This window comes from Parabacteroides sp. KHUB-01, assembly GCF_056640935.1.
Map to the genome: position 1 here is coordinate 1,499,460 of NZ_CM153256.1, position 57,508 is coordinate 1,556,967.

A 57,508-nucleotide genomic window follows, 5' to 3' on the forward strand; every position below is an offset into this window, starting at 1 on the left:
TTGCAGTTTGCTGACGTGAACCAGGGATTTCTCCTTCATAAGTTTTTGTATTTGCAGCTGGAGCAAAAACAGTACTTAAACGAGGATCTGAAGTTGAATTCATATATGCTATTATAGGATAACTAGCCACATGATTTCCTGCTAATGATACTTTATTTGTTGTATACCATGGATTACGTCTATCAGCTTGGTCTGAGAAATTGTCAAACATTATATCTCCACTAAAGAATGTTGCTTTAGATATAAGTTCTTTTACTTTTGCACTATTGTCTTGTGCAAAAGAGCCACGCATCAACAACTTTAATCGCAATGCATTAGCAAAACCTTTCCACTGGTTTAAATCCTTATCAAGAATCATATCACCAGAAACAACAGACATATTATTTAATTTAGATTCAGCTTCATCCAACTTTACAAGCAAATCTGCATAAATATCTTCTCCGTTGTCCCATTTTGGCATCGGGATTTCGTTTCCTTTCAAAGCTTCAGTATAAGGAGCCTTATCCATCTGGTCAACCAAAATCTGATAAATATATGCTTTTAAAACTGTAGCAACAAAATAATCACCCCATGCTTCTTCCGTCTCTGATTGTACAATTACATTTTCCAAATCCTTTAAAGCACCAGCATATAAATAAGTATAATCACTACTAAACATATCAATTGTAAATCGATATTCACTTATATCCTGATATTGAGATGCATCTGGAGCTTGCTCAAAATATTGACAGAAAAAGCCTGCGTAATTATACATATTACCACCAACACGTCCAACTAAAAATGTCTGTGCAGAAGGTATAAGCAATTCTGATGATACAGAACCTGGATAGTTTGGATTATGATTAATATCTATATAATCACTACAACCAGTTAATGTAGCAGCAACAGCTGCTACTAATAATATTATTTTTTTCATACTATACAAACTTCTAAAAGATTAGAATTTAACTGCAACATTGAAACCGTATTTACGTGTACTTGGATTTGCTAAGTATTCTCCAAAACGTCCCTCCAAATCATTACCAAATGAAGATGTTTCAGGATCTATAAATGTATTACTCTTCGGAGTCCAAACAAACAAGTTATTAGCAAACAACGAAAGTTTCACACTTTTAAAGAAAGAATCTCTAAACCAAGAATGAGGCATATCCCAACCAAAAACCAATGATCTTAATTTAACATAAGATTTATCAATCAAGAAGGCAGCCGCCAAATCTTCACCACCATCAATCCAATAATTACCGATATTTCCCATTGAAACAGGGGTTGAGTTTTCAACGTAACTTACACTTCCATCTGCTCCAACAACCTTATTTACTGAACCTGGTATAACAAATGGGTTTCGATCATTATATGCTGTCTGAATACCATTACCTGTAAAATATGTTATAGATTTTGTGTTAGAAAACATTAATCCACCTTGACGTATATCCAAATCTGCACCTAAACTAAAACCTTTATAGGTGAAAGTTGTTGATACACCCATTTCATAATCATAATTCATATCACCAACAATACTCAACTCAGACTGCTTTTCTGGTAAACCTGTAGATGCATTTGCTATAATATTTCCATTAGGGTCACGTTGTGCTACCTGTGCCTTATAAACACCAAGAGGCATTCCTTCAATAGCATACATTCCTGTACCACCACTAAAACCATATATAACAGCCTCACCACCCATACCTTCTGGCAAACTAATAACTTTACTGTTATTTTTTGTAAAATTCCAAGATACATCCCAAGAAAAATCTTTTGTCTGAATAGGTGTTCCACTAACTAATAATTCAACACCTTTATTTCCAATTTTTCCCAAATTTATATTCTGAGCAGTATAACCAGTAGCCGGATCCATATCCAATGAGAATATCTGCTTATCAGACTTACGGTCATAATAAGATGCATCAATTGTCAAACGGCCATTAAAAAATCCAATATTAGCACCTATTTCAAATTCTGTTGTAATTTCCGGGCTCAATGCAGGATTTCCCAAAACATTAGACTCAGAAAAAGCATTATAACCATTTAAAGGGAATTTAATATTACCGAAGCCAAGACTCACATCTGTTTGCAGATAATATGGATCAATCATATAGACATCAGCATCATTACCAGTCTGTCCCCAAGCCAAACGCAATTTTCCAAATGTCAACACATCTTTTGATTCTTCAGGGAGCAGTTCAGAAAATACAAAACTACCTGTTACACCAGGATAAAAGAAATTGTTATTACCTTTTGGCAAGGTTGAAGACCAGTCGTTACGTGCAGTCAAAGTCAAATATGCCAAACTTTTATAAGCTAATTCTACTTGACCAAAAACACCTATAAGACGGCGTTTCCATTCATATTCTGAAGTAGTCGGAGCTGCTGATGAATTACTCAAATTATACCAGCCATCAATATCAAGTCCTTGTATTTCAGAACGCAAACGAGAATATTTTCGTTCATTAACATTCAAACCGGCTAATGCATTTAAATGGAAATCATTGAAACCTTTATCATATGTCAATAAAAGATCATGATTTATCTCTCGCTGACGTATCATCTCTTTACGTACAGAACCTTCTGTATTCAACTGACCATAATTAGGTGTACCCTCATTAGCCATCATCTGCGGAATACCTATCTTCTGCTCACTGTTTGTTGCATCCAAACCTGCACGATAAGTAGCCTTAAACCCTGAAAGAATTTCATAAGAAGCTTCCAACTTTCCATAAGTCTTGTCAGAACGATATACATTCTTTCCATTATTCAATATATAATATGGGTTGGCAACACCATATGGAGTAAAGTAATAATCCTTTTGATTAAATGGATCCTCCAAGTCTTTTAGACCAATGATACTTATATCACGAGGTATCTGATATAAAGAGTTCAAAGCTGTTAAACCTTGACCTGTTGGAGCAAAGTTATTCTTTTGTGATGAATAATTCACAGATGAAGAAACTTCCAACTTATCAAACTTATAACTACCACGCATAGAAAAAGTATAACGATCATATGTATCTGCACGAGTCGGCATTATACCATTATTACTTTGTTGTGATATTGATGCATAGTAATTACCTTTATCGTTACCTCCATTAATTGCAACATCATTTGAATAACGTAAGCCAGTTGAAAAGAAATCCTTAACATTATTTTCTATAGGCAAATATGGCTTTATCTTCTGAGAATTATCATATATATTACCCCAAGGCATCATTGAACCATCAAAGCGAGGACCATAACTTTGATTTTCAATTAATGTATGCAAAGCACCTGAACCCATACCAAACTCATTTTGGAATTCAGGCAATCGTAATACATTTTCAAATTGCATACCAGCATTGTATGTTACTCCTAACCCTTTGTTTTTTTCACCCGATTTGGTTGTTATCAATATCACACCATTCGCAGCACGGCTACCATACAACGCTGTAGCAGCAGCTCCTTTCAAAATTGTCATTGATGCAACATCATTAGGATTAACAGCATTAGCTCCACTACCAAAGTCATAACCTGAATTTAATCCATCTGAAGAAAAATTTGCATCATTTGCCAATGGTACACCATCTATAACGTATAAAGGTTGATTAGAACCACTCAAAGAACTTACACCTCGTATAATTACAGAATTTGAAGCACCTGGAGATGCTGATGCTGAAGATATCTGTACACCAGCAACCTTTCCTGCTAATCCTGAAACAATATCTCCAGTTTGTTTCTTTTGAATATCATCTCCATTTACTGCTGTAGCAGCAAAACCTATAGATTTTTCAGAACGCTTAATACCCATAGCTGTAACAACAACTTCATCAAGCTTCTGTGTATCCGATTTTAAAAGGACTTTTACATTAGAAGAAACAGCTACTGTTTGTTTTTCCATACCGATGTAAGAAATTTCCAGCTGTTTTCCATTAGCTGGAACTTCCAAAACAAAGTTACCATCAAGGTCTGTAACCGTGCCTAATGTTGTACCTTTTACCATAATAGAAGCACCTATAACAGGCATGCCGTTCTCATCAACAACATTACCTTTTACCTGAGTGTTCTGTGCAAAAGCTGTTCCCATACCAATCAACAGGCATAGAGACGCAAGTGTAAACTTATTTTCCATAAACACACTTTTATTATTAAGAATCTGTTTAAATTTATTTATAATTAGTTGTAAATCAGTAGGTTAATTGGAATTTTTTTCGTAACTTTATGATTATCAAGACATTAAAGTTATGCATAAGTACCCAACCAACCTGACTGATAAACAGTGGCAAGTTATAAAAAATATGTTAGACCCCAAAGAAAGATTCAGAAAATATTCACTGCGCTCTGTTTTTGACGGCATCCTGTACATCGTGAAGACCGGCGTGCAGTGGAGAATGCTCCCATCGGATTTCGCTCCGTGGCAGACAGTGTATTACTATTTCAGCAAGTGGAAGAACGAGGGCCTGCTTGAAGAGATCTTCGACACCCTCCGCGGCATTGTCCGCCGTCTTTCGGGCAGGGCGGAGAGTCCCAGCCTTGGGATCATCGACTCAAGGAGTGTCAGGACCTCCCATCATATTGATGGTCAAAGGGGAATAGACGGAAACAAAAAGATAAAGGGCAGGAAGGAGCACATAGTGGTTGACACACTGGGGCTGCCCATGTCAGTGAGAGTCCATCCGGCAAATGTCCATGACAGCGTAGGGGCGGAAGAGGTGTTCGAATCCATGAGATACAAATTCCCGGGGCTGAAACGGATTCTGGCGGACGGAGGTTACAGGGGCGAGACTGTCAGGAACACGGTCAAGAGACTGCTGCATTGCGACCTGGATGTCGTACTCAGGTCCGACAAACGGACGGACAGATTTGTCCCCATGCCAAAAAGATGGATTGTCGAGCGCACTTTCTCATGGCTCGAGAACTTCAGGAGACTGACCATTGACTATGAATACAGGGCCGATACGCACGAAGCCATGATGCATATCGCTGCCATAAAATTATTTTTGAATAAAATTTAAACAGTTTCTAAACATAAATATTTTTCAAAAGAAATAAACTTAAAAAAGCCACAATCAACTAACTCTTTATTTCAACATATTCGTTTAGCTTTTCAAAATTTTTAAACACACATTTCATTTTCAAAAAAAATGAAAACATGGCAAAAATATAAACTTTTTATACATAACACAACTATTTCTTATTTTTTATTAGACTAATAATATTTTAAATTTCATTTTATAACCTACCAAAATAACACAAACAAATACATATTTATAGAAATAGCATAATAGTAGATTTAAAAAAAACAATAAAACTACTATATCGCAATATCTTTTTGTCAAAAAAAAAATACAAATCTATTAGTTGAATAACCATATATATACCTAATAAAAAATATTTATTATGCATAATTTTTTCACTCCTTCACGCCCTCATCTCCCCCCACTTATCAAACTCCTGCATCAGCAGCCACGCCATAGCCTGGGATTTTATGATATACTGACAAGCATGTTCCGGGATTTTAAGATCACCTGTTGGTTTGAAATCCTTGAAACGCTCCATGGCTTCCAGTTTCTGCTCGCGGGTGTGATGGATAATTCCACGGTCCTGCAAAGTTTTGTAGATATATGGCGGGCGAAGCAATTCCAGATTTTCTCCGTTTTTGTAGCGGCGGAAGGCTTCGCGGGCGTATTCCAAATCCCGGTCGGCGGAAGAAAGGCTGTTGTCGGCGGAAAGGGCTTTTTGCTGTTCTTCTTCCTGAATCCTCTTGCGCACCTGTTGGCGAATATCGCTTGTTTTGTATTTTTCAAGCCAGGTTGTGAATGTCCAAAGATTTATTCCGCTAAAGCGTCCTAAACGTCCTTTTGCTCCGTTTTCAAAGCAATATTCTATTTCCTTGCATGTCAGATAAGAATAACACTGAAAAAGGTCTGATACGAGTTTTGCAGAAATTACACCAACCGCCTTTTCTTCATAAGTCTGATAACCGACCATAAAATAGCATTGCACTATCTGGGACGATACAAACTCGGTCAACTCTTTCTGGCTCATATCTTTTATCTTTCTATCATGCATTGCTTTATAAAGCATCATTTCTTCATAACTGTTTTCCATATCACAATCCTCCTCCATCTAATAATCGTTGGGCAATAACACTCGCTTTTTGAGCACATTCCATAGCCTCGTCAACCTTCGATTTCTTTTCTTCACGAATCTTACGGGGCTTTGAATTTTGCTGTTCCAATATCTCCGGAACTGACTGGAATTTCAGGTATCTCCACCAGTTTATCAGACGGCGTTTATAGTCGTTGATGTTAAGCATCGAACCGGTTTCGCCGATTGACACTATGTGCTGTTCAAAATAGTCCATAATTTCTGGCAGCAGTCTTAACACCGGAGATCCTTTCCCGCTGCTTCTGACAACGCTGCTCAGCCATTCTTCGTCTTTCAGAAGCTCGGCATTCCACTTCTTGCAGTTTTCGCTGAATGAGTTCGGCTTTTTAATTTCTTCCTCTGAAACTATAACTCCATTTGCTTCTCGCGCGCACGCGCACGCGGAAGAAGAAGAAGAAGAAGATAAATTTTTTACTTTACTTTCTTTTACTATACTTTCCTTTACTTTACTTTTCTTTACTTTACTTTGTTCATTTTGCGGAACTATTTTTGCATTTTGCGGAGCAATTTCCTCACTTTGCGGAACATTTTTGTGCTTTTGCTCTCCGCAATACATTTTTCTTACTTTTTCTGTAAGATATTCCGGATTGTCAACAGACTTGTTTCTGCGTTTTGTTATCGCCGTGAAAAAGCATATTTGAATTTCTTCGGATGTAAGAATATGGTATTTATTGTATAAATCCTTATCAAAAATACCTTCTTTCAATAAGGAATCCACTATTTTCTGAATTTCATCAGAACTGAATCCCGACGGGAATGTGCAACTGAACACCTTGCAAATTCTATCGTCCCAATCTATATAAAAACTATTCTTATAAATTTTGCATAGCAATTTCAGTATTACTGCGCTTGATGCCATTCCAAAATCACTAATTATCAATAGTATTTTATCATTTTCTAAAAAATCAACGCTAAGCGGGAAATATTGTAATCCCTTTATCATTGTAGCCATATTTAACGTTTTTAAATGATTAGTTTATTAGTTAGCAATTTATCAAGGCTGAAAGCCTTCTTATAGCCCAGGGTGTAAGCCCTGGGTCTGGCATAAGATCGAGAAACGGAGCGCTGAAAGTGCGACACCAAAATCCAATTATTTCGCTCCTTCAGAGCTTGTTTTTGGATGGCGGTTAGTGACCCAGGGCTCACGCCCTGGGCTATGCTAAAGGCTTTCAGCCTTATATCCCTTGTCTCTGTAGCCTTCTCCGTTTCGGGGGATTTGCAATCCACATTATTGGAACGGGATTACAAATCCCGAATAACATACACATTGGATTACAAATCCAATGGAACGGAAGAATCAATTTTCAATTTTCAACTTTCAATTTTCAATTTACTATTGACCGCCCTCACAATCAACCGCACTGTCTTAACCGTCAACAACTCCGACGGCAAAACACGGATAAGCAACCAACCGCAAGCGGCTGCCTCATTGTATTTTTCCATATCACGCAGGAATCCTTCAGGGCGGAAATGGCGACCGCCATTATAGAGACCGCCTTCAACCTCTACGGCAACTTTTGCTTCGATGATTGCAAAATCGAAGCTCCAGTCGCGCGTGGGATGGAAACGGTGCTCCGCAACGACATGAAAGCCGGTGTTGCGGAACACCATATCGTCAAGCGGCGAATAGCTCATTGTAGTCTATCAGGAATTGCTCAGCTTCTTGCTGAGAGTCGAACATTTTCACCTCATACGTGTTCATCCGGTTGTCGAATGCTATCCAGGCATTGTTGGCTTCTTCATAAAAATATCCGTAATCGTGGTGATAATCAAAATGATAAGCACGGCTCAGACGTTCGCCAACATTCAGCTCATTGTACTTTTTCTTTGCCTCATTGTCGAAAAGGCAGGAGTTCATAAACTCCCGCACTTTTTCTGCATTAATCATGTGGTATTTCATAATTACGCAACTTTTTTAGGTTCTACATTGGTGTTTTCTATTGTCAGGAACTTGTCCAGTCCGTAACGCTTGCCTTTCGTGATGTAGAGCAGTGCTTCACGTTCGCAAAGTGACATATCTTCAAGAAGGCGGTCTATCCATGCATATTCATCTTTGCCAAGATGCAGACGTACAGACATATTGGTCGTTGATTCATAATTCACTGAAAGATGGGCATATATAGTCAGCAGCTCACTGTTTCCCGACGGTTGGCGATAATATCCGTCAACAACAAGATTATGATAACTTGTTCCCGTGATTTTTTCAATATGGAATGCAAGGTTTTGCATTGCCAACGCAAATTCTTCGTGAATAGGCGCTTCGTTGAAATAAACTGTGCGATAAGTATCGTCGTTTTTTTCATCAAAAATTTCCATTTCTACTTTTAAGTAGTTACTTTTGACGGAAATTTGGTAAATCGTTTTATTTTTTTCCATAAATAGATGATTTATTAGTTTTACAATTTCCAAACAATGAGTTCACAGAGACACTGAGCATTAATACTATCTTTGCACAATTTCTTAATCTCTGAGCCTCTGTGGCTCTTTGTTTTTTATTTATACTTAATTCCTTAATCTCTTGATTTATTAACTTTTCCATAATCATGCAGCTTTAGGTTCTTCTTTATACTCCACGCATGGAGAATCAATTCTAACTCCTTTCCTAGCCTGTTGTTTCGCAAACATCAGCATCGGGTGCATTATGCGGCGAAGGTCTGCATCGGGCAATCCCTTGCCGACATTTTCCCACCAGAATTTGAAGAGTTCAACATATCCGTCAACGGTAAGAGCTTCAGGTATCAGTTCCATTTCAACGGCGTTCAGTTGCAATGATGCAAGACCAGACGTACGGCGTTCAGCAGCACGGTTGTAGGCTTCGGCTTTTTTCTTCTCGTCAGTAATTTTACTGATACGCTTTTGCGACATCTCGTAATTCTTCTGAAGACGCGCAGCTTCGGCTCTGGCTTTTTCAGCCACACTCCTCAGATACTGTTTCAAAACAACATTGCAATTGTAAGCCGGCGAATCCGTTTTCTTCGGATCAATAGCATTTTCAAGTGCAACAAGCTGCTTTTGCAATTTAGTCAGCGTATCAGTGAACGGTCTGCGTTTTTCGTGCATCGTACGGACTGTACTTGAGCATTCGGAAATGTAGGTGCGGATTTCTTCGGCTAGATTTTCATTCATACCATAAGTTTCAGCTTGAACAAAAAGTTTTTCACCTGTGGTCTTAACAGCAACACTTTTTCCGGCGTTTTCGTTTAAAACGGTCTCAAAAGAATTAAGATTCAATTTGAGCAATTCCTTTTTGTTTTTTTCCATATATTTTGATTTATGGTATTGGTAAGAGGACTATTCCTCTTATCTTATAGTAACAAATATAACGATATATTTTTTAACTACAAAATATTTATACTATTAATTTACAATATATTTAATTTTTTCTGTTATTGTTTTTTTATTTAAAATATGTTTATACCTTAGCACTACTTTGATATACTAGTGCCTATCCGAACCTGTGCGGAAATACGTCCGTATTTATTAACACGCGGGGCAATATATATGACTCCATGGGGTCGGACCTACAAAAAACGCCTTCGGGGCTTTTGAGATATAAATAAGGCTGCAAAATGACGTAACACGACAATCGCAAGCCGTCAGAACATATTTTGGCGGGCAAAAATTTTAAACTTTTGCAGCTATGAGAACATTCATTATTTTATTATTACTGTCAAGTATGGCAAGTTGCCAGTCTTCACGCAAAACCGCCGTGGAAAATATATCTGAAAACAGAAAAATAGAACTGGAGAAATTAAGCACAAGGAAAGTGGATATTCTTCCAAGTAACGTATCAATGAAAATCCCTACGATAAATGGTGTGATCAACGAAAATCCGCCGGGAAGTTCCTACAACGCACGCAAAGGCAACGCATCCGTCAGCGTACGGTTCATACGTGATACCCTTTTTGTTGAAGCTAACTGCGACAGCCTTTCACAAATCATTTGGGAATACGAAAGGAAAATAGGAGAAATGCAAAATTCGGAAATAACCGGCAAAACAGAATCCGAAATTAAAAGCTTCGGTGTTCAGAAATATTTCCTTGCGTCTGCTTTTATCATTGCGATTATAATGCTCTTGAGATATAAAGGAGTATTTCGGAAACCGTAAGCGGACAGATGCGGACAGTGGGAAAAATGGGGGCGGTAACTTTGCAATAGATTTAAACATGGAGACAAGAATTAGAATTGAAGCGCTCCTTCAGAGCTTGTATGTGGGTGGCGGCTGGTGACCCAGGGCTCACGCCCTGGGCTATGCCAAAGGCTTTCAGCCTTATACCTCCGTTCCAACGGATTTGCAATCCGTTGGTTAATATTGGTGGATTTGAAATCCACACCATTGGAAACGGGATTACAAATCCCGAATAAATTTCCATTGGATTGCAAATCCAATGGAACGGAGGCTTTCAGCCTTATCCCCCTTGTTTCTGTAGCCTTGTCAACTCGTTAACTCATAAACTAACAAACTTATAAACTCAAAAACTTAAAAACTTATGCCAGTAAAGTACCGTTTAGTAAAAAGAAAAGTAAGTGACCTCAAAGGTGGTCCGGCAGTTGAAAAATCCTATGCACAGACTGTCTACAACGCAACTATCGAGTTGGAAGATGTCTGTGAACTGGTGTCGATGCGTTCGTCAATGTCGAGCGCAGACGTGAAAAGTATCATCGATTCGCTCAACTACGTGCTTGCGTTTGAGATGAAGAAGGGAAACATCGTAAAATTGGGAGAAATCGGAAACTTCCGCCCGTCCGTATCGTCAATAGGTGCAGGAGAAGGCGAAGAATTCTCGGTGGCAACCAATATGCGAAAGTCAAGAATCGTGTTCACTCCAGGCAAGCTGTTGCAGAATATGCGTTCAGGATTGTCATATTCCGAAGTTGAGCCGGTTGTGGTAACTGAAGTTTGCGACAAGCCTCATTTGGAGTAAATCCACTGAAAAGCAGTATGTTTTGCTTGTTTTTATCATAATTTTTCACTATTTTTATATTATGAAAAACAACGCATTACATATGAAAGAACTGGCGGTTATGTATTTTCCGAACAGCACCGCCAGTTCGGCACGCCGCCAACTAAAGCGTTGGCTGATGCTCAACACTACGCTTTGGGAGTCGCTTCTCGAAGCAGGTTATATCAACGGACAGCGAGTTTTTACGCCGCTCCAGGTTAAGTTAATCTTTAAATATTTGGGAGAACCGTAGTCAATGCCTGTAAATTACAAATTGATCAAAAAGAGCACCGGTAAATTCGGTGCAGAAAAATCCGAAAAATATTATGCAATAATAGCACACAGTGGAACTTTCAATTTAGAAGATGTTTGCGAAGCTGTGGAAAACCGTTCGCATCTGAACAGTGCTACTGTAAAATCCATACTAGACAGCTTCTGTTACATAATTCGTAAAGAGCTTCAAGAAGGGAAGATTGTCCATCTTGGAGAATTAGGTAATTTCCGCCTCTCCATGTCTTCTGACGGAGTGGAAAATCCGAATGAGTTCGGAACAGACAATATCAGAAGCACAAGCCTTATCTTCTGCCCCGGCAAGAAAATCAAACTAAAAAAAGATTCTTTAAGATTCAGACACGTTGCAGAATGATACAATTATATATTGCCGTAACGCTTTGCCTCAGTGGTATAATTTTATTGTTTCTTGGTTTCTGGGTTCCACCACAAGGAGAGATTGATTCTTCTGTCCTGGTTGCCTTCGGTGAGGTTTCGACATTTGCAGGGGCGTTGTTCGGGGTGGATTATAAATATAGGGACAAGAGATCAGATACAAGGGGACAAGGGGAATAATTATCAAGGCTGAAGGCCTTGGGTTTATAGCCCGGGGTGTGAGCCCCGGGTTACGATGCACCTACTCTCCCATCACAGCTCTGAAAGAGCGAGGTTAAGCATCTAGGTGACGCTCCTTCAGAGCTTGTTTTTGGGTGGCGGCTAGTGACCCAGGGCTCACGCCCTGGGCTATAAGAAGGCTTTCAGCCTTATACTCCCTTATTCCTATAGCCTCTGTTCCAACAGATTTGCAATCCGTTGGTTAATATTGGCGGATATGAAATACACATTATTGGAGAACGGGACAATCCATCAAGGCTGAAGGCCTTGGGGTTATAGCCCGGGGTGTGAGCCTCGGGTTACGATGCACCTACTCTCTCATCACAGCTCTGAAAGAGCGAGGTTAAGCATCAAGGTGTCGCTCCTTCAGAGCTTGTATTTAGGTGGTGGCTAATGACCCAGGGCTCACGCCCTGGGCTATGCTAAAGGCTTTCAGCCTTATATTCCCCTTGTTTCTGAAACCTTGTCAACTCGTTAACTCGTCAACTTGTCAACTAAATTAAAAATCTATATGCTATACAACACTATTAAACTATCACCAAATTTCAACTTATCCGAACTAATTCATTCTCAGACCGCTATTGAAAACGCAATAGATAATACGCCTGATGAAAAAAGTTTGGAAAGCCTCAAAAATCTTTGTAAAAATCTTTTACAGCCTTTGCGTGACAAGCTTGGGAAGCCTATTCATGTCACAAGTGGTTATCGTTGCAAAGAGCTTAACCGTCTTGTTGGTGGTGTTCCGACGAGCCAGCACACTAAAGGTGAAGCTGCGGATTGTTATTGTACGGATGGTCCGGAATTTCTGCTTCAAGTTCTTCTCGACTCGGGGCTGGAGTTTGACCAGGCTATTGTTTATAAGAAGAAACGATTCTTGCATTTGTCTTTGAAAAGGAGTGGCGGGAACAGGAAGATGGTTTTAAGAAAGAATTAATAACTATAGAATAAATCCTTTCCGACGGATTAGTCATCAAGGCTTTCATCCTATTCCACAAACTCCAAATAAGTCCAAATAGGATAATGGTCGGAATATTTTATTTTTTCGACAGTGCAATTATATGATTTCATATTAGGTGAATGAAATATATTGTCGATGCGGAACCAGAACATATTTTCGTTGTAAGAAATGCCCAATCCCCTGCCCGATTCCACAAATGAATCTTTCAGATTACCAAGGATTGTGCGGTGAGTGTAAGACACAGGTGTGTCGTTGAAATCTCCACAAACAACGACATAGTCGGTTTGTGCATTTTCAATTTCCTTAGCGATTTTTTCTGCCTGACGTGAACGGATTACAAATGCGGGGCCCAGCTTCTGAAGGATTGTTCCCTTCAGGTCGTTGAAATGCTTGGAATCCATCGATTTCATAAAGTCCTTATATCTTGAACGGTCCTCTGTGGTGAGTTTGAACGATTCGAGATGATTGTTTATGAGGGTAATTTTCTTGCCTTTCACGTTCACCTGGTGAATGGATGAACGGTTGGTGTTGCTTTTATATGAAATCTGACGGCTCTTGGAAATAGGGTATTTCGAGAAAACGGCAATTCCCGTTTTTTCACCGCTTTTGAATATCGAACGGTAGGGATAGGCTTTAAGCGCCTTGAATATTTTTGAACGTGAAGGATAATCGCGCTGGGTGAACTCCACATATTCCTGAAGGCAGATAATATCAGCTCCGGAATTTGCCAGATATGATATAATGGGATTTGCCTCTTCTGAAGTATGCTTTTTGTACGCGAAGCTCATTATATTATAGCTCAACACTTTTATTGTGTTTTCCTTGGGGATATCTTTTTGTGGCGCATTAAGCGGCAAATAGTTTGAAACTGCATGCCAGCAGAGAATCAGTGCAGAAAGGCTGACAAGCATGTTTTTCTTCTTGCCGAAAAACAGCCAATAAAACATAAAGCACAGGGTGGCGAGGGCAAAAAACGGGAAAAGAAGTCCCATATAGGCGAACGGCAAAAACTTTACCGGCGACACACAATCCGAGTATGCCGAGGCAACAAAAAGCAAAGCGCAAATCACGTTTGCCGTCAGCACGAATGAATGTAGCAACCACCTAAGGAACTTCATAATTATCTATCCTCCTCAATTTATTTTTTACTTGCGTCAAACAGCTGTTTTTTCTCGTCGGACGAAAGACTTTGATATCCGGAGCGTTTCAGTTTGTCGAGTATTGCGTCCAAATCTGCCTGTTCGCTGTTTTTGCGTGCGTTGTATTCGTAGTCCGATTCCCGCTTGTAGGAAACATGCATTCGCGGGCGGCGGCGTTTGCCTATGTTTACGAGCACGTCGAGCATTTTGTTCAACGGACGCGTAAGGTCACGGCCCGAATTGTTGTAACTAAGGGCAAACAGCACTCCGAACAATGCGCCTCCGATATGCGCCCAATGCCCGCCGGCATTCTGTGAAGTTACGGAAAGCATATCGAGAAACAGCGAAAACAAAGCCAGATAGAGAAGACGGACACGGCCGATAAAAAGAAGGTCCACAAATCCGTTTTTCCATATCAAGGCTATCGAAAATACTATTGCCATGACCGATGCTGAAGCTCCGAGCAGCGAGCTGAAATCTACCACATTGCGGAAATATGGAAAAACATTGTATGCCACCATGAAGAGCAAGGCTCCGGCAATTCCTCCGAAAAGATATACTCCCAGCAGCTGGCGCTCGTTCATATAGTCCAGAAACATTTTGCCAAACCAATAGAGCCAAAGCATATTGAACAGGATGTGCAACACATCATAATGTATGAACATATATGTGAATATTGTCCACGGACGTGTTATGAAGACTGCCGGCGATGCCGGAAACTCCAGATACTGCAGGATGAAATCTATATTGGTGTTGAACAGGGTGCAGAATATTCCTATCACCCGTATCAGCAGAAACACGGCAACATTCAGCCATATCAGGCGTGTGAGAATGGAGCCCTGGCGGAATGTGTTGCGTATGTTAGTAAAAATATCTTCCATTTTTGAAATCCTTGTTTTTCCAATATTTTATAAGTACGTATCCGAAAAGCATACCTCCGAGGTGCGCGAAATGGGCAACACTGTCGCCACTGAAATTTGCCACGCCCATAGTCAGTTCGGCAAGACCGTAGAATATCACAAAATATTTTGCCTTAATAGGTATCGGTATAAACATAAGATATAAAGGTACGTTTGGGAAAAGCATACCGAACGCAAGCAATATGCCGAACACTGCTCCGGAAGCTCCGACTGTAACAAAGAGGTCATAGAATTCCGGCTTTGTGAGTATTCTGCCTCCGCCGATGTTTATCATTTCCTGAGGTGCGGATATAACATCACGGAAATCGTAAAGCCATGTAAGTTCCTGGATTATTCCGGCACCAATGCCCGTTACCATATAAAATATAAGAAAGCGTTTCGGTCCCCACACATTCTCAAGAACACGTCCGAACATATAAACTGCAAACATATTGAAGAATATATGCGAGAAGCCGGCATGCATAAACATATATGATACAAGTTGTATGATATTGAAATCCGGAGCCAAAGGGAAGTGAAGACCTAAAAGGGCTGTGAGGTCGATTCCCACACGAGGAAGGGCAAGACTTGCCACCCAGAAAAGGAAATTGATAATTATAAGATTTTTTGTTACAACCGGGATTTGATCCAAAAATCCTCCGCCATTCTGATTCATCATAATTCTATAAAACGATTTTTCTGTTTTTCAAACTTTCAATTCTTTCTCTTATTCAGACAAAGGTATATAAAAAAGTGGAAGTTGCAAGACGTTTTATACGCCAAGCAGTAACGATAAAAGACTCAAAAACATAAAAAATGGAGAAAAAAACAACTTCGGACAAAAAAAGACTCTATTTCTTTTGTTTACAAGCAAATAAAAAGTACTTTTGGGCGGGAGATAGATTGAGGGAACCAAGGAGATAATACTTGTTTCCTGAAATCTTGTTAACTTGTTGAGGAGTTAAGTAGTCAAGGAGTTAAGTAGTCAAGTAGATAATACTTGTTTTCTGAAGCCTTGTTAACTCGTCAACTCGTCAACTTGTCAACTCAAAAACTTAAAATAATTTTTCTATGAACAAGACAGATTTCATCAACGCCGTTGCTGAAAAAGCAGGCTTGAGCAAAGCTGATGCAAAAAAAGCTATTGATGCTTTTGTTGAAACAGTATCTAACGAAATGAAAGAAGGCGGAAAAATCGCGCTTCTAGGTTTTGGTACTTTCTCCGTATCTGAGAAAGCAGCTCGCAAAGGTATCAATCCTAAAACAAAAGAAACTATTGAAATTCCAGCTCGCAAAGTTGTGAAATTCAAACCGGGAAGCGAACTTAACGAAAAAGTCAACTAATCAGGCTAATAGTTTTAAAAATGTTCTATATCAAAGGCGTAGGGAATTACAATCCCTACGCCTTTATTTTTTCCGGCGAAGCTCTGCTATTGAATATGTTGAGATAAAAACGTAACTTTGCAGGGGAAAAAGCACAGAGACACAAAGACACAGAGTTTTTTAATATACTTTGAAATTTAATTCTCCGTGTCCATGTTTCAACAAAATAAAAACTTATTAACTCAAAAACTCAAAAACTCAAAACATATGATTATTGAAAAGCAAATATCCAACTCCGTAATTACGGCTATAAAGGAACTGTACGGTGCGGAAGTGAACGAAGCACAGGTTCAGCTGCAAAAGACTAAGAAAGAATTCAAGGGACATCTCACTCTTGTTGTGTTCCCATTCTTGAGAATGTCGAAAAAATCCCCGGAGCAGACAGCTCAGGAAATCGGCGAATATCTGGTGAAAAACGAACCGGCTGTTGCCGAATTCAATGTAATCAAAGGATTCCTGAACCTTACGGTTGCCTGCGGTTGCTGGATTGAGCTTTTGAACGACATCAACTCTCAGGAACACTATGGCATTGTGAATGCCAACGAAAATTCTCCTCTTGTGATGATTGAATATTCATCACCGAACACTAACAAACCGCTTCACCTGGGACATGTGCGTAACAATCTTTTGGGTTACAGCTTGTCTCTTATAATGGCTGCAAATGGAAACAAGGTGGTGAAGACTAACATCGTCAACGACCGTGGTATTCATATCTGTAAATCTATGCTTGCATGGAAGAAATGGGGTAACGGAGCAACTCCTGAATCAACAGGAAAGAAGGGCGACCATCTTATCGGTGACTTCTATGTGCTGTTCAGCAACAAACTGAAAGAAGAGACTGCTGCTCTTGAAGCTAAAGGCATGACTAAGGAAGAAGCTGAAGCTGCTTCACCATTGATGCAGGAAGCAAGGGAAATGCTTCGCAAATGGGAAGCTGGCGACGAGGAAATCCGCTCTCTTTGGAAGATGATGAACAGTTGGGTTTATGCCGGATTCGACGAAACTTACAAGATGATGGGTGTTGGTTTCGACAAGATTTATTATGAATCTGAAACTTATCTGGAGGGACGCGACAAAGTGCTTGAAGGTCTTGACAAAGGTATTTTCTATCGCCGCGAAGACGGTTCAGTATGGGCTGACCTTACAGGCGACGGACTTGACGAAAAGTTGCTGCTTCGTGCTGACGGTACTTCTGTTTATATGACTCAGGATATCGGTACTGCAAAACTGCGTTTCGATGATTATCCTATCAACAAGATGATATATGTTGTAGGTAACGAGCAGAATTATCACTTCCAGGTTCTTTCAATCCTGCTTGACAGACTTGGCTTCGAGTTTGGAAAAGGTTTGGTTCATTTCTCTTACGGTATGGTGGAACTTCCTGAAGGTAAGATGAAGAGCCGCGAAGGTACAGTTGTTGATGCTGATGATTTGATGGAAGAAATGATTAATACTGCACGCGAAATTTCTCAGGAATCAGGCAAACTTAATGATTTGTCTGCTGAAGAAGCTGAAAATATCGCACGCATCGCAGGTTTGGGAGCGCTGAAATATTTCATCCTGAAAGTTGACCCACGCAAAAATATGACTTTCAACCCGAAAGAATCTATCGATTTCAACGGAAACACCGGTCCTTTCATCCAATATACTTATGCACGTATCAAGTCTGTACTTCGTAAGGCTGCAGAACAGGGTATCGTTTTGCCGGAATCTTTGAACGGCAATATCACAATCTCTGAAAAAGAAGAAGGTTTGATTCAGATGATAGCAAACTTTGCTTCTGTGGTTAAAGAGGCTGGCGATACATATAGCCCTGCATGCATAGCAAACTACGCTTATGATTTGGTGAAAGAATATAACCAGTTCTATCACGATTTCTCAATTCTTCGCGAAGAAAACGAGGATATGAAGATGTTCCGCCTTGTTCTGTCGGCTAATGTGGCTAAGATAGTAAAGGAAGCTATGGGATTGCTTGGCATTGAGGTTCCGGAAAGAATGTAAAGTTCATAAACAAGGAGACATAAATACAAAAACGGATACATCGGTTTTGTCTAATATGACTTACTGATGTATCCGTTTTTATTTTTGCTATGCAACTACGATTAAGCAGAATTATTATTACAATCCATTGATTTCGTCAATAGTCAATCCGGTGATTTCAACTATATCTTCTATGGGATAGCCTTTATCTAACATTTTACGGGCATGGGATAGGCGTTCCATATTTCGACCTTCAGTTCGACCTTCAGTTCGACCTTCAATTCGACCTTTGGCTAATCCTTCTGCTCTGCCAATTTCTAGTCCTTCTGCTTTTCCAATTTCCAATCCTTCTTCTTTACCTTCCTTCAAAGCCTGTTCCTTCATATAGTTCCAGGTGTTATAATTATCGCGATAAACTTTTAGGCATGCCTCATATTCGTCCCGCTCTTTCTTGTTCATATTGACAATACGGGCTAGCTCTTCCAGACGCTGGAAAAGTGCCTTCTGCCCCTTGAACTCTAAAGATTCCAATTTTTCCATGTACTTCAAATTATATAGCCAATAATCCAATGGCGTTTCACATTCACTTTCTGTTTTATTGAACAGTGGGAATTCTATAAAGATTTCCCTTATCATTTTCGATACCGGTTTCCCCGTTTCTTTATCGGCTAGAATTATGTCCGTCTTAACTTTGTCGGATTTACCGCTCTTGAAATTCAGGAAAAAAATCCCATAAACAGGGACAATATCGAATTTCCATCTGTCACCTATCCGGTCCTGTCCGGCTATTGCCCTACAAATATAATAAAGACCACGTTCATAAATATACGGCTGATTGCAATTTTGCATTTCCACAAGGAAAATACTTCCGTCTTTATCTTTACATCTGAGATCAAATAGTGCAGTCCTTCCATCTGCTGTTTCCGGAGGCAATTCATTGTTCATATACTCCAAATCTTCGATATGTCTCTCGCCTTCCAATAAATCATTGAGCAAATCTATGAGCAGTTCTTTACTGTTTTCCTGTCCGAAAAGAATTTTGAATCCTCTATCTACAAATGGACTTATAAATATTCCTTTTTCCATAATTATGGTTTTTAATGTTAATACTGCAAGTATAGGGAAAATAGACAGGAATTCAAAATCTGAAAGAAACAAAAAAAGAGGAGAATCTTTCGACTCTCCTCTTTCCTATCTTAGAGCGGAAGACGGGGCTCAAACCCGCGACCCCCAGCTTGGAAGGCTAGTGCTCTATCAACTGAGCTACTTCCGCAATACTAATTGAAAACTTGAAGAGTGGGCAGTGATGGATTCGAACCACCGAAGGCGTGAGCCAGCTGAGTTACAGTCAGCCCCATTTGGCCACTCTGGTAACTGCCCCTCTTGTTCTCAATTGCGATGCAAAGATAGATATTAATTTTTTAACTTGCAAGAAAAATCTATCATTTTTATTGCAGTAATTGCAGCTTCATCGCCTTTGTTGCCATATCTACCACCTGCACGATCTTCAGACTGCTGCATGTTATCTGTAGTTAACAATCCGAAAATGAATGGGATATCATACATCAGATTAAGTTCTGTGATGCCTTGAGTAACACCTGAACAAACATAATCAAAATGTGGAGTATCGCCTCTTACGACGCATCCCAAAACGATTATGGCGTCCAATTCTTTGCTTTCAGCAAGTTTTTTTGCTCCAAAAGTCAGCTCGAAACTTCCCGGAACTCTCTTTACAATGATATTTTCAGGTTTCACACCGTGCTTTTCCAAAGTGTTGCAAGCGCCTTCAAGAAGCTTTTCTGTAATATTTTTATTCCATTCGGCAACAACAATGCCAATATTCATATCCGAAGCGTCTGGAACGCTGTTAAAATCATAATCTGATAAATTCTGATAAGCTGTAGCCATTATTTTGAGTTTTTAAATTTGTACATTTTTTGTTTTCTACACTGAATAAGGATATTCTTCAATGTTGTTTTCCTTTTTATCCTTATATAAAAAAAAGACACAGAAGACACTGAGATTATTTTCTCCGTGAGTTCTGTGTCTCCGGTTTTATTATGAAATATATTCCTTGTTATTTCACCTGTGCTGATGCACGAGAAATATATTTGTCGATATCAGAAGCTTCAAGTGAATTGTAATATTTTTCCTTGATAGTTGTATATGCCTTAACTGCATCTGAATATTGATTCAAGCTTTCGTAAGCAATTCCTGCTTTTTTCAGATATGCAGGACTTACAACTTCGTTGTTTGCTGATTTTGCAGCTTTCTCGAAATAAGAAATACCTTCCTTGGCATTGCCCATATTCACATAGCAGTCACCAATCAATCCGACAATTGCCGGAGAAATCATATTGTCGCTTGCGCTGAATGACTTCAACATATCCATAGCCTTTTCATATTCTCCCATTTTGTAATAGCAGATTCCGGCATAAGCTTTTGCCAAGTTTCCGGCATCTGTATTTCCATACTGGTCAATGATAGCAGTGAAGCCTAAATAATCTGTTCCGTTTCCATTCAAAGCCAGGGCGAATGAATCTCTTGCAAAATACTGTTCTCCTTTGAACAAAGCAGCTTCAGCTTTTTTCTGCTGCGGAATAGCATATCCGTGTTTATATCCCAAAACAGCAGCAACAATCACAGCAACTGCAACAATGGCGAAAATAATCTTTTTGGAATGAGTTTCAATGAACAATTCAGATCTAGATACGAGTTCTTCAACTTCAACTAACTCCTTTTCTGGTTCCTTTCCTTTAGTTGTCATAATTTATTTATAGTTATTATTTTATTAATTTCCTTTTCATCAAACTGTAAGAGATGCTTGCATATGATGCTTCTTTCTCATACAAAGCGCAAAAGTAGTTTTTTTTGCTGAATAAACGATAAATAGAAGTATATTTTTTACATTTGCAGGCATTAATATCTCTCAAAATGATTCTGAAAAAGCTTTCTGTACTCAATTATAAAAATATCGCTCAGGCAGAAGTTGAATTCTCTCCGAAAATGAACTGTTTCTTCGGAAACAACGGAATGGGGAAAACGAACTTCCTGGATGCTATATATTACCTTTCGTTCTGCAAAAGCCATAAAAACACCCCAGATTCCCAGATAATAAGGAACGGGGAAGATTTATGCGTTCTGCAAGGACTATATGATTATGAACTGAGAGATGAAGAAATTTTCTGTGCGATAAGAAACAGGCAGAGGAAACAGTTCAAAAGAAACAAAAAAGAATATGACAAGCTGTCGGAACATATCGGCTTATTGCCGCTGGTAATGGTTTCGCCGGCTGACTATGACCTTATCCAAGGTGGCAGTGAAGAAAGGCGCAGATTCATCGACCTTATCATTTCGCAGCAAAGCCCTAATTATCTGCATGCTCTTATCAACTACAACAAGGCTTTACAACAAAGAAACTCCCTGCTGAAAAACGAAAGCACTGATGCTTCGCTCTACGAGGTTCTGGAAATGCAACTTTCAATGTATGGAGAAATTATATATGATATGAGAAAAAAGACGGTGGATAAGTTTCTGCCAGTGTTTAATTCTTATTATCAGAATATATGCCAGTCTGCCGAAACTGTAAGCCTGAACTATGTTTCTCAATTATCAGAGAATAATCTTGCAGAAAAGCTATGTAACACACGTCAGAGAGATTTGATTCTGGGTTATACCTCATCAGGTATTCACAAGGATGAGCTGGAAATGAATCTCGGTTCATCACTGATAAGAAAAGTTGGCTCACAAGGACAAAACAAAACTTTCCTGATTGCTCTTAAACTAGCACAGTTCAGTCTTCTTGCAGAGAATGGAAAAACCTCTCCTATCCTTCTGCTAGATGACATTTTCGATAAGCTGGATGCTATGAGGGTAGAACAAATTATCAAGCTCGTAAGCGGCGACTCTTTCGGCCAGATTTTTATCACTGATACTAACAGAAAGTATCTGGATGCTATACTTGCCGCTATGGAACATGATTACAGACTGTTCAAAGTTGAGCAAGGAAATATTCATCAACTTAACGTCAACGAAAAAATTTAATATCTATGCAAAGGAGAAATACACAATCTATTGGCGAGGTACTGAGAGATTTCTTTGAAGACAACACTGAAATCTATGAAAAAATAATGAATATAAGAATAAAACACGCATGGACCGATACTTTGGGACCGGTAATAAATCAATATACCACGAATCTATATGTTGAAGATAGAGTCCTTTATGTTTCTCTATCATCATCAGTATTAAGAAATGAACTTATGCTTACCAAAAACAAACTAATTGCCAGCTTGAACAAATATGCCGGAGCAACAGTCATAAATGATATCGTCATCAGATGAACACGCTCCTGAATTTCGGCTTAATTTGTAAATGTTATTGCATTATTGGCAAATAAAGTAAGTTTCAAACATAATATCTTTGCAGCAAAGAAATGAAACTTCTTTTCATAAATATATTCCTATCTCAGTAGAAACCAGATTCTACACAAATGTAATGTGGTTCATTTCACAAAACCCTAATTATGTAAAATCGGGATAGGTATGGCAGGCAGCAAGGATTCTGTTTTTGAAAGAGAATCGGAGTTGCCTGTTTTGTTATTGCATGGAGAGAAAATCGTCCGGAGAATAAACAGGTATATCAGAAACTAAAAAATCCTTTATATTACGAGTAATTATCAAATCGCACTGAGAATTAACAGCTGCATAATGCTGCATAGCATCCTCAATATCTTTAAAACGAGAAAATACAGACAAACTTTTTCTAACAGTAAATTCATCTATAGTAGCTATTTCAACTATAGAAGAAAATTGCCTTAACACTTGGACTAAATCTTCATAGTTTAACTTCCTGCCCAATAAATAAGAGGCTGTAGAAAAAGATATAGGAGCAACAACAGCTGTATATTTTCCCATATCAACCAATGAGAATATTTTCTTTGCTGCCAAATAGAAAGGTTCTCTATGAGCCAACAAATCAATCATTACATTTGTATCAATAAATATTCTATTTTTCATTTATATTTCTCCCCTAAATAATCTTGATATGCTTTTTTATCATCAAAATCAGATGGAAGATTTAAATCAACACCTAAACTTTCAACAAAAGCAGTCACTTTTATATCATTCTTTTCATTTTGAGATTGACGAATAAATTTACGCATAAAATCCTCCACCAATCTATTTAAATTAATATTACGTTGTCTTGCATACAATTCTGCTTGTTGCAAGACATCTGAATCTATTTGAAATATTTTTGAACTCATATTTTTATATTATGATTTATTTTAAAAATAATAAATACGCCACATTTTGAATTACATCTTCACTATCCAAATATAGTGAAAGACAAACGCAAAGCAAAATCAAAAATAAGTTTTTTATCTTGTTATGCCTAACCGTATCCTATATTATTCAAATATACGCCTAGATATTCAAATCTGTTTATCAAAATATCAACACAAAACAAATTCACTATTTTTTGACATTATGTCAAATTAACTCTCTGAGAATCGATTTTTTCGGATAAAAGTACAGAGAGATTAAATTTATCGCAAGGAGAAAGAATTAAGCATTTACAACTTATCACATTTAAATGCTAATTGCTATTAAACAATCAGCCATTTTTAATTATATACGAACGAAAAATCAAGGTTTGTAAGAAACAAAAAGACAAAACCAATCAAAATGTCAAATACAAAAGGGTTGGGAAAATGTGTAGAAATAAAGAGAAAAACAGTGTTTTACTTCACTTTCCAGGTTCATTCCATACGTGACAACACCTTATTTCCCTCCTTTTCCAATTTATATATAGACATATTTGGATATATTTACTTTAGTAGCTGGGTTTACTACAGTAAATAAATAGAAATGGGGCCGTAAATACGTAAACTTTCTTCCGATAAGAATTTAGGACAAACTCCTCATTACCTAATTTTTATATTAAAAACGCTCTGAATTGAAAAAGATGATATTAGCAAAAACATCGTTTTTAATAAATAATGTCAACAAAATATTGAATTATTTATCATTATGCGTACGCTTCATTTACAAAAGCAAAAGCCGGGTGAAACAATCCACCCGGCTTTATTTATATCAGAATATATTGTTAACGAATTATTCGCCCAACAAAATTTCCATAATCTGGCAAGCAGCTTTAGAAACTGAAGTACCAGGACCAAAGATAGCAGCAACACCAGCTTTATACAAGAAGTCATAATCCTGAGCTGGAATTACACCACCAGCGATAACGATGATATCTTCACGGCCAAGTTTCTTCAATTCTTCGATTACCTGAGGAACCAAAGTCTTGTGACCTGCAGCCAAAGAAGAAACACCCATTACGTGAACGTCGTTTTCTACAGCCTGACGAGCAGCTTCTGCCGGAGTCTGGAACAATGGTCCCATATCTACGTCGAAACCACAGTCTGCATAACCTGTAGCAACAACTTTTGCACCACGGTCGTGACCGTCCTGACCCATCTTAGCGATCATGATACGAGGCTGACGACCTTCTTTCTTAGCAAACTCAGCTGTAAGCTCGCAAGCACGCTGGAAGTCTGCGTCTGTTTTAGTTTCTGATGAGTACACGCCTGAAATTGTTCTAATGATTGCTTTATAACGACCAACAACTGCTTCGCAAGCATCAGAGATTTCACCCAAAGATGCACGCAAACCTGCTGCTTTAACAGCCAAGTCAAGCAAGTTGCCTTTACCAGTCTTAACACATTCAGTAATTGCAGCCAAAGCTTCCTGAACTGCTGCTTCATCACGGTTAGCACGCAACTCTTTCAACAATTCAATCTGTTCGTTACGAACTGCTGTGTTATCGATTTCAAGGATATCGATTGGATCTTCTTTTGGCAAACGATATTTGTTAACACCAACGATAGTCTGAACACCAGAGTCGATACGAGCCTGAGTACGTGCAGCAGCTTCTTCGATACGCATCTTAGGAAGACCTGTTTCGATAGCTTTAGCCATACCACCCATGCTTTCGATTTCCTGGATCAAAGCCCAACCTTTGTGTACCAATTCGTTTGTCAAAGATTCTACATAGTAAGAACCGCCCCATGGGTCGATCTGTTTGCAGACCTTAGTTTCTTCCTGAATGTAGATCTGAGTGTTACGAGCGATACGAGCAGAGAAGTCTGTTGGCAACGCGATAGCTTCGTCCAATGCGTTAGTGTGCAATGACTGAGTGTGACCCAAAGCAGCAGCCATAGCTTCGATACAAGTACGGCCAACGTTGTTGAACGGATCCTGTTCTGTCAAAGACCAACCTGAAGTCTGTGAGTGAGTACGCAATGCCAATGATTTAGGATTCTTAGCGCCGAAGCTCTTAACAATCTTAGCCCACAACATACGAGCAGCACGCATCTTGGCAATTTCCATGAAGTGGTTCATACCGATTGCCCAGAAGAATGACAAACGTGGAGCAAATGCATCGATGTCGATACCAGCGTTAACACCAGCACGAAGATATTCCAAACCGTCGCACAATGTGTAAGCCATTTCGATATCAGCTGTTGCACCAGCTTCCTGCATGTGGTAACCTGAGATAGAGATTGAGTTGAACTTAGGCATCTTCTGTGATGTATATTCGAAGATGTCAGCGATAATACGCATTGAGAATTCAGGTGGGTAGATATATGTGTTACGCACCATGAACTCTTTCAAGATATCGTTCTGGATTGTACCAGCCATTTCTTCCAATTTAGCGCCCTGTTCCAAACCTGCGTTAATGTAGAATGCCATAACAGGAAGAACGGCACCGTTCATTGTCATAGAAACAGACATCTTGTTCAATGGAATACCGTCGAACAAAACTTTCATGTTTTCCAATGAACAGATAGAAACACCAGCTTTACCAACGTCACCAACAACACGTTCGTTGTCAGCATCGTAACCACGGTGTGTAGCCAAGTCGAATGCTACAGACAAACCTTTCTGACCAGAAGCCAAGTTACGGCGATAGAATGCGTTAGATTCTTCAGCTGTTGAGAAACCGGCATACTGACGGATTGTCCAAGGACGCAATGGATACATTGCGCTATACGGACCACGCAAATATGGAGGCAGACCTGAAACGAAGTTCAAGTGTTCCATGCCTTCCAAGTCTTCTTTTGTATAAACCGGCTTCACTTCGATGTGCTCCGGAGTTTTCCAATTGGCTTCGATGCCATTGGCTTTAGCCCATTCAGCTGCGTTAGTAGCAGCAAAACCGGCGTTTTTAATATCTATATCTTTAAAATTTGGTCTCATAGTATAAATTATTTAAACACAGAATTACTTAAATGTTTATGGAAACTTATTGTCTCTGTGTTTCAATTAAAATTATATTCCAAGTTTAGCATTGAATCCCTTTAATGTTTCCAATACATTGCTCTTGACATTGATGAACTGATCAATACCCTGAGCTTTCAAGTCTTCCATGCAAGCAGGAGCACCAGCTACTACGAACTGAGCACGACCAGCCAAAGCCTTGAATGCAGCAGGAGCCAATTCAGCATATTCATCATCGCTTGAGCACAAAACTACGATGTCAGCACCTGCATTTACAGCTGCTTCAACACCAGCTTCAACTGTATCGAAGCCCAAGTTATCGATAGTCTTGTAGCCTGCACAAGCAAAGAAGTTGCAAGAGAACTGAGAACGAGCCAAACGCATTGCCAAGTTACCGATAGTCAACATGAATGCTTTAGGAGTCTTACCGCTCTTTTCTGTTGCCAAACGCAAAGCTTCAAAGTCAGAACCACCACGAGAGAAGTCAAGTTTAGTTACACCTTCGCAACCACAATCATTGTGAGCAGCGCCAGCGCAGCAGCAAGCACCTTCTTCTTTCTTAATCTTTTCAGCAGCAACTTCTGTGAAGTTAGGGAACTGGTTAGTACCAAGCAATGTTTCACGACGAGTTGCAACTGCTTTATGACGTTCAACGTTTGAAGCGTTAACAGCAGCCTGGATTTCACCAGCATTAGCCAATGCACCGAAGCCACCTTTTTCTTCTGTTTCAAGGAACAATTTCCAAGCAACATCAGCAATTGAGTTAGTGAACACTTCAACTGTGTATGAACCTGCAGCAGGGTCAACAACTTTGTCGAAATGACATTCTTCCTTCAATAACAACTGCTGGTTACGAGCGATACGTTCAGCAAATTCATCCGGAGTTTCGAATGTTTCGTTATATGGACGAACTGTGATTGAATCAACACCTGCAATTGCAGCAGACATTGCTTCAGTCTGAGAACGAAGCAAGTTAACGTGTGCATCATAAACAGTCATGTTCCACTGTGAAGTCTGAGCATGAACAGCCATTTTACAAGCACAGTCACAAGCAGGTTTATAAGCTGCAACGATTTCAGCCCACAACCAACGAGCAGCACGGAACTTAGCGATTTCCATGAAGTAGTTAGAGCTGATACCGAAGTTGAATTTAATAGCTTTAGCGACTTCATCAACAGAGAAACCAGCATCTGTCAATTTAGCCAACAATTCATTACCCCAAGCCAATGCATAACCTAATTCCTGAGAAATGTAAGCACCTGCATTGTTCAATTCAAATGCATTAACGGCCAAAACTTTGTACTTAGGAAGAGCTTTACCTGCTTTGAGCACAGCAGATGCAGTTTCAACCCAATTTTCGTTCTTTTTGCCTTTGATTAATGGTTTTTTGAATGGGTCATAGTTTACAGAACCAACGCATTTAGAAGCATCAACGCCTTTTGAAGCGAAATATTCTGCCAAAATGCCGATTAGTTTTTCAGCTTTGCACAAGCAAGTGTTGAAGTTCAATTCAACACATTCCGGACAGATGCCATCCAACAATGCAGCGATGTTTTCAGCAGTTACATCGTCGCCCTTAATGATGAAACCTAAAGAAGTTACACCTTTGTTAAGAACGTCCAATGCTTTTTCGTTAGCAGCTTTTACACAAGAAACTTCAATGTTCTGGCGAACATACCAATTGTTGTCTTTTTTTGTACCTCTAACAAATGGGAATTCACCAGGAAGAGATGTTGTTGTGTTCAAACCTTCCAAATCTTCCAAACGATAGAAAGGATTTGCATTAAATCCTTCTCCTGTTTTCCAAACAAGCTTTTTCTCAAACGGAACGCCTTTAAGGTCGGCCGTAATCTTCGCAACCCATTCTTCTGTTGAGACCGGGGCGAATTCAGAGAAAAGTTTTTCTTTTTGTTCTGCCATAATAATAGTTATTTATAATACTGGTATTAGTAATTATTTTTATTATTTCAAATTTCGAAAGTAAATCAGCAAGTAGTTAACAAGTTTTGCTTTGCCAGCAAACAAGAAGTATTAATCTAAAGTCCTCCAAACTTCTTGACTACTTAAAGCAAGTTTAACTTTACGGAACTCGAGTTTATTCTTATTACTGTGGCAAAGGTAAAATAAATAATTTTCTGGCAAAAATATTTGGTTAATTAAAATAATCACTATATTTGCAACGTCTAAAGAAAAACGGACATTATATACAAATTATGATATGGCGCTTTCGTCTAGTGGCCTAGGACGCCGCCCTCTCACGGCGGAAACTCGGGTTCGAGTCCCGGACGCGCTACTAACAAAAAGGCTTCTGATAGTTGATATCAGAAGCTTTTTTGTTATACATACAAGTTTTGTATGATTATAATAAAACTCAAGTTTCGCAAGCTCAACTTACAGACAACAAGTTGACAAGGAGACGAGTTAACAAGGTTTTTAGATAATAAATTGTAAAGTTACAGTTGTTTTGACCTTGTCAACTTGCCCCTGAAGCCTTGTTTCCTATAAAAAAACTCGAGAACTTAAACAAACAATATATATAATGAAAAAATTCATATTATCGCTATCGCTTGCCGGGTTACTTTTGGGTGCAAGCAGTTGTACAGACAAATCAACCTCAGAAGCAAACAATGCTACTTTGATTCCAATTCCTCAGGAATCTGTTTTCGAAAATCAGTATTTCACCTTAAACCAATCAACCATAATTGGTACCGATCAGAATGATGAGCTAAAAAACATCGCTCAATTTTTGAACAACAAAATCGAACCTGCTTTCGGTTTTAAACTTGATGTTAAGGAAAAAGGAGATATTACATTTTCATTAATCGATGATGAAACTCTTGGCAACGAAGGTTACAAACTGAAAATAACTTCCGGTGGTATAGAAATATCGGCATATAAACCTGCCGGTATATTCTATGGTGTACAGTCAGTTTTACAGATGTTGCCAAAAGAAGTGAAATCTCCATCAAAGGTGGATAACATCAAATGGACAGTACAATGTGGTGAAATCACCGACAAACCTCAATTCCCTTGGCGTGGTATAATGTTCGACGTGAGCCGCCATTTCTTCACCAAAGAAGAAGTGATGAAACTGATTGACCAGATGGCAGAATACAAAATGAATGTTTTCCACTGGCATTTGAGCGACGATCAAGGCTGGCGTCTGGAAATAAAATCTCTTCCAAAACTGACTGAAAAAGGAGCATGGCGTGCCGAACGTGTTGGCGACTGGTGGAGCAGACAGCCTCAACAGGAAGGTGAAGCTACTACTTACGGCGGATATTACACTCAAGAAGACGTAAAAGAAGTTCTGGCTTATGCAAAAGAAAGATATATCAGAGTTATTCCTGAAATTGACGTTCCTGGCCACAGCCTTGCAGCGTTGGTTGCATATCCGGAATTGTCATGCATGAACGCTCCTAAGACAATAAATGTAGGAAACAAATTTTATGGTGAAGACGAAAACACACTTTGTATCGGAAAAGAATCTACATTTGAATGGCTTGACAAGGTGTTCACAGAAGTTGCAGCCTTATTCCCTGACGAATATATCCATATCGGAGGAGATGAATGTTTCAAAGGTTTTTGGCATAAATGCCCAAGATGTCAGGCTCGCATGAAAGCTGAGAATCTGAAGAATGAAGAAGAACTCCAGAGTTATTGTATTCACAGACTGGAATCAATGCTGAAAGAAAAAGGCAAAAAGCTTATCGGATGGGACGAAATCCTTGAAGGCGGACTTGCTCCGGAAGCAACTGTTATGAGCTGGCGCGGTATGGAAGGCGGTATAAAAGCAGCTAAAGCTAATCATCATGTAATAATGACTCCAACTCAACATTGTTATCTGGATTTATATCAGGGCGAACCTTCTGTTGAACCTGTCACTTATTCAATGTGCCGCTTGAGCGACAGCTACAGTTTCAATCCAGTTCCGGAAGGAGTTTCTTCAGATATGATTCTGGGTGGACAAGGAAACTTATGGACTGAAGCTATACCAACATTCCGCCATGCTGAATATATGCTTTGGCCTCGTGGTTGGGCTTTAGCCGAAGTACTTTGGAGCGGACCGGCAAAAACTGACTGGAACAATTTCTGGCCTCGCGTTGAACAGCATTTTGAACGTGCCGACGTAGCTCAAATCAATTATGCACGCAGCATGTATAATGCTATTGTTACTCCATATATGGAAAACGACAAGCTTATGATTAAATTGGGTTCTGAAATCGCCGAATCAGAAATCTTCTACACATTCGACAATACAGACCCTGATAAGTTCAGTCCTAAATATACAGAACCTCTGAGCATTCCAAAAGATGCTACTCGAATAAGAGTTGTCACTTATCTTAACGGAAAACAAAGCGGGAAGGTTATTTCTTTGACTATTGAGGAATTGAAGAAGATAGTGGAGAAGAAATAAGATAGACTTTTATATGTATTTATAAGTTCGAATAGGGCCGAATCTAAATTAACATAGGTTCGGTCCTATTTTTATACATTCCTACTTTTGCTTTATCCCCTTTTTACCATAAATTTACCCAACAAAAATCAACATACATATGGCACATACACATGAACATCATCATAGAAACTACACATTAAACCGTGTATTTATTTTCTGTATATTGCTGAACAGCATCTATGTTGTTACAGAAGCTACTGTAGGTATTTTATATGACTCGTTGGGATTACTCTCTGATGCAGGGCACAACTTAAGCGACGTATTCAGTCTGTTACTTGCCCTGATTGCAATCCGAATGTCCGGATTAAAGGCCAACAAACATTTTACTTATGGTTATAAGAAAAGCACAATACTTGTTTCTCTACTTAATGCGATAATCCTTCTTGTAGCAGTTGGAGCAATTATGTTGGAATGTTTCTATAAACTAAAGAATCCGTCTGTAATTTCAGGTGAAGCAATAAGCTGGACGGCTGGAATCGGCATTCTGATTAATGGGCTTACGGCATGGCTTTTGAATCGCGACAACAAACACGACCTTAACGTAAGAGGTGCATATCTCCATATGCTAATGGATACTTTGGTTTCTGTCGGAGTTGTGGTTTCGGGAATTATAATAGCTTACACACATTTATATATTATAGATGCTATTATAAGTTTGTTCATCGTAGTAATAATATTCATTTCCACATTCAAGCTACTTAAAGAAAGCCTTTATCTTTCGCTTGATGCTGTTCCTTCGTCTGTTTCAATAAAAGAAATAGAAAACGGATTAAGTGATATTGAAGAAGTTGAAAGCTGGCATCATCTGCATATATGGGCAATAAGCACTACAGAAAATGCAGCAACTCTGCATATTGTATTGAATAATCTTTCGGATTATGAAACAGGAAAACAAAAGGTAAAACTACTGTTTGCAGATAAAGGAGTAAGACACTGCACAGTGGAATGTGAACTTCCTGACGTGGACTGTAAAGACAAAATACATCTTTGAGCCGAAAACTGGATTCGAACCCGTGACACACACATTTATAATTCGTCGAACTCACGTTATTTACATTCTGTTGCTCTTTTCAAACGTTCTAAATGACAGAACAGTAAGTCTCCATTGCTGTCGTGTAAATGCATGCCATTTCCCTCACAATAACGAAAGAATGAGCATGAGGCACAGCGTCCTTTCTTCATCCAGGCACGATCTCGGAATGGTTTGAAACGATGTTCCCAAACATACATAAAATCATCCTTATAGATATTACCTTGCGAATAATCAGAACGGATACTTGGACATGCAGAAATAGAACCGTCTGCCAATACAGAAGCTACACTGATTCCTGCGTTACATGTATAAAAGCTATCACGCACTTCAGCTTCGTAATTACCCAGAAAGCCTTCACACCCGTAGCTGGCTGTTATTTTTCCTTCCAGTCGTACTTGTTTTATAAATTCCATAAGTCCCATAAAGTCTCTGTCTTCCAATTGGAGCTCAGGATAACGGGCTGCACGACCTACCGGAAAGATTGTAAATAAGCGCCAACGGCGGACTCCTGCTTTATAAAGTTCATCTTTCAATTGCTTCAAATAGGTATAATTCCGGCGATTTACACAAGTGACAACATCCCATATTATTTCATTTTGAGGACTTAGCATACGAATGGCATTCATAGCACGTTCATAACTTTCAGGATGTCCACGCAGCCAATTATGGTCATCGGCAAAACCATCCAAGCTGATAGTAATGGAGTGCAAACCGGCTTCCAGTAAGCTTTGCAGGCGTGAAGCTGTCAGATAAAGACCGTTTGTCACCATTCCCCATGGATATTCCCGTTGGTAAAGCGCCAGTCCTACCTCTTCCAAGTCCTTACGTACCAAAGGTTCACCACCTGTGATAACGATGCTTACTTCATGCGGATTTACATGTGGAGTTATGCTGTCTATTACACGCAGAAAGTCAGCTGCCGACATATCGGGCATATCAGTCGAACTTTTACAATCGCTGCCACAATGTTTGCAGTGAACATTACAGCGCTGCGTACACTCCCAGAAAAGCTGCCTAAGCGGATGCATTTTCTTCTGATTCTGGCGCATCTGCCTGAACACTTCCAAAGCCAGTCGTTTACGTAAAGAAAGTTGCTCCACCGATGTTTTCATAACTCTTTTTTATCCAGTTCAAAATCTGCAGTCTGACTGTCACTGCCCTGATACCAACCCTGACCATTTTCTGGATTCATCTTTAATAAGGTAGAGTCGGCCTCATACGTTCCTGATGGATCTTCACATACCACACGTAAATAATCGTATGCTTCCACTTCTTTCTGATAAATATATTTTCCGTCTTTGTCAGTATAAACCGTGTCATTGTAATATGAAAAAGTTTGTTCTGCCCCATCATTCGATATAACAGGCTTCACAATAACCCGAGCACCTTCTATTGTAGCCTGACTTTCTTTACCGACTACTTTTCCTTTTACTTCATATTTTGCATAAGGAGTACCATATTCTACAGGAATATCCTCAGATGAATCACAAGAAGTATATCCTAATAAAGCCAATAGTGAAGATAAAATACTGTTGAAGACTTTCAACCAATTTGATTTTCTTTTCATAACGTTATTTTTTATGGTTCTTATCCTAGGTACACAATATTAATAAGATGTATCATCAGCAACAAGCTTTTCGCATTAAATTTGGTCAAAACAACAAGATAACAAAAAAAGGAACACGCATCGAATTTATATTCTCAACATATTCCGCAATATTATACACAAATCTTTATTGAGCCGAAAACGGGACTCGAACCCGTGACCCACGCATTACGAATGCGTTGCTCTACCAACTGAGCCATTTCGGCAAACCAATTTTTATTCTAGAACAAAGCAAAATTATTACTTTTATTCAACATCGGAAAGTAATTTTGCAAGAAATTCGTCCAATTCTGCATCCAAATCTTTCAGAAGCGGGTCGTCCAAACGAAGTGTGTCGTCGTCAATAAACAAAAGTTCCTCAAGCACAAGAAAATCTTCATTCGTAAGACTTACTGAAAAAGGCTTAATAAAGTTAGGACTGTCAAAAATATTTTTTGTGGCAAGAATAGAAAATACCGCCCGCAAAATAGGTGTAACTTTCTTCTGGAAATCTTCTTCTCCATCAGGACTATTCACCCAATCAAATATGATTGTTTTTTCCAAAAGGCGTTCCTCATCATCAAAAAGCAGAACTTCGCCGCTTTCTGAATCCACCTGAACAAACAAATCACTGAACATTTTCTGTTCTTTTCCGTTTGTTATCTTATTGAGAGCCGAAGTAAAGAACGACTCTAATACAGGCTGTACATTTGCTTTATTCTCACTCATATTTATTATGTTTTAATCATTGTCAAAAGTAATAAAAAAACATACAAATTATTCACCAATTTGAATATTTAGTTTCTTATCTGCCAAAATACGTTCCTCAAGAACTTTGACATAAGCATTCAGAAGCGCTGTGTTTTCACCTTTATCTCCTTCTGACTCTGCAAAAAACGAAGCTGATTTCTTTGCCCAGGAAAGAGCTTCATCAAAGCGGCTCTGCATCTCGCAAGCTAAGGCAAGATTTGAACAAGCCTTTGCTTTTCCTGATTTATCTGAAGTTGACTTCTCTATCAATGTCCATTTTTCCTCAGCCAAATCCCATTTACCTGCAGAAGCAAATGCCGAAGCTTCTTTCCATCTTGCCCCTGTGTTGTGATAATACCAACGTCCGCTTTCCGACCAGTGAGGAATGAAATGCTCAGACATTGTAGAAGCTATATAAGATGCGGCAACACGCAAAGCCTGGTCAGGAAGTGGCAGCAAATTATTCAACATACGCACATCCGGAGCATATTCTTCCCACATTACAGAATCCTGCAACACAACAGAAGCCATAGGTCTTTCCTTTTCCGGCAGATAAGTACGCAACACTCCTGTCATATTTACCTTCACGGTTCCATGTTCCATACCAACTCTCAAATCAGTTTCTATATTCTTTTCCATAACGAAAAGAATCTTTTCCAATGATATGATGGCATCTGTTCCATTCTGCTCACAAAGCTGTTTTACTTCCGAAGGCAACAGTTTTCTTTCCCTCAAATATATACTGTCGAGTCGGTAAGGCTCATCAAGCAATCGGACATCTTTAAAATAAGAAGCATTTGCAATTGTTGTTCCGAGCGAACGGCAAAACTCTATCAATGCGCTGTCTGCTTCGGCACGGCAAGTATCTTGCGATTTTCCATGCAGCATATAAGTATAGCCAACGTCAGAAGGTTGTGCCACAGCATTATTCACCATCAACACAGTCTCAACTCCTCTCGGATAAGTTATATCTGCAGGATTGTATGTTTCGACATTAAACTGACGCATCGAACTGCAAGCCGAACAAACTGCTCCCAAAAGCAAAAAACAAATACTTCTTATTTTCATATTCAACATTTTATACTTGCCGGAATATCATATCCACAACATTCCGGCAATTCATATTAACAACATCAAATTATATCGCAGACCGCCTTGAAATATCCGATAGATTCAGCAATTCCAAGGAACGGGTCTTTCATATCCTTTTCATATTCCAGGCTGCAAACTCCTGTATAGTTTACTTCGCGCATAACTTTGATAAGAGCCGGGAAATCAATTTTTCCACGTCCAATCTCGATTCCCTTTCCTGCCTTCGAAGCATCAGTAACATCTTTTATATGCACGTCGAAAACACGTGTGTGATATTTCCTGAAATCAGCAACAGGGTCGCATCCGTTACGCAAATCATGACCGACATCCAGACACATTCCGATGCGCGGGTCCAAATCCTTGGTATGTTCCCAAACGTCTGTTGCATCAGGATAAGTCTTTATATCTGGTCCGTGAAGGTGAATAGCATAATTGAAATCATATTCTTTCACCTTTTTATCAACATAAGGCAGTAATTCATAGTTTGGCACACCCACAATTGTCTTTACACCTACTCTTTTCGCATATTCGAAATACTTGTCAACTTCCTCTTCCGATTTCATATATATCGGACCTACAGCGTAACCCGTAACTCCATAAGACGCACATTTTTCATGGAAAGCCTTTATCTGCTCATCTGTGCTATCAAAAGGAAGATGGAAATTCTTGATACACAAATAATGTATATCCAGACGCTTCAATGTTTTAAGAGTAGTTTCCAAATCGAAATTGACAAAAGTATATCCTGCCATTCCCAATTTGAAAGGATTCACAGCCTTGGGCTTCTTTGCCACAACAGGATCTGCAGCTGCTTCTCTCGGGATTTGCAATCCTCCGACTGCCAATGCTCCCAACAGACTTTGTTTAAAAAAAGTTCTTCTTGATTTTTCCATTGCACTTAGATTTTATATTTACTGCATCCCAAAGATAACAATTTATAAAAACAGACTGGCAATATAATAACAAAAAATGTCCTGAATGTTTTTTCGTCCAGGACATTTACATATCTTCAACTACATATTTAAGATAACTAAAACTGTATAATTATTTTGAAAAAATAATTCCTTTTGTACAATGTTTTTCTATATGTGGTTTTAAATTCTATATTCAGAATTTTCATCTTCTATAACAGCCTTTACCTCATTCACCAAATTCCTTTGAGCTATTTCTTCTTCTGTCAATATGGCTTTTTCACTTCTGTAATCATAACATAGAAGAGGATTATAACTACCACAAAAACGATGTTCAATCTTTACGCCAAAAAGCCTAGCAATTGTTTCTAATTTTTCAGCCCCAAGTGTGCAATTAACTATACAAGGAACATGCCAACCATATAAATAGATATAATGTTCTATTTCGCCTGAATTAGTTTTCGTTGTTTTTTCAAAAGGATCAAACCTTTCAGAAAATATTCCAAACCTCTCAGGCATACCTGTTATCCAAGTATAAGACCAATCTTTTTCATCCCAACTCATATTACATTATGTATATTTTATCGTTCAATTATTTTATCTACTTGATTTTATATTTATAACATCAACAAAATAGTTATTTAGACATAGAAATATATAAGAACAAAATGTCCTAGATAAAAAATTATCCAGGACATTTTTATAATTTAATTTATCAAATAATTGTTCTATATTAAATAAAAGATGAAATATTTAATCATTCATCTTTACTTACAATATCATATACTTCTTGAACAAGATCTCTTTGAGCCATTTCTTCTCTGCACAAAACCGGTTCAAAAAATCTATAATCATAACAATATATTTTCTCTCCGAGAAAGCGATATTTAATCATTACCCCAAAAAGTTTAGCTATCTCATCAAGTTTATTGATGTTTGGATATGCCAAACATGGAACATCTAAACTACGTAGATATATGGTATGACAGATTTCTCTATCAGAAGTTTTTTTCCACACTTTTGATAATCCAAATCTTTCAAGTTTTCCAGTAATCCATGTATAAGACCAATCTTTCTCGTCCCAACTCATATTATAATATTTGTTTCAGTTGTTCTATACTTTCTCTGAGTGATTGAATTGTCTTTTCAGCATCAGACAATTTCTTTCTTTCTATTTCTACAACATGAGTTGGTGCCTTATTTATAAACTTCTCGTTACTTAGTTTTTTCTTTATACTATCAACAAAACCAAGCTTATAGTTTAATTCATTCTCCATACGTTCCAACTCTTGTTGAGCGATATTATTACCTAAACTTAAAGCATACTTAACACCTTCAACAATAAATACGACATCAGCACATATGCTACTTTCTTCTTCTTTGATAAATACATTTGTTAATTTTTCTATTAGTGGCTTAAATTCCACTATCTTGTTATTAAAACCAACGAATAATGCATTTTCATCATTTTTCCAATTGATATTGTATTTTTGATAGATCTCTCTAATATTCTTTATTATCTCTTTTACAGTTTCAAATCTGCTAATAATAAACTCATCGTAATTATTTACAGATTGCAAAGTCTGCAACATTATACTTTCTCCTTGTTTTCTGTCATATATATGTTGCCATAACTCTTCTGTAATAAATGGCATAAACGGATGAAGTAACTTCAATAATGTATCAAAGAAGCCTAATGTTTTTTCATAAGTAATTTTATCGATTGGCTGTCCGAACGCCGGTTTGATCATTTCCAGATACCAGCTTGAGAACTCGTCCCAGAACAATTTATAGATTGCCATCAAAGCTTCGCTCAAGCGATATTTGTTGAACAAATCGTCAACTTCAGCAGTAACAGCATTTATCTTTGACTCGAACCATTTAACTGCAAGTTCAGCAGAAGCAGGAGTTGCAACTTCTTCAGATACAGACCAGCCTTTAATCAGACGGAATGCGTTCCAAATCTTGTTGTTGAAGTTACGTCCCTGTTCGCACAATGCGTCGTCGAACAAGATATCGTTACCAGCAGGAGCTGACAACATCATACCCATGCGGACACCGTCAGCACCATATTTTTCAATCAAATCCAGTGGGTCAGGTGAGTTACCCAATGATTTAGACATCTTACGTCCGAGTTTGTCACGAACAATACCAGTGAAATAAACATTTCTGAATGGCATATCACCCATATATTCGTAACCCGCCATAATCATACGTGCAACCCAGAAGAAGATAATATCCGGACCAGTCACCAAGTCACTTGTAGGATAATAATATTTCAATTCTTCGTTGCCAGGATTATTGATACCATTGAACAATGAAATTGGCCACAACCAAGAAGAGAACCATGTATCCAAACAATCTTCGTCCTGACGCAAATCTTCAACTTTCAAAGAATCATTGCCAGTCTTTTCTTTTGCAAGCTTCAATGCTTCCTCAGCTGTTTCGGCAACTACGAAACCTCCTTCAGGCAAGAAGTAAGCCGGGATGCGGTGTCCCCACCACAACTGACGGCTGATACACCAGTCTTTGATATTTTCCAACCAGTTCTTGTATGTATTCTTATACTTTGGAGGATAGAATTTCAACTCATCGTTCATTACCGGTGGCAAAGCCATGTCTGCGAAATGCTGCATCTTAAGGAACCACTGCATTGACAGTTTCGGTTCTATAGCAACATTTGTACGTTCTGAGAAACCAACCTTGTTTGTATAAGCCTCAACTTTTTCCAACAAACCGGCAGCTGCAAGATCTTTTTCAATCTGCTCGCGAACGTCGAAACGGTCCATTCCGACATACATACCTGCTGCTTCGCTCAAAGTTCCGTTGTCGTTGAAAATATCAATTGAAGGCAAGTTATATTTCTCGCCCAACATATAGTCGTTCACATCGTGAGCCGGAGTAACTTTCAAACAACCTGTACCGAATTCGATATCTACATAATCGTCCTCGATTACCGGAATAACACGGTTTACAAGAGGAACAATCACCTTCTTGCCCTTCAACCACTGGTTCTTAGGGTCGTTAGGATTGATACACATTGCAGTATCACCCATGATTGTTTCCGGACGAGTTGTAGCAACCACTGCATAACGTCCTTCAGGATCACCCTCAACTTTATAGCGAAGATAGAACAACTTGCTGTGTTCTTCCTTGTAGATTACTTCCTCATCAGAAAGAGCAGTCAAAGCTTTCGGGTCCCAGTTCACCATACGTACGCCACGGTAAATCAAGCCTTTGTTGTAAAGGTCAACAAACACTTTGATAACGCTTGCGCTGCGTTCTTCGTCCATAGTGAAAGCTGTGCGGTCCCAGTCGCATGAAGCTCCAAGTTTGCGAAGCTGCTTCAGGATGATTCCACCATGTTCGTCAGTCCATTCCCATGCATGTTTCAAGAATTCCTCGCGAGTCAAGTCTGTTTTCTTGATTCCCTGCTGAGCCAAACGGTTTACGACCTTTGCTTCTGTAGCAATAGATGCGTGGTCTGTTCCAGGAACCCAGCATGCATTCTTACCTTTCATACGTGCGCGGCGCACAAGGATATCCTGAATGGTGTTGTTAAGCATGTGTCCCATGTGAAGCACACCTGTAACATTTGGAGGAGGAATAACGACTGTATAAGGTTCACGGCCGTCTGGTTTTGAACTGAATAGTTTGTTGTCCAGCCAATACTGGTACCACTTTCCCTCTACATCTGCGGGATTGTACTTACTTGCTAATTCCATTTGATTTATCTGTTTTTCTTAAATTTCTGTTTCATTAAGCCGAATGGGCTTAGCTTGTCCGGAGAAAAATCTCACGCAAGCCCTTCCCGATTAGGCTCATTAGCCTACAAAATTAGTGAATTTAAATGAATTTACAGCTTGACTTTCTTAGATTTTCCGTTACTTTCGTTGTGAAAGCGGTCCACAGCCGTAACCACATATTTGTATTTCACCTTTCCGTCGTCATAAGGAAGCTTGTAAAAGCAGTTTCGGGTGATTTTCACAATCTTCGCCGGATTGCTCAAATCAACTGTTTCCTTGTTGTCGAATCTGTAAACTACGAAATAGTTTGCCAGCTCCGGATTTGTCTTGCTCTGCTCTGCCTGCCAGTGAAGGATATATCCGTCGGCAGTCCATTCAGTTTTCAGCTTCTTCACTTCCTCAGGAGCTTTGTTGTGCATATGTGTATATGCCGGAATAAGAGCCGGATAGCGGTGATAATTCCGTTTAAGGCTGTCGGCAACTCCGCCATTGTCCCAAAGAATTTCATTTGCCGGCCAGAAGCAGTTGCCGCCTACGTTTGGAAGTCGTCTTTCCATACGCATCTTGCGTGTAAGCTGTTCTGCCTTCATTGTGCGTGCCACATCCTGACCGAAATACAGATGTCCGCCATAAGCATTTTTATTCCACCATTTTGCAAGAGTTGAATAGTCGGCAGCCGGATGACCTATCTCCCAATAAATCTGAGGCATATTATAGTCAATCCATCCCTGTTTTACCCAATGAAGAACATCGGCATACAAGTCGTCGTAGTTCTGTAATCCTTTGGTTTTGCTGCCGGAACCATCTGGAGTGCTTCGCTGGTTGCGATAAATACCGAAGGGACTTATACCGAAACGCACCCAAGGTTTAGTCAGAAGAATTGTTCGTTTGATTTCGCTCACAAGTTTATTCACATTGTCGCGGCGCCAGTCTGCACGTTGCGATTCGGTGAATCCTTCCGGAATTCCGTATTTTCGGAAACTGTGCTCGTCAGGGAACGACATTCCGGCAACCGGATACGGATAGAAATAGTCGTCCATATGGATTGCGTCAACGTCATATCTAGTAACAATATCCCTAATCACACGGCAAATGAAATCGCGGCAATCAGGAATTCCCGGGTCAAACAATATCTGCTTGTTATAAGTCACGAACCATTCCGGATGCTTGTAGTAAATATGGTTGTCGGCAAATTTAGTCTTTCCCGCTGTACTTGCTCTGTAAGGATTCAGCCATGCGTGAAATTCCATATTGCGCTTGTGGCATTCCTTGATTAGAAAAGCCATCACATCGAAATTTCCTTCCGGAGCAACACCTTGTTCACCTGTATAGAAGCGGCTCCAAGGTTCGAGCTTTGAACGATAGAAAGCGTCGGCTTCCGGACGAACCTGAAATATTATGGCATTGATACCGCAACGCTGCAAGTAATTCAGCTTGCGTATAAAACTCTTTCGCATCTCGGCAACAGACATTTCGCTGTATTCACTTTGGAAAGCAGTCTGTATCCAAGCTCCGCGGAACTCCCGTTTCGGACTTTTATAAACATTTTCCGTGCTCTCAATATGTCGGCTGGAAGAACACGATGCTGCCAGCAAAACCAAACAAGCCCATAAAAGGACGGCCAATTTATTAGTCTTCATCTCAAACTTGGTTTTCAAGGAAAAATGCCTTTCAATATAGCTAAAGACCTGTTTCCTTTAATATCTAAATTTCAATCTATTACATTTTCAACGTAATTCTCCGCCGTGAAAAACTTTTTTCATCGGGAAGAAAAAAGTTTTTCATATAAGAGAAAATAAATTTTCATCCGCATGAAAAAGTTTTTCCATCCGAATCCACGGCAATAAAATATCGGAGTATCCAATCACTGGTTCCGGAAATTTGGCAAAATTAGCCTATTCTGCTCAAAAAACAAAAGATTTGCCAGGGTTCATGTTTTTATGTAGTTTTGCATACATAAGTATAAAGGTCACAAATATTATGTCTGAGAGTAATTCTATTTTCATAAAAGGAGCGAGAGTAAACAATCTTAAGAATATAGACGTTGAAATCCCGCGCGACAAACTGGTTGTGATAACAGGATTGTCCGGCAGCGGAAAATCTTCACTTGCATTCGACACGCTTTATGCCGAAGGGCAGCGACGCTACGTCGAAAGTCTTTCAGCTTATGCCCGCCAATTCCTGGGAAGAATGAGCAAACCGGAATGCGACTATATAAAAGGCATCCCGCCTGCAATTGCCATCGAACAGAAGGTTACGGCACGAAATCCGCGCTCAACGGTGGGAACTTCCACTGAAATATATGAATATCTCAGACTGTTGTTTGCCAGAATCGGTAAGACTTATTCTCCGATCTCGGGCGACGAGGTAAAGAAACATCAGACTAAAGACGTTGTAAATGCCGTGATGGAATATCCTTCGGGCACACGCTTTGCTGTGTTTGCTCCGGTAATCTGCAACAACGGGCATTCACGCAAGGAGGAATTGGAAATACTTCAGAAAAAAGGATATACCAGACTGTATATAGACGACAAAACATACAGGATTCCGGAAGTTATTGCCGACGAAGAATTGCTCAAAAAGGATATAGAGCTGATGATAGACCGACTTGTGATTTCGGACGACAAGACTTTGCTGAGCCGCCTTGCCGACTCTGTGGAAACGGCGTTCTTCGAAGGCTGCAACACTTGCCGCGTAAGATTATATCTTCCGGAAGAAACCATATGCAAAGAGTTTTCGATGAAATTCGAAGCCGACGGAATCAAATTTGAGGAACCGACGGAAATGATGTTCAATTTCAACAATCCGCTCGGTGCCTGCCCTAAATGCGAAGGATATGGCAAAATTCTTGGAATTGACGAACAGCTTGTGATTCCGGACCAAAGTCTTTCGGTTTATCAGGGTGCAGTGGTCTGCTGGAAAGGCGAAGTGATGGGCGAATGGCTCAAGGAATTCATCGCGGCTAGCCAGAAATACGACTTTCCTATTCATCGTCCGTACAACGAGCTGACTGAGAAAGAAAAGGATTTGCTGTGGCACGGCGCTCCGGGTGTATATTCTATTGATGATTTCTTCAAACATGTGGAGGAAAATCTCTATAAAGTGCAATACAGAGTGATGCTTGCACGATACAGAGGAAAAACTACTTGCCCGGAATGTAAAGGGAAAAGACTTAAGAAAGAAGCTCTATACGTGAAAGTTGGAGGAAAAACTATTGCCGACCTGGTGGAAATGCCGGTTTCGGAACTGAAAGTTTTCTTCGACAATCTTCAGCTTAGCGAAACTGACGCGGCAATCGGGAAACGTCTGCTTATGGAAATTAATAACCGACTTCAATTTCTTGTTGACGTTGGTTTGAGTTATCTCACTCTGGACCGCCTGTCAGCTACTTTATCCGGCGGTGAAAGCCAGCGCATAAGTCTTGCTACTTCGCTCGGCAGCAGCCTTGTCGGTTCATTGTATATATTGGATGAACCTAGCATTGGCTTGCACTCACGCGACACGGATTTGCTCATAAAAGTTCTGAGACAACTGAAAGAGCTGGGCAACACTGTTGTGGTTGTTGAGCACGACGAGGAAATAATCCGTGCGGCAGACTATATAATCGACATCGGACCGAAAGCCGGCCGCCTTGGTGGTGAGGTTGTTTTCCAGGGAGATATAAACAAATTGCCTAAGAACAGCAACAGCTTCACTGTGAAATATCTCACAGGAGAAGACAAGATTGAATTACCGCCATATCATCGCCCGTGGAATAATTATATCGAAATAAAGAATGCCTGGAAGAATAATCTTAAAGGTGTGAATGTCCGCTTCCCGCTCAACATTATGACTGTAGTTACAGGTGTGAGCGGTTCGGGGAAAAGTACGCTCGTAAGAGACATATTCTATGAAGGAGTCCGCCAGAAACTCGACAATGTGAGCCGTCTGACGGTGAGCTGTTCGGAAATTTCGGGAGATATTCATCTGATAAAAGATGTGGAATTTGTAAACCAGAACAGCATCGGAAAGAGTTCCCGCTCAAATCCCGTTACTTATGTCGGCGCTTATGATGAGATAAGAAAACTATTCGGCGAGCAGCCTTTGGCAAAGCAATTGGGATTTACTCCCGCTTTCTTCTCGTTCAACAAAGAAGGCGGACGATGCGAAGAATGTAAAGGCGAAGGAAAGATTACCGTGGAAATGCAATTTATGGCAAATATCACTCTGGAATGTGAGGAATGCCACGGAAAAAGATTCAGGAAAGACCTGCTTGAGGTGGAATATAAAGGAGCCAACATTTATGATGTTCTGGAGATGACAGTGAACCAGGCTATCGAATTCTTCGGCGAAGGCAATGGCTCGCAAGAAAAGAAGATAGTGAAGAAGCTGAAACCTCTGCAGGATGTCGGTCTTGGATATATAAAACTGGGACAATCTTCTTCAATCCTTTCCGGCGGAGAAAACCAACGTGTCAAGCTAGCTTATTATCTCGGACAGGAAAAACAGCAGCCGACTCTGTTCGTATTTGACGAACCGACAACGGGACTTCATTTCCACGACATAAAGACGCTGCTGAAAGCGTTCAATGCTCTTATCGAAAAAGGACATACGGTTGTTATCATCGAGCATAATATGGATGTGATAAAATGTGCCGACTATATTATCGACCTCGGTCCTGAAGGTGGTAAAGAAGGAGGTAATATCGTATGCTGCGGAACACCGGAAGAAGTGGCAAAATGTGAGGCTTCATATACAGGACATTTCCTAAAAGAAAAAATATCGTAAAATAAACGCTGTTAAAAGCTTCTGCTTTGCACGATTTGTCAAATGGCAGTATCTTTGCAAATCATAATTTAAACAGAAAAATGAAACAAGGTTTTAACAAAAAACGACCTTACAGAAAGGACAATACACCAAGGGGCCGTAAAGTAACCGTAGCAGAAAGCAACACATTACTGGCTTTCCTGTTTGAGTTGCTTAAAGAACAGAGTAAAAGTTCTGTGAAAGCTCTTTTGGCACACGGACAGATTTTAGTGAACGGAAACGTAACTACGCAGTTTGATGCTCCACTTGAGCCGGGCGACGAGGTTATGATTAGCTATGAGCGCGGAAAGGTTGCGTTCAACAATCCTCTGCTCAACATTGTGTGGGAAGACGAGTTTCTTATCGTTGTAAACAAGAAAGAAGGCTTGCTGTCAGTTTCAACACAAAAAGTAAGAGAGCGCACTGCATTCCACATCCTCAGCGATTATCTGAAGAAATCAGACCCGAGAAACAAATTGTTCGTCTTGCACCGTCTGGACCGCGATACTTCCGGACTGATGATGTTTGCCAAAACTCGTGCAGTGCAGGAAAAGATGCAGAGCAACTGGAATGATGTAATTACGGAACGTACTTACGTTGCAGTGGTTGAAGGCCGTCCGGAAAAAGACTTTGGATTGATAAACACTCAGCTGAAAGAAAACGACAAGGCAAGAGTGTATGTTGTGAATGACGGAGGAAAAGAATCCATAACAAGATATAAAGTGTTGCGCAGCAATGGCACCTACTCTCTTCTGGAACTTAATCTGGAAACAGGACGAAAGAATCAGATTAGAGCACAAATGGAATATATAGGTCATCCGATTGCCGGAGATTTCAAATATAATGCTGAAACTAGTCCGGCAGGAAGACTGATGCTTCACGCTCAGAAACTTTATTTTATCCATCCGGAAACAGGAGAAGAAATGTGCTTCGACACAAGAATTCCGGATTCTTTCAAATCGCTAACAAAATAAAAACTTTTCAAACTCATAATTAAAATGAAGAAACTCTTTTGCTTATTGACTTTTACGATTCTAGCTCTGACTGTTCAGGCTCAGATTCTGACTCCTGTAAAATGGAAGTTCTCATTGTCTGATTCGGAAACAGCAGAAAAGACTATCGTATTCAGTGCCGAAATCGACAAAGGATGGCACTTGTATGACATGAATTTGCCTGAAGGCGGACCAGTTTCAACATCATTTATCTTTGAAGATATAAAAGGAGCTGAACTTGTAGGAAAACCTACAGCTTCAAAAGAAGCGACTACTGTATATGACGAACAGTTCGCAATGGATTTGAGATGGTTTGCCAAGGAAGTGAAATTCTCACAGACCATCAAAATCACAGACCCTAAGAAATTCAAACTTGAAGGTGCAGTTGAGTTCATGGCTTGCAACGATGAGAATTGTCTTCCTCCGGAACAGGAAAGTTTCTCATTCGACAAAAGTAATATAAATGTAGAAAAGACTTTGGCTGCCATTTCAAACTCAGGAAAAACTCCTGCGGATGAAACACCTACAGTTGAACCAGAAACAGAAGAAAACAATGTAGCCAGCGTTGAATCTCCTGCAAGCCAGGAAGAGAATAAACCGGAAGTAACAACTTCAATAGAAGTTACATCTGCCAAAGAATTGTGGACTCCGGTAATCGAAGAGCTTAAAGCATTTGGCGACTCTACAGTTTCAGCAACAGATACAAGCTGGCTGTTCATCTTCTTCGCAGGATTCCTTGGTGGTTTGGTTGCATTGCTTACACCTTGTGTTTGGCCGATGATTCCTATGACTGTAAGTTTCTTCCTTAAGAGAACTAAAGACCGTTCAAAAGCTATACGTGATGCTTTGACTTACGGTATGTCTATCATTGTTATTTATCTTGTATTGGGATTGCTTATCACTGGTATATTCGGTGCGAGTGCATTGAATGACTTGTCAACAAATGCAATATTCAATATTATATTCTTTGGCTTGCTTGTCCTGTTTGCTGTTTCATTCTTCGGAGCATTCGAATTAGTATTGCCAGCTTCATGGACAAATAAGTTGGACAGCAAGGCTGATTCTACAACTGGTATTATCAGTATATTCTTCATGTCGTTCACTTTGGTGCTGGTTTCATTCTCTTGTACTGGTCCTATTATCGGAACATTGCTTGTGCAGGCTGCATCAATGGGAAGCAAAATTGGTCCGGCAATAGGAATGTTTGGTTTTGCTTTGGCATTGTCTATTCCATTCAGCTTGTTCGCAATCTTCCCTAATATGCTTCAGAGCATGCCAAAATCTGGTGGATGGTTGAACTCAGTTAAAGTTGTTCTTGGTTTCCTTGAATTGGCTTTGGCTTTGAAGTTCCTTTCTGTTGCGGATTTGGCTTACGGATGGAGATTGTTGGACCGCGAAGTATTCATCGTGCTTTGGATTGTAATATTTGCAATGCTTGGAATGTATTTGTTGGGCAAAATCAAATTCAGCCATGACAGTGAGCTGAAGTATGTTTCTGTTCCACGATTGTTCATGTCTATTATTTCTTTCGCATTCGCTATATATATGATTCCTGGTTTGTGGGGCGCACCGTTGAAAGCGATAAGCGCATTTGCTCCACCTTTGTACACTCAGGATTTCAACTTGTATGATGACGAAGTTCACGCTGCATTCGACGACTACGAAAGCGGTATGGAATATGCGAAGAAACAGAATAAGCCGGTAATTATCGACTTCTCAGGTTATGGTTGCGTAAACTGCCGTAAAATGGAAGCTTCAGTCTGGACTGATCCGAAAGTAAAAGACATTCTTGAAAAAGATTATGTTCTTATCACTTTGATGGTGGACGACAAGACAAAACTTCCTGAGCCTATCACAATCGAAGAAAATGGCAAGACACGTAAGCTGAGAACTATCGGTGACAAGTGGAGTTATCTGCAAAGAAGCAAGTTTGGAGCTAATGCTCAGCCTTTCTATGTTCTGTTGGATTCTGAAGGCAAACCGCTTGCTCCTTCATACGCTTTCGATGAGGATGTTGATAAATATATCCAGTTCCTGCAAGGCGGATTGAAGCAATTCAAAAGCAAATAACATATCAGTAACGAGTTGACAAGGTAACAAGTTGACGAGAATTTAATATAATAAAAGGCACGAATTAGAAGTAACAATAGAGTTTACTAATTCGTGCCTTTAACCTATACATAATATTATCATGAGTACAAGACAGGAAAAAATGGAAGCCTTCGGGCAATTACTTGATGTATTGGACGAATTGCGAGTTAAATGTCCATGGGACCGCGAGCAGACAAACGAAAGTCTGAGAACAAACACTATCGAAGAAACTTTCGAACTCTGCGAAGCTCTTATGAATGAAGACAACACAAACATAAAGAAAGAACTTGGCGACTTATTGCTGCATATTGTCTTCTATGCTAAGATTGGAGAAGAGAAAAATGCCTTTGATATTAAAGATGTTTGTGACAGCCTTTGCCAGAAACTGATATATCGCCATCCACACGTTTTCGGCGACGTTGAAGCTAAAACAGCAGGAAAGGTTGAACAGAACTGGGAAGAACTTAAGCTAAAAGAAAAAGGCGGAAACAAAACTGTTCTCGAAGGTGTAGCAAAACATTTACCTTCTTTGGTAAAAGCCCACAGAATACAGGATAAAGCACGTAACGTAGGTTTCGACTGGGAAAAGAAAGAAGACGTATGGGACAAAGTAAATGAAGAATTAAACGAGCTTAAAGCAGAAATCAACAATATGGATTCCGACAAAATGGAAGCAGAATTCGGAGATTTCTTCTTCAGCATAATCAATGCGGCACGTCTATACAAGATAAATCCTGACAATGCCTTGGAAAGAACTAATCAGAAATTCATACGCAGATTCAACTACGTTGAAGAACACACAATAAAGCAAGGAAAATCTCTGAAAGAAATGTCTCTTCAAGAAATGGATAAACTTTGGAACGAAGCCAAAGCGAAAGGGCTATAAAAACAAAAGGGGAACCGACATCCCGTCGCTACCCCTCCCTTAACTTAAACGCCAAAACTAAATCTAAACAAAAAACACAAATAATGATAATATATTTTTATAACATAATTGTAATCTTATTTTTTGTCTCCTGATGAAAAGAAACTACGAGCAAATTTAAATTCCGCTGAACGGTATTTATATAACTTTTCAGGGGAAAGAATTTTACTAAATTTTCCGTAATATTCTTTTTCAAGTTGAGCTTCTTTCAATTTTACATCCAAGCACACTTGAATCACCTTGTTGTAATCTTCATCAGAAACTTTTTCTTTGTGTCGTACACTCTTATAAAGTTTTTTACATTCACGGCTATTCTCAAATTTCTTTCTTTCAAATTCTTCTGTTAGAGGAATGAAAGCAGCTGCTTCATCTGGTGTCAATTTCAGTTCAGCTGTTATAAAAGCATTTTTCTTAGCCTGAAATGTTTCTTTATCAAAGTGAGACTGTTGTTTTTTATCCTGTGCGCTCACTGATATTGTAAACAACATTGACAACGCCGCAAATATAGAAATAAATATTTTATTCATAAAAAATTTTATAAACTTTTTTTGTTGATTTTGATATAAATCTTTGTTTATTGTCCGATAATACTTTCAGATATCAAATTCTTCAAATATTGTTCTTCCTGAAACTCCATATATTCCTTATCAATATCTGATATAGAATCTTCCTGATTCAGAACATCCTCACTCTGTTTCTCCACCATAAGTTGTTTGGACTGTTCGTCATAATCTTTTGGCATAACGGTTTTAAAGAAAAAGCCTAGTCCAACAAAAACGGCAGCCAAATACAACAAAGGACGCAAGCGATCCCACATGGTAACAGATACTGGCTCTGTTTCCTCTACCTCCTTCTCAGGCAAATTCTGCATGATATTGTTTGTCAAATCATCAAAATAGCCTTCAGGAACTTTGAAAGGTTCTTTATCCTTCAATTGTTCTAATATATTCTGCTTTGTCTTCATAGCTATCACGTTTATTGCTTAGACAAATATTGTATCAATAGGTTTAAACGTCTGATGTTAAAAACTCCTCTATTTTTTTCACTGCATGATGATATGATGCCTTCAGTGCACCCACCGAAGTTCCAAGAATCTCCGACATATCATCATATTTCATATCCTCATAATATTTCATCTGAAAGACTAATCTTTGTTTTTCCGGCAAGCGAAGGATTGCTTCCTGTAATTTAAGTTGTATATCATCTCCATCAAAATATTCATCTCCCTTCAAGCGCTCCAGCAAATAAATGTCTGTATCATCTATCGAAACATTATTCAACGTACGTTGTTTATTCAGGAATGTAATACATTCATTTATTGCTATACGATAAAGCCAAGTAGATAATTTAGCCTCACCCCTGAAATATGAAAGATTTGTCCAGGCTTTCATAAATGTATTCTGCAACAAATCATTTGCATCATCATGGGCCAAAACCATCTTTCGGATTTGCCAATACAATTTCTCTCCATAATGAGAAACAACCTCGGCAAAAGCTTTGCGTTGTTCCGACGGATTATGGAGACGAGCCACTATGTCTTCTTCTGAATATTCCGTTAGCATATGATTTCTTTATGAGGTGAAAATAAGAAAAAGGATGTATCAAAATTCTGAACAGATTCTTTTGACACATCCGTAAATTTCTTCTATCATACTTGAGTGCCCAGAACAGGACTCGAACCTGCACAACCGCAAAGTCACTCGCACCTGAAACGAGCGCGTCTACCATTCCGCCACCTGGGCAAAAGCTTAACTCCTATTTTAACTCCTATTTTGTAAGCTATGCAAAGTTATACATTATTTTATTGTATACAAATTTATCTACGTTTTTATAGTAGAAACAACACTAATGTTATTAAACGAAAAAAACGGTCGCCTTCGACAATCGAAAGCAACCGTTTTTTATTATCTGTAGTCTAATACCTAATTTTCTTTTCGGAATTACATCATTCCGCCCATACCGCCCATTCCTGGGTTCATTGCAGGAGCTGCAGGAGTTTCTTCTTTCTTGTCAGCGATTACGCATTCAGTTGTCAAGAACATACCTGCGATTGAAGCTGCATTTTCCAAAGCAACACGAGTTACTTTAGCTGGGTCGATTACACCTGCTTCACACAAGTTTTCGAAGCAGTCCTTACGAGCGTTGTAACCGAAGTCGCCTTTACCTTCTTTAACGCGCTGAACGATAACTGCACCTTCTTTACCAGCGTTAGCAACAATCTGACGCAATGGTTCTTCGATTGCACGTTTAACGATTTCGATACCAGTTGTTTCGTCTTCGTTTTCACCCTTCATGCCATCCAAAGCAGCGATTGCACGGATGTAAGCAACACCACCACCAGGAACTGTACCTTCTTCGATAGCAGCACGAGTTGCATGCAAAGCATCGTCAACACGGTCTTTCTTTTCTTTCATTTCAACTTCAGATGGAGCACCAACGTAAAGAACTGCTACGCCGCCTGCCATCTTAGCCAAACGTTCCTGAAGTTTTTCTTTATCATAGTCAGATGTTGTATTTTCCATCTGAATCTTGATCTGAGCGATACGAGCCTGGATAGCATCTTTGTCACCAGCACCGTTAACGATTGTAGTGTTATCTTTGTTAACAACAATCTTTTCAGCTGTACCAAGCATATCCATTGTAGCACCTTCCAATTTCAAACCTTTTTCTTCTGAAATTACAGTACCACCTGTCAACACTGCGATATCTTCCAACATTGCTTTACGACGGTCACCGAAGCCTGGAGCCTTAACAGCACAGATCTTCAAAGAACCACGCAAGCGGTTAACTACCAATGTAGCCAAAGCTTCGCTATCGATATCTTCAGCGATAATCAACAATGGACGGCCGCTCTGAACTGTTGGTTCAAGGATTGGAAGCAAGTCTTTCAATACAGAAATCTTCTTGTCATAAATCAAGACATATGGATTTTCCATCTGGCATTCCATTTTTTCTGTATCTGTTACGAAGTATGGAGAGATATAACCACGGTCGAACTGCATACCTTCTACTACGTCAACTGTAGTTTCAGTACCTTTAGCTTCTTCAACTGTGATAACACCTTCTTTCTTAACTTTCTGCATTGCTTCAGCGATCAATTTACCGATAGCTTCGTCACCGTTAGCAGAGATTTTAGCAACGTGTTCGATCTTTTCAAACTTGTCACCTACTTCTTCAGCCTGGTCTGCGATGCTTTCAACAACTTTAGCAACAGCTTTATCGATACCACGTTTCAAATCCATTGGATTTGCACCAGCAGTTACGTTCTTCAAACCAACACCGATGATAGCCTGAGCCAAAACTGTAGCAGTTGTTGTACCGTCACCTGCGTTATCATTAGTTTTAGATGCAACTTCGCGAACCAACTGTGCGCCCATGTTTGCAAACGGATCAGCCAATTCTACTTCTTTAGCAACTGAAACACCGTCTTTTGTGATGTGAGGAGCACCGAATTTCTTTTCGATGATTACATTGCGACCTTTAGGGCCTAATGTCACTTTCACTGCATTTGCCAATTCATCAACGCCTTTTTTCAAAAGGTCGCGGGCATCCATATTATATTTTATATCTTTAGCCATTTTCTTAAGTTTTTAAGTTTGTTAGTTTTTGAGTTTTAAAGATTAGATAATAGCGAAAATGTCAGACTGACGCATCATCAAGTACTTTTCACCTTCGAATTCGATTTCTGTACCTGCGTATTTGCCATACAAAACATTGTCACCTACTTTAACAACCATTTCTTCATCTTTTGTTCCGTTACCTACAGCAACAACTTCGCCTTTTAATGGTTTTTCTTTTGCTGAATCCGGAATGATGATTCCGCCTAAAGTCTTTTCTTCTGCGGCAGCCGGTTTAACCAATACACGGTCTGCTAATGGTTTAATATTCATGATCTATATAATTTAAGTGTTATTAATTACTTATTTTGTTTTATACATGCGAGTTTATTTTTTCTGAAACTCACGCTTATCTTATAGCGAATAGCGTGCCAAACTTATTCAAAGGCATCTTTCTGCCAATATTTCAGAAGAATCGTGACGCATTGCCGAATGTTTGCGACATTGTGACAGATTAAACATGACAAACTATGGCAAAGCCCCTAAAAAGCATAAACTATTACAAGGAATATGTTCAAAATAATATGGCCAGGAACAGAGAAAAACAGACATTTTATAACACACTATATTTCAAGCTATTACATTTTCACGATTTTTTCAGCCTCTGAAAAAAGTTTTTCATATATTATGAAAATAAATTTTCATCAGCATGAAAAAGTTTTTCCATATATTATGAAAATCTTTTTCCACATATTATGAAAAAAATATTCCATCAGCATAAAAATCCTGATATATAAAAAAAGAAAAGCTGGAATATTCGGGAGATAAGTCGAATATTCCAGCTTTATATATAAAGTTGACAAGGAGTCAGAGACAAGTTGACAAGGAATAGAAAATATTTTATCCTATACGTTCAATCAATTCTTCCAATGAAAGAAGTGACTGTTCGCCAGTAATCATATTTTTCAGATTAATCTTTCCTTCTGCCATTTCAGTTTCACCAACGATTGCTACGAAAGGAATTTTCTTTGTGTCGGCATATCCCATCTGCTTTTTCATTTTTGCAGATTCAGGATATAATTCAGTTCTGATTCCTGCGGCACGTACCTTTGCTACCAATGGCAAAAGATATGCTTCCTCAGTTGCTCCGAAGTTTACGAACAGAAGCTGAGTTGTCTGCAACGCATCTTTCGGATATAAATCCAACTGGTTAAGAACGTCGTAAATTCTGTCAGCTCCAAACGAAATACCAACACCAGAAACTCCATCCATACCGAACACTCCTGTAAGATTGTCATATCGGCCGCCACCTGTGATACTTCCAATCTGAACATCCAAAGCTTTCACTTCGAAAATTGCTCCAGTATAATAATTCAAGCCACGAGCCAAAGTAAGGTCAAGTTCAAGTTCTGCACGCAAAGTGAATTTCTCGATTCGGTCAAGGATAAATTCCATTTCCTCGATACCCTTCAAACCAGTTTCAGAAGTAGCAAGAACTTCTTTCAGTGAAGCAATTTTCTCACGGTTAGTTCCGCTAAGCATAATAACCGGTTGAAGTTTTTCGATAGCCTCATCGCTCAAGCCTTTGCTGCGAAGTTCGTCATTCACTTTGTCAAGACCAATCTTGTCGAGCTTGTCGATAGCAACTGTAATATCCACAATCTTATCGGCAGCACCAAGGATTTCGGCAATACCGGAAAGAATCTTGCGGTTGTTCATCTTAATGCAAACGCGAATTCCGAAACGGTGGAACACTTCGTCCATAATCTGGATAAGTTCCACTTCGTTAATCAATGAATCAGAACCTACAACGTCGCCATCGCACTGATAAAACTCACGATAACGTCCTTTCTGCGGACGGTCGGCACGCCAAACCGGCTGAATCTGATAACGCTTGAACGGGAAAGTAATCTCGTTGCGGTGCTGCACAACGAAGCGGGCAAAAGGCACAGTCAAATCATAGCGCAAACCCTTTTCGCAAGCTTTGGCTGCAAATTTCACCGGATTCTTCTCTGCAAGTTCTTCTTCAGTAATACCGGAAAAACAATCTCCGGAATTCAGAATCTTAAACAGAAGTTTATCTCCTTCCTCGCCATATTTTCCCATCAGTGTTGAAAGATTCTCCATTGCCGGAGTTTCAATCTGCTGGAAACCGTAAAGGTGATAAACTTCTCTGATAGTATTGAATATATAATTACGTTTCGCCATTTCCTCAGGCGAAAAATCTCTTGTTCCTTTAGGTATTGAAGGCTTCTGCATATCTTTATTAATTATTTTCTGTTATTCTGCGCACAAAGGTAAGATAAATCCGTAACTTTTCTGATAATTCTATTGTCATTTTATTTTCTAATCCATATATTTGTAAAGTCTGTGTAAACAGAACACCTTGAGTTTAATATAAACAATTTGTATAACCAACTAATCAAAAAAAACCATGACAACTCGTAGAGATTTTCTTCGTCAGGCTTCGCTTCTTGGAGCTGGTTTAACTTTCAGCCCGTTCCTTATTCAGGCTGGCAACAGTGTAAGTGCTAATGACAAAATCCATGTAGGACTTATTGGATGCAACGGTATGGGATTCGAAGATTTGAAAGCATTCCTGCGTAATCCTGAAGTAGAATGTGTAGCATTATGCGATATCGACGATAACGTATTGCAAAACAGAGCTGCTGAAACAGAAAAGATTTCCGGAAAGAAAGTAAAACATTTATATAAAGACTGGAGAAAAGTAATCGACAACAAAGATATTGACGTTGTTATCGTAGGTACTCCGGACCATTGGCATTGTCTTCAGGCAGTTTACGCTTGCCAGGCAGGCAAAGATGTATATTGCGAAAAACCTCTTGGAAACAGTATTGAGGAATGTAATATAATGGTTCGTGCCGCACAAAAATACAACAGAGTTGTCCAGGTTGGCCAGTGGCAGAGAAGCGATCCTCACTGGCAGGATGCGATGGCATTCGTTCACAGTGGTAAATTAGGTAAAATCCGCACAGTGCGCGTGTTCTCATATCAGGGCTGGTGTCCTTCAATCCCTGTAAAACCGGACCAAGCTGTTCCTGCCGGAGTTGATTATGACATGTGGCTGGGCCCGGCACCGGAACGCAAGTTCAATCCTAACCGTTTCCACTTCACATGGCGCTGGTTCTGGGATTATGCCGGAGGTTTGATGACAGACTGGGGCGTTCACCTTCTCGACTATGCATTGTATGGAATGAATGTTACGGCTCCAAACAGCGTTATGGCTTCGGGTGGTAAGTTCGGTTATCCTGATGATGCTTGCGAAACTCCGGATTTACTTCAGACAATCTACACATTCGATGGCTTCACTGTTCTTTGGGACCATGCAATCGGTATCGACGATGGTGCATACGGACGTAATCACGGCCTTGGTTTCGTTGGCGAAAACGGAACATTGGTTGTTGACCGCGGCGGATGGGAAGTTATTCCTGAAAAGGTAAACGGCAAACCAAGAATGGAAGCTGTTCCTTTGAAGAAAGCTTATGGCGAAGGCGGCTTGAATCTTCACGTAAAGAATCATTTGGAATGCATCAAGAGCAGAAACCGCAACTGCAACGCAAGTATTGAAATCGGTGCTCACATCGCCAAATTCTCACAACTTGGAAATATTGCATACCGCACAGGCAAGAAACTAAGCTGGGACGGCAAGACATTCAATGATGCTGAAGCTGATGCTTTGTTGTGCAAACAGTATAGAGCACCTTGGGAATTGCCAAAGATTTGATTCAGTAATCCATGATAAATAAAAAATACAGGCAAAGTTTCAATGAATCTACAATCAGAAACTTTTGCCTGTATTTTTTATATTAACGTCTTTAAAATTACAAATGCAAATAATCTTTCAACGTATTAACGTAATCTTCGAAAGCCTTGCGTCCTTTGTCTGTCATCCGGCAAGTGGTGCGAGGCTTTTTCCCTGAAAAACCTTTTTCTATCTCGATATATCCTGCCGTAGTAAGCTTTTCAAGCTGTACACTAAGGTTTCCCGCCGTAGCATTTGTCTTTTCCTTTATAAAGACAAAATCAGCTTCCTCGACAGACATCAGGATAGAAACTATAGCCAACCGCAATTGGGAATGCAACAACGGATCTAACTCTTTCAACATAATTCTTTTGCTTTATGATTTACAACATGGCCCGGAATTATCATCACAAATATAAATGAAAGGGCAAAAAGCAGGAGCATCATATCATCCATTCCTTTCGACGGAACATAATAGAACATATAAATTCCTGCCAAAAAGCCCAGATAACTTGTATTGAATATTTTTTCCTTCAAAACAACTCCTGTAACACAAGAGCCCAAAGATATAACAATCAGAACAAATGCCGGTACAATACTGCAATCTTTAAACACAATCATGCTCATCAGCAATATCAAAACGGTTGACACTGTTCCCATTACTTTCCATATTGCCTCTATTATACGGTCGCTATATGTAGTTACATTATTTTCTCCGTCCTTGGATTTATAATAGTATGCAACCGGAAATCCTATAACTGGAATAATAAAGAACAGGTAATATGAATATGCCGACTGTGTCAACATTAGCGACAAATAAACTAACAAGGTTGTCAGCACCGTCAGATATCCCCACAAAAGGAACTGGTTTCCATCGCCTACTTTCAAATTGCGCTTCGTTGTCTGTATCATTGAAGTTATCAACTCCAAACTTTCTTTTTCTGTAAACTTGACGTTTTTCATAATCGAATTAATTTAAATGTTCCTTACTAAAGTAGTTTATTTTATAAACCATGCATGGATTAAAAAAGTGCAAAAGAACTGCGCATTATTCCTTTGCACATCGCAAATATAAAGAGGTTTATTTTATAAACCAAATATTATTGTGCTTTTTTACAAGAAACAAGGCTACAGATACAAGTTTATGAGAAAAATAACTTGTATCTGTAGCCTTGTCCCCTTGTCAACTTACTCCTACTGATTATCTCC

General features: G+C 39.3%; 55 protein-coding genes and 5 tRNA genes (2 of these 60 only partly in view). 19 read left to right on the top strand and 41 right to left on the bottom strand.

The window, feature by feature from the left end:
- Positions 1-916, bottom strand: partial view of a SusD/RagB family nutrient-binding outer membrane lipoprotein gene (locus tag ACYIAR_RS06750; protein WP_480332907.1) — the 5' portion only. The gene continues 554 nt to the left of window position 1, outside the view; only the first 916 of its 1,470 coding nucleotides appear in the window; the start codon lies at positions 914-916; the stop codon falls past the left edge of the window.
- Between the two features lie 21 nt (positions 917-937).
- Positions 938-4,099: a SusC/RagA family TonB-linked outer membrane protein gene (locus ACYIAR_RS06755; RefSeq protein ID WP_480332909.1), complete on the bottom strand. Its 3,162-nt coding sequence runs from the start codon at positions 4,097-4,099 to the stop codon at positions 938-940.
- 112 nt (positions 4,100-4,211) lie between these two features.
- Here ACYIAR_RS06755 and ACYIAR_RS06760 point away from each other — a divergent pair, with 112 nt between their 5' ends.
- Complete coding sequence (locus ACYIAR_RS06760; RefSeq protein ID WP_270592782.1) at positions 4,212-4,982, top strand: IS5 family transposase; 771 nt, start codon at positions 4,212-4,214, stop codon at positions 4,980-4,982.
- Positions 4,983-5,388: 406 nt separating this feature from the next.
- Here ACYIAR_RS06760 and ACYIAR_RS06765 read toward each other — a convergent pair whose 3' ends face one another.
- From ACYIAR_RS06765 to ACYIAR_RS06795, 7 genes are all read right to left on the bottom strand, one after another.
- Positions 5,389-6,078, bottom strand: a complete 690-nt coding sequence (locus ACYIAR_RS06765) for a hypothetical protein (protein ID WP_480332911.1) — start codon at positions 6,076-6,078, stop codon at positions 5,389-5,391.
- 1 nt (position 6,079) lies between these two features.
- A complete protein-coding gene (locus ACYIAR_RS06770) occupies positions 6,080-7,090 on the bottom strand; it encodes a DUF4373 domain-containing protein (protein ID WP_480332913.1) in 1,011 nt (336 codons plus the stop codon).
- Positions 7,091-7,449: 359 nt separating this feature from the next.
- Complete coding sequence (locus ACYIAR_RS06775; RefSeq protein WP_480332915.1) at positions 7,450-7,773, bottom strand: hypothetical protein; 324 nt, start codon at positions 7,771-7,773, stop codon at positions 7,450-7,452.
- A complete protein-coding gene (locus ACYIAR_RS06780; protein WP_480332917.1) occupies positions 7,754-8,038 on the bottom strand; it encodes a hypothetical protein in 285 nt (94 codons plus the stop codon). Before ACYIAR_RS06780 ends, ACYIAR_RS06775 begins: the two co-directional genes overlap by 20 nt.
- Before the next feature lie 2 nt (positions 8,039-8,040).
- Positions 8,041-8,514 (bottom strand): hypothetical protein, encoded by a 474-nt coding sequence (locus ACYIAR_RS06785; protein WP_480332919.1) that lies wholly within the window; start codon positions 8,512-8,514, stop codon positions 8,041-8,043.
- Positions 8,501-8,677: a hypothetical protein gene (locus ACYIAR_RS06790; protein WP_480332921.1), complete on the bottom strand. Its 177-nt coding sequence runs from the start codon at positions 8,675-8,677 to the stop codon at positions 8,501-8,503. Before ACYIAR_RS06790 ends, ACYIAR_RS06785 begins: the two co-directional genes overlap by 14 nt.
- A 2-nt stretch (positions 8,678-8,679) precedes the next feature.
- The gene (locus ACYIAR_RS06795) at positions 8,680-9,399 is read right to left on the bottom strand and encodes a hypothetical protein (protein ID WP_480332923.1); all 720 of its coding nucleotides are present in this window, start codon (positions 9,397-9,399) and stop codon (positions 8,680-8,682) included.
- Positions 9,400-9,778: 379 nt separating this feature from the next.
- On the opposite strand from ACYIAR_RS06795, the gene ACYIAR_RS06800 reads away from it, so the two are divergent.
- The 6 genes from ACYIAR_RS06800 to ACYIAR_RS06825 all read left to right on the top strand — a co-directional run bounded on the left by ACYIAR_RS06800 (position 9,779) and on the right by ACYIAR_RS06825 (position 12,900).
- Positions 9,779-10,246: a hypothetical protein gene (locus ACYIAR_RS06800; RefSeq protein ID WP_480332925.1), complete on the top strand. Its 468-nt coding sequence runs from the start codon at positions 9,779-9,781 to the stop codon at positions 10,244-10,246.
- Positions 10,247-10,628: 382 nt separating this feature from the next.
- On the top strand, positions 10,629-11,063 hold the full coding sequence (locus ACYIAR_RS06805) for an HU family DNA-binding protein (RefSeq protein WP_480330854.1): 435 nt from the start codon (positions 10,629-10,631) through the stop codon (positions 11,061-11,063).
- 61 nt (positions 11,064-11,124) lie between these two features.
- The gene (locus ACYIAR_RS06810; RefSeq protein ID WP_480330852.1) at positions 11,125-11,334 is read left to right on the top strand and encodes a DUF4248 domain-containing protein; all 210 of its coding nucleotides are present in this window, start codon (positions 11,125-11,127) and stop codon (positions 11,332-11,334) included.
- Positions 11,335-11,337: 3 nt separating this feature from the next.
- A complete protein-coding gene (locus ACYIAR_RS06815) occupies positions 11,338-11,727 on the top strand; it encodes an HU family DNA-binding protein (protein ID WP_480332927.1) in 390 nt (129 codons plus the stop codon).
- Entirely contained in the window at positions 11,724-11,927 is a 204-nt protein-coding gene (locus ACYIAR_RS06820; RefSeq protein WP_480332928.1) for a hypothetical protein, read from the top strand. The genes ACYIAR_RS06815 and ACYIAR_RS06820 overlap by 4 nt, the downstream gene beginning before the upstream one ends.
- A 550-nt stretch (positions 11,928-12,477) precedes the next feature.
- On the top strand, positions 12,478-12,900 hold the full coding sequence (locus ACYIAR_RS06825) for a D-Ala-D-Ala carboxypeptidase family metallohydrolase (RefSeq protein WP_480332930.1): 423 nt from the start codon (positions 12,478-12,480) through the stop codon (positions 12,898-12,900).
- A 50-nt stretch (positions 12,901-12,950) separates the two neighbouring features.
- On the opposite strand, the gene ACYIAR_RS06830 is transcribed toward ACYIAR_RS06825, so the two are convergent.
- The 3 genes from ACYIAR_RS06830 to ACYIAR_RS06840 are packed head-to-tail and all read right to left on the bottom strand — an operon-like array spanning position 12,951 to position 15,641.
- Complete coding sequence (locus tag ACYIAR_RS06830) at positions 12,951-14,042, bottom strand: endonuclease/exonuclease/phosphatase family protein (protein WP_480332932.1); 1,092 nt, start codon at positions 14,040-14,042, stop codon at positions 12,951-12,953.
- A 20-nt stretch (positions 14,043-14,062) separates the two neighbouring features.
- A complete protein-coding gene (locus tag ACYIAR_RS06835; protein WP_480332934.1) occupies positions 14,063-14,944 on the bottom strand; it encodes a rhomboid family intramembrane serine protease in 882 nt (293 codons plus the stop codon).
- Positions 14,925-15,641, bottom strand: coding sequence for a rhomboid family intramembrane serine protease (locus ACYIAR_RS06840; protein WP_480332936.1), 717 nt, complete (start codon positions 15,639-15,641; stop codon positions 14,925-14,927). Before ACYIAR_RS06840 ends, ACYIAR_RS06835 begins: the two co-directional genes overlap by 20 nt.
- A 392-nt stretch (positions 15,642-16,033) precedes the next feature.
- Between ACYIAR_RS06840 and ACYIAR_RS06845 the strand changes: the two genes are divergently transcribed.
- A complete protein-coding gene (locus tag ACYIAR_RS06845; RefSeq protein WP_480332938.1) occupies positions 16,034-16,306 on the top strand; it encodes an HU family DNA-binding protein in 273 nt (90 codons plus the stop codon).
- Between the two features lie 246 nt (positions 16,307-16,552).
- Complete coding sequence (argS, locus tag ACYIAR_RS06850) at positions 16,553-18,346, top strand: arginine--tRNA ligase (protein WP_480332940.1); 1,794 nt, start codon at positions 16,553-16,555, stop codon at positions 18,344-18,346.
- A gap of 117 nt (positions 18,347-18,463) precedes the next feature.
- Here the strand turns inward: argS and ACYIAR_RS06855 are convergent, their stop codons facing one another.
- The 5 genes from ACYIAR_RS06855 to ACYIAR_RS06875 all read right to left on the bottom strand — a co-directional run bounded on the left by ACYIAR_RS06855 (position 18,464) and on the right by ACYIAR_RS06875 (position 21,092).
- Positions 18,464-19,411 carry an Rpn family recombination-promoting nuclease/putative transposase gene (locus tag ACYIAR_RS06855; RefSeq protein ID WP_480332942.1) on the bottom strand — a complete coding sequence of 316 codons (948 nt, stop codon included), beginning with the start codon at positions 19,409-19,411 and terminating at the stop codon, positions 18,464-18,466.
- 114 nt (positions 19,412-19,525) lie between these two features.
- Positions 19,526-19,598 (bottom strand) — tRNA-Gly (locus ACYIAR_RS06860).
- A 24-nt stretch (positions 19,599-19,622) separates the two neighbouring features.
- A tRNA-Tyr gene (locus ACYIAR_RS06865) sits at positions 19,623-19,705 on the bottom strand.
- 33 nt (positions 19,706-19,738) lie between these two features.
- Positions 19,739-20,233 carry a 6,7-dimethyl-8-ribityllumazine synthase gene (gene ribH / locus ACYIAR_RS06870; protein ID WP_480332944.1) on the bottom strand — a complete coding sequence of 165 codons (495 nt, stop codon included), beginning with the start codon at positions 20,231-20,233 and terminating at the stop codon, positions 19,739-19,741.
- A gap of 169 nt (positions 20,234-20,402) precedes the next feature.
- A complete protein-coding gene (locus tag ACYIAR_RS06875; protein ID WP_480332946.1) occupies positions 20,403-21,092 on the bottom strand; it encodes a tetratricopeptide repeat protein in 690 nt (229 codons plus the stop codon).
- Positions 21,093-21,259: 167 nt separating this feature from the next.
- On the opposite strand from ACYIAR_RS06875, the gene recF reads away from it, so the two are divergent.
- Together recF and ACYIAR_RS06885 are read left to right on the top strand one after the other, a co-directional pair.
- Positions 21,260-22,369, top strand: a complete 1,110-nt coding sequence (recF, locus tag ACYIAR_RS06880) for a DNA replication/repair protein RecF (protein WP_480332948.1) — start codon at positions 21,260-21,262, stop codon at positions 22,367-22,369.
- Positions 22,370-22,374: 5 nt separating this feature from the next.
- Positions 22,375-22,668 carry a DciA family protein gene (locus ACYIAR_RS06885; RefSeq protein WP_480332950.1) on the top strand — a complete coding sequence of 98 codons (294 nt, stop codon included), beginning with the start codon at positions 22,375-22,377 and terminating at the stop codon, positions 22,666-22,668.
- Positions 22,669-22,923: 255 nt separating this feature from the next.
- On the opposite strand, the gene ACYIAR_RS06890 is transcribed toward ACYIAR_RS06885, so the two are convergent.
- The 4 genes from ACYIAR_RS06890 to mutA all read right to left on the bottom strand — a co-directional run bounded on the left by ACYIAR_RS06890 (position 22,924) and on the right by mutA (position 28,530).
- A complete protein-coding gene (locus tag ACYIAR_RS06890) occupies positions 22,924-23,343 on the bottom strand; it encodes a type II toxin-antitoxin system VapC family toxin (RefSeq protein WP_480332952.1) in 420 nt (139 codons plus the stop codon).
- Entirely contained in the window at positions 23,340-23,591 is a 252-nt protein-coding gene (locus ACYIAR_RS06895) for a DUF6364 family protein (RefSeq protein ID WP_480332954.1), read from the bottom strand. The genes ACYIAR_RS06890 and ACYIAR_RS06895 overlap by 4 nt, the downstream gene beginning before the upstream one ends.
- 850 nt (positions 23,592-24,441) lie before the next feature.
- On the bottom strand, positions 24,442-26,589 hold the full coding sequence (gene scpA / locus ACYIAR_RS06900) for a methylmalonyl-CoA mutase (protein WP_480332956.1): 2,148 nt from the start codon (positions 26,587-26,589) through the stop codon (positions 24,442-24,444).
- 72 nt (positions 26,590-26,661) lie between these two features.
- Complete coding sequence (mutA, locus tag ACYIAR_RS06905; protein WP_480332958.1) at positions 26,662-28,530, bottom strand: methylmalonyl-CoA mutase small subunit; 1,869 nt, start codon at positions 28,528-28,530, stop codon at positions 26,662-26,664.
- 300 nt (positions 28,531-28,830) lie between these two features.
- Here mutA and ACYIAR_RS06910 point away from each other — a divergent pair.
- From ACYIAR_RS06910 to ACYIAR_RS06920, 3 genes are all read left to right on the top strand, one after another.
- Positions 28,831-28,903 (top strand) — tRNA-Glu (locus tag ACYIAR_RS06910).
- Between the two features lie 246 nt (positions 28,904-29,149).
- Positions 29,150-31,027 carry a beta-N-acetylhexosaminidase gene (locus ACYIAR_RS06915; RefSeq protein WP_480332960.1) on the top strand — a complete coding sequence of 626 codons (1,878 nt, stop codon included), beginning with the start codon at positions 29,150-29,152 and terminating at the stop codon, positions 31,025-31,027.
- A 139-nt stretch (positions 31,028-31,166) separates the two neighbouring features.
- Complete coding sequence (locus tag ACYIAR_RS06920) at positions 31,167-32,060, top strand: cation diffusion facilitator family transporter (protein WP_480332962.1); 894 nt, start codon at positions 31,167-31,169, stop codon at positions 32,058-32,060.
- Positions 32,061-32,116: 56 nt separating this feature from the next.
- On the opposite strand, the gene ACYIAR_RS06925 is transcribed toward ACYIAR_RS06920, so the two are convergent.
- The 10 genes from ACYIAR_RS06925 to ACYIAR_RS06970 form a co-directional block, all read right to left on the bottom strand.
- Positions 32,117-33,214, bottom strand: coding sequence for a TIGR04133 family radical SAM/SPASM protein (locus tag ACYIAR_RS06925; RefSeq protein ID WP_480332964.1), 1,098 nt, complete (start codon positions 33,212-33,214; stop codon positions 32,117-32,119).
- Positions 33,211-33,669, bottom strand: coding sequence for a radical SAM-associated putative lipoprotein (locus ACYIAR_RS06930; RefSeq protein ID WP_480332966.1), 459 nt, complete (start codon positions 33,667-33,669; stop codon positions 33,211-33,213). Before ACYIAR_RS06930 ends, ACYIAR_RS06925 begins: the two co-directional genes overlap by 4 nt.
- 172 nt (positions 33,670-33,841) lie before the next feature.
- A tRNA-Thr gene (locus ACYIAR_RS06935) sits at positions 33,842-33,914 on the bottom strand.
- Positions 33,915-33,954: 40 nt separating this feature from the next.
- The gene (locus ACYIAR_RS06940) at positions 33,955-34,416 is read right to left on the bottom strand and encodes a hypothetical protein (RefSeq protein WP_480332968.1); all 462 of its coding nucleotides are present in this window, start codon (positions 34,414-34,416) and stop codon (positions 33,955-33,957) included.
- Positions 34,417-34,464: 48 nt separating this feature from the next.
- Complete coding sequence (locus tag ACYIAR_RS06945) at positions 34,465-35,505, bottom strand: DUF6340 family protein (protein ID WP_480332969.1); 1,041 nt, start codon at positions 35,503-35,505, stop codon at positions 34,465-34,467.
- A gap of 65 nt (positions 35,506-35,570) precedes the next feature.
- Positions 35,571-36,422 (bottom strand): sugar phosphate isomerase/epimerase family protein, encoded by an 852-nt coding sequence (locus tag ACYIAR_RS06950; RefSeq protein WP_480332971.1) that lies wholly within the window; start codon positions 36,420-36,422, stop codon positions 35,571-35,573.
- A 201-nt stretch (positions 36,423-36,623) separates the two neighbouring features.
- The gene (locus ACYIAR_RS06955) at positions 36,624-37,004 is read right to left on the bottom strand and encodes a hypothetical protein (RefSeq protein WP_480332973.1); all 381 of its coding nucleotides are present in this window, start codon (positions 37,002-37,004) and stop codon (positions 36,624-36,626) included.
- 193 nt (positions 37,005-37,197) lie between these two features.
- Positions 37,198-37,530: a hypothetical protein gene (locus ACYIAR_RS06960; protein WP_480332975.1), complete on the bottom strand. Its 333-nt coding sequence runs from the start codon at positions 37,528-37,530 to the stop codon at positions 37,198-37,200.
- Between the two features lies 1 nt (position 37,531).
- Positions 37,532-40,165, bottom strand: a complete 2,634-nt coding sequence (locus ACYIAR_RS06965; protein ID WP_480332977.1) for a valine--tRNA ligase — start codon at positions 40,163-40,165, stop codon at positions 37,532-37,534.
- A gap of 131 nt (positions 40,166-40,296) precedes the next feature.
- Complete coding sequence (locus tag ACYIAR_RS06970) at positions 40,297-41,826, bottom strand: glycoside hydrolase family 10-like protein (RefSeq protein ID WP_480332979.1); 1,530 nt, start codon at positions 41,824-41,826, stop codon at positions 40,297-40,299.
- A 340-nt stretch (positions 41,827-42,166) separates the two neighbouring features.
- On the opposite strand from ACYIAR_RS06970, the gene uvrA reads away from it, so the two are divergent.
- The 4 genes from uvrA to mazG all read left to right on the top strand — a co-directional run bounded on the left by uvrA (position 42,167) and on the right by mazG (position 48,940).
- Positions 42,167-44,953 (top strand): excinuclease ABC subunit UvrA, encoded by a 2,787-nt coding sequence (gene uvrA, locus ACYIAR_RS06975; protein ID WP_480332981.1) that lies wholly within the window; start codon positions 42,167-42,169, stop codon positions 44,951-44,953.
- Between the two features lie 80 nt (positions 44,954-45,033).
- Positions 45,034-45,945, top strand: a complete 912-nt coding sequence (locus ACYIAR_RS06980; protein WP_480332983.1) for an RluA family pseudouridine synthase — start codon at positions 45,034-45,036, stop codon at positions 45,943-45,945.
- A gap of 24 nt (positions 45,946-45,969) precedes the next feature.
- Positions 45,970-48,033 carry a protein-disulfide reductase DsbD family protein gene (locus ACYIAR_RS06985; protein WP_480332985.1) on the top strand — a complete coding sequence of 688 codons (2,064 nt, stop codon included), beginning with the start codon at positions 45,970-45,972 and terminating at the stop codon, positions 48,031-48,033.
- Positions 48,034-48,154: 121 nt separating this feature from the next.
- Positions 48,155-48,940, top strand: coding sequence for a nucleoside triphosphate pyrophosphohydrolase (gene mazG / locus ACYIAR_RS06990; RefSeq protein WP_480332987.1), 786 nt, complete (start codon positions 48,155-48,157; stop codon positions 48,938-48,940).
- Between the two features lie 116 nt (positions 48,941-49,056).
- On the opposite strand, the gene ACYIAR_RS06995 is transcribed toward mazG, so the two are convergent.
- The 7 genes from ACYIAR_RS06995 to hisS all read right to left on the bottom strand — a co-directional run bounded on the left by ACYIAR_RS06995 (position 49,057) and on the right by hisS (position 54,795).
- Positions 49,057-49,506, bottom strand: a complete 450-nt coding sequence (locus ACYIAR_RS06995; protein WP_480332989.1) for a hypothetical protein — start codon at positions 49,504-49,506, stop codon at positions 49,057-49,059.
- 47 nt (positions 49,507-49,553) lie between these two features.
- Complete coding sequence (locus ACYIAR_RS07000) at positions 49,554-49,943, bottom strand: hypothetical protein (RefSeq protein ID WP_480332991.1); 390 nt, start codon at positions 49,941-49,943, stop codon at positions 49,554-49,556.
- A 43-nt stretch (positions 49,944-49,986) separates the two neighbouring features.
- Entirely contained in the window at positions 49,987-50,541 is a 555-nt protein-coding gene (locus ACYIAR_RS07005; RefSeq protein ID WP_480332993.1) for an RNA polymerase sigma factor, read from the bottom strand.
- 97 nt (positions 50,542-50,638) lie between these two features.
- Positions 50,639-50,721 (bottom strand) — tRNA-Leu (locus ACYIAR_RS07010).
- A 198-nt stretch (positions 50,722-50,919) separates the two neighbouring features.
- Positions 50,920-52,557: a chaperonin GroEL gene (gene groL / locus ACYIAR_RS07015; protein ID WP_480332995.1), complete on the bottom strand. Its 1,638-nt coding sequence runs from the start codon at positions 52,555-52,557 to the stop codon at positions 50,920-50,922.
- 42 nt (positions 52,558-52,599) lie between these two features.
- The gene (locus ACYIAR_RS07020; protein ID WP_480332997.1) at positions 52,600-52,869 is read right to left on the bottom strand and encodes a co-chaperone GroES; all 270 of its coding nucleotides are present in this window, start codon (positions 52,867-52,869) and stop codon (positions 52,600-52,602) included.
- A 567-nt stretch (positions 52,870-53,436) separates the two neighbouring features.
- Entirely contained in the window at positions 53,437-54,795 is a 1,359-nt protein-coding gene (gene hisS / locus ACYIAR_RS07025; RefSeq protein WP_480332999.1) for a histidine--tRNA ligase, read from the bottom strand.
- 175 nt (positions 54,796-54,970) lie between these two features.
- Between hisS and ACYIAR_RS07030 the strand changes: the two genes are divergently transcribed.
- Positions 54,971-56,281 (top strand): Gfo/Idh/MocA family protein, encoded by a 1,311-nt coding sequence (locus ACYIAR_RS07030; protein ID WP_480333001.1) that lies wholly within the window; start codon positions 54,971-54,973, stop codon positions 56,279-56,281.
- Positions 56,282-56,378: 97 nt separating this feature from the next.
- Here ACYIAR_RS07030 and ACYIAR_RS07035 read toward each other — a convergent pair whose 3' ends face one another.
- The 3 genes from ACYIAR_RS07035 to mnmA form a co-directional block, all read right to left on the bottom strand.
- Positions 56,379-56,663 carry a winged helix-turn-helix domain-containing protein gene (locus ACYIAR_RS07035; protein ID WP_480333003.1) on the bottom strand — a complete coding sequence of 95 codons (285 nt, stop codon included), beginning with the start codon at positions 56,661-56,663 and terminating at the stop codon, positions 56,379-56,381.
- Positions 56,657-57,262: a hypothetical protein gene (locus tag ACYIAR_RS07040; protein WP_480333005.1), complete on the bottom strand. Its 606-nt coding sequence runs from the start codon at positions 57,260-57,262 to the stop codon at positions 56,657-56,659. Before ACYIAR_RS07040 ends, ACYIAR_RS07035 begins: the two co-directional genes overlap by 7 nt.
- 231 nt (positions 57,263-57,493) lie before the next feature.
- On the bottom strand, positions 57,494-57,508 hold the final stretch of the coding sequence (gene mnmA, locus ACYIAR_RS07045; protein ID WP_480333007.1) for a tRNA 2-thiouridine(34) synthase MnmA. It continues 1,062 nt past the right edge of the window; 15 of the gene's 1,077 nt are visible here — the last part of the coding sequence; its start codon lies beyond the right edge, outside the window — the gene reads right to left on this strand; it ends in the stop codon at positions 57,494-57,496.

What these genes read in the sequence shown, in the direction of transcription:
- ACYIAR_RS06755 (WP_480332909.1), bottom strand. Translation starts at nt 4,099, where the DNA reads ATGGAAAATAAGTTTACACTTGCGTCTCTATGCCTGTTGATTGGTATG.
- ACYIAR_RS06760 (WP_270592782.1), top strand. Translation starts at nt 4,212, where the DNA reads ATGCATAAGTACCCAACCAACCTGACTGATAAACAGTGGCAAGTTATA.
- ACYIAR_RS06765 (WP_480332911.1), bottom strand. Translation starts at nt 6,078, where the DNA reads ATGGAAAACAGTTATGAAGAAATGATGCTTTATAAAGCAATGCATGAT.
- ACYIAR_RS06770 (WP_480332913.1), bottom strand. Translation starts at nt 7,090, where the DNA reads ATGGCTACAATGATAAAGGGATTACAATATTTCCCGCTTAGCGTTGAT.
- ACYIAR_RS06775 (WP_480332915.1), bottom strand. Translation starts at nt 7,773, where the DNA reads ATGAGCTATTCGCCGCTTGACGATATGGTGTTCCGCAACACCGGCTTT.
- ACYIAR_RS06780 (WP_480332917.1), bottom strand. Translation starts at nt 8,038, where the DNA reads ATGAAATACCACATGATTAATGCAGAAAAAGTGCGGGAGTTTATGAAC.
- ACYIAR_RS06785 (WP_480332919.1), bottom strand. Translation starts at nt 8,514, where the DNA reads ATGGAAAAAAATAAAACGATTTACCAAATTTCCGTCAAAAGTAACTAC.
- ACYIAR_RS06790 (WP_480332921.1), bottom strand. Translation starts at nt 8,677, where the DNA reads ATGGAAAAGTTAATAAATCAAGAGATTAAGGAATTAAGTATAAATAAA.
- ACYIAR_RS06795 (WP_480332923.1), bottom strand. Translation starts at nt 9,399, where the DNA reads ATGGAAAAAAACAAAAAGGAATTGCTCAAATTGAATCTTAATTCTTTT.
- ACYIAR_RS06800 (WP_480332925.1), top strand. Translation starts at nt 9,779, where the DNA reads ATGAGAACATTCATTATTTTATTATTACTGTCAAGTATGGCAAGTTGC.
- ACYIAR_RS06805 (WP_480330854.1), top strand. Translation starts at nt 10,629, where the DNA reads ATGCCAGTAAAGTACCGTTTAGTAAAAAGAAAAGTAAGTGACCTCAAA.
- ACYIAR_RS06810 (WP_480330852.1), top strand. Translation starts at nt 11,125, where the DNA reads ATGAAAAACAACGCATTACATATGAAAGAACTGGCGGTTATGTATTTT.
- ACYIAR_RS06815 (WP_480332927.1), top strand. Translation starts at nt 11,338, where the DNA reads ATGCCTGTAAATTACAAATTGATCAAAAAGAGCACCGGTAAATTCGGT.
- ACYIAR_RS06820 (WP_480332928.1), top strand. Translation starts at nt 11,724, where the DNA reads ATGATACAATTATATATTGCCGTAACGCTTTGCCTCAGTGGTATAATT.
- ACYIAR_RS06825 (WP_480332930.1), top strand. Translation starts at nt 12,478, where the DNA reads ATGCTATACAACACTATTAAACTATCACCAAATTTCAACTTATCCGAA.
- ACYIAR_RS06830 (WP_480332932.1), bottom strand. Translation starts at nt 14,042, where the DNA reads ATGAAGTTCCTTAGGTGGTTGCTACATTCATTCGTGCTGACGGCAAAC.
- ACYIAR_RS06835 (WP_480332934.1), bottom strand. Translation starts at nt 14,944, where the DNA reads ATGGAAGATATTTTTACTAACATACGCAACACATTCCGCCAGGGCTCC.
- ACYIAR_RS06840 (WP_480332936.1), bottom strand. Translation starts at nt 15,641, where the DNA reads ATGATGAATCAGAATGGCGGAGGATTTTTGGATCAAATCCCGGTTGTA.
- ACYIAR_RS06845 (WP_480332938.1), top strand. Translation starts at nt 16,034, where the DNA reads ATGAACAAGACAGATTTCATCAACGCCGTTGCTGAAAAAGCAGGCTTG.
- argS (WP_480332940.1), top strand. Translation starts at nt 16,553, where the DNA reads ATGATTATTGAAAAGCAAATATCCAACTCCGTAATTACGGCTATAAAG.
- ACYIAR_RS06855 (WP_480332942.1), bottom strand. Translation starts at nt 19,411, where the DNA reads ATGGAAAAAGGAATATTTATAAGTCCATTTGTAGATAGAGGATTCAAA.
- ribH (WP_480332944.1), bottom strand. Translation starts at nt 20,233, where the DNA reads ATGGCTACAGCTTATCAGAATTTATCAGATTATGATTTTAACAGCGTT.
- ACYIAR_RS06875 (WP_480332946.1), bottom strand. Translation starts at nt 21,092, where the DNA reads ATGACAACTAAAGGAAAGGAACCAGAAAAGGAGTTAGTTGAAGTTGAA.
- recF (WP_480332948.1), top strand. Translation starts at nt 21,260, where the DNA reads ATGATTCTGAAAAAGCTTTCTGTACTCAATTATAAAAATATCGCTCAG.
- ACYIAR_RS06885 (WP_480332950.1), top strand. Translation starts at nt 22,375, where the DNA reads ATGCAAAGGAGAAATACACAATCTATTGGCGAGGTACTGAGAGATTTC.
- ACYIAR_RS06890 (WP_480332952.1), bottom strand. Translation starts at nt 23,343, where the DNA reads ATGAAAAATAGAATATTTATTGATACAAATGTAATGATTGATTTGTTG.
- ACYIAR_RS06895 (WP_480332954.1), bottom strand. Translation starts at nt 23,591, where the DNA reads ATGAGTTCAAAAATATTTCAAATAGATTCAGATGTCTTGCAACAAGCA.
- scpA (WP_480332956.1), bottom strand. Translation starts at nt 26,589, where the DNA reads ATGAGACCAAATTTTAAAGATATAGATATTAAAAACGCCGGTTTTGCT.
- mutA (WP_480332958.1), bottom strand. Translation starts at nt 28,530, where the DNA reads ATGGCAGAACAAAAAGAAAAACTTTTCTCTGAATTCGCCCCGGTCTCA.
- ACYIAR_RS06915 (WP_480332960.1), top strand. Translation starts at nt 29,150, where the DNA reads ATGAAAAAATTCATATTATCGCTATCGCTTGCCGGGTTACTTTTGGGT.
- ACYIAR_RS06920 (WP_480332962.1), top strand. Translation starts at nt 31,167, where the DNA reads ATGGCACATACACATGAACATCATCATAGAAACTACACATTAAACCGT.
- ACYIAR_RS06925 (WP_480332964.1), bottom strand. Translation starts at nt 33,214, where the DNA reads ATGAAAACATCGGTGGAGCAACTTTCTTTACGTAAACGACTGGCTTTG.
- ACYIAR_RS06930 (WP_480332966.1), bottom strand. Translation starts at nt 33,669, where the DNA reads ATGAAAAGAAAATCAAATTGGTTGAAAGTCTTCAACAGTATTTTATCT.
- ACYIAR_RS06940 (WP_480332968.1), bottom strand. Translation starts at nt 34,416, where the DNA reads ATGAGTGAGAATAAAGCAAATGTACAGCCTGTATTAGAGTCGTTCTTT.
- ACYIAR_RS06945 (WP_480332969.1), bottom strand. Translation starts at nt 35,505, where the DNA reads ATGAAAATAAGAAGTATTTGTTTTTTGCTTTTGGGAGCAGTTTGTTCG.
- ACYIAR_RS06950 (WP_480332971.1), bottom strand. Translation starts at nt 36,422, where the DNA reads ATGGAAAAATCAAGAAGAACTTTTTTTAAACAAAGTCTGTTGGGAGCA.
- ACYIAR_RS06955 (WP_480332973.1), bottom strand. Translation starts at nt 37,004, where the DNA reads ATGAGTTGGGATGAAAAAGATTGGTCTTATACTTGGATAACAGGTATG.
- ACYIAR_RS06960 (WP_480332975.1), bottom strand. Translation starts at nt 37,530, where the DNA reads ATGAGTTGGGACGAGAAAGATTGGTCTTATACATGGATTACTGGAAAA.
- ACYIAR_RS06965 (WP_480332977.1), bottom strand. Translation starts at nt 40,165, where the DNA reads ATGGAATTAGCAAGTAAGTACAATCCCGCAGATGTAGAGGGAAAGTGG.
- ACYIAR_RS06970 (WP_480332979.1), bottom strand. Translation starts at nt 41,826, where the DNA reads ATGAAGACTAATAAATTGGCCGTCCTTTTATGGGCTTGTTTGGTTTTG.
- uvrA (WP_480332981.1), top strand. Translation starts at nt 42,167, where the DNA reads ATGTCTGAGAGTAATTCTATTTTCATAAAAGGAGCGAGAGTAAACAAT.
- ACYIAR_RS06980 (WP_480332983.1), top strand. Translation starts at nt 45,034, where the DNA reads ATGAAACAAGGTTTTAACAAAAAACGACCTTACAGAAAGGACAATACA.
- ACYIAR_RS06985 (WP_480332985.1), top strand. Translation starts at nt 45,970, where the DNA reads ATGAAGAAACTCTTTTGCTTATTGACTTTTACGATTCTAGCTCTGACT.
- mazG (WP_480332987.1), top strand. Translation starts at nt 48,155, where the DNA reads ATGAGTACAAGACAGGAAAAAATGGAAGCCTTCGGGCAATTACTTGAT.
- ACYIAR_RS06995 (WP_480332989.1), bottom strand. Translation starts at nt 49,506, where the DNA reads ATGAATAAAATATTTATTTCTATATTTGCGGCGTTGTCAATGTTGTTT.
- ACYIAR_RS07000 (WP_480332991.1), bottom strand. Translation starts at nt 49,943, where the DNA reads ATGAAGACAAAGCAGAATATATTAGAACAATTGAAGGATAAAGAACCT.
- ACYIAR_RS07005 (WP_480332993.1), bottom strand. Translation starts at nt 50,541, where the DNA reads ATGCTAACGGAATATTCAGAAGAAGACATAGTGGCTCGTCTCCATAAT.
- groL (WP_480332995.1), bottom strand. Translation starts at nt 52,557, where the DNA reads ATGGCTAAAGATATAAAATATAATATGGATGCCCGCGACCTTTTGAAA.
- ACYIAR_RS07020 (WP_480332997.1), bottom strand. Translation starts at nt 52,869, where the DNA reads ATGAATATTAAACCATTAGCAGACCGTGTATTGGTTAAACCGGCTGCC.
- hisS (WP_480332999.1), bottom strand. Translation starts at nt 54,795, where the DNA reads ATGCAGAAGCCTTCAATACCTAAAGGAACAAGAGATTTTTCGCCTGAG.
- ACYIAR_RS07030 (WP_480333001.1), top strand. Translation starts at nt 54,971, where the DNA reads ATGACAACTCGTAGAGATTTTCTTCGTCAGGCTTCGCTTCTTGGAGCT.
- ACYIAR_RS07035 (WP_480333003.1), bottom strand. Translation starts at nt 56,663, where the DNA reads ATGTTGAAAGAGTTAGATCCGTTGTTGCATTCCCAATTGCGGTTGGCT.
- ACYIAR_RS07040 (WP_480333005.1), bottom strand. Translation starts at nt 57,262, where the DNA reads ATGAAAAACGTCAAGTTTACAGAAAAAGAAAGTTTGGAGTTGATAACT.